Annotated in this window: 55 protein-coding genes and 1 pseudogene (1 of these 56 running past the window's edge); 38 read left to right on the top strand and 18 right to left on the bottom strand. The window is 56.2% G+C overall.

Features of this window, described 5'->3' with window-relative positions; genetic code table 11:
* Positions 1-33: 33 nt before the first annotated feature.
* The 11 genes from ABJM11_RS11240 to ABJM11_RS11290 all read left to right on the top strand — a co-directional run bounded on the left by ABJM11_RS11240 (position 34) and on the right by ABJM11_RS11290 (position 10,363).
* A complete protein-coding gene (locus ABJM11_RS11240; protein WP_348293330.1) occupies positions 34-507 on the top strand; it encodes a hypothetical protein in 474 nt (157 codons plus the stop codon).
* A gap of 6 nt (positions 508-513) precedes the next feature.
* Positions 514-765: a PhzF family phenazine biosynthesis protein gene (locus ABJM11_RS11245; RefSeq protein WP_348293332.1), complete on the top strand. Its 252-nt coding sequence runs from the start codon at positions 514-516 to the stop codon at positions 763-765.
* A 136-nt stretch (positions 766-901) separates the two neighbouring features.
* Positions 902-3,286, top strand: coding sequence for a TonB-dependent receptor (locus ABJM11_RS11250; protein WP_348293334.1), 2,385 nt, complete (start codon positions 902-904; stop codon positions 3,284-3,286).
* Between the two features lie 12 nt (positions 3,287-3,298).
* The gene (locus ABJM11_RS11255; protein ID WP_348293336.1) at positions 3,299-4,090 is read left to right on the top strand and encodes a DUF3450 domain-containing protein; all 792 of its coding nucleotides are present in this window, start codon (positions 3,299-3,301) and stop codon (positions 4,088-4,090) included.
* On the top strand, positions 4,087-5,469 hold the full coding sequence (locus tag ABJM11_RS11260) for a MotA/TolQ/ExbB proton channel family protein (RefSeq protein ID WP_348293337.1): 1,383 nt from the start codon (positions 4,087-4,089) through the stop codon (positions 5,467-5,469). The genes ABJM11_RS11255 and ABJM11_RS11260 overlap by 4 nt, the downstream gene beginning before the upstream one ends.
* Positions 5,453-5,977 (top strand): MotA/TolQ/ExbB proton channel family protein, encoded by a 525-nt coding sequence (locus ABJM11_RS11265; protein ID WP_348293338.1) that lies wholly within the window; start codon positions 5,453-5,455, stop codon positions 5,975-5,977. Before ABJM11_RS11260 ends, ABJM11_RS11265 begins: the two co-directional genes overlap by 17 nt.
* Before the next feature lie 22 nt (positions 5,978-5,999).
* Complete coding sequence (locus ABJM11_RS11270) at positions 6,000-6,407, top strand: biopolymer transporter ExbD (protein ID WP_348293340.1); 408 nt, start codon at positions 6,000-6,002, stop codon at positions 6,405-6,407.
* 7 nt (positions 6,408-6,414) lie between these two features.
* On the top strand, positions 6,415-7,035 hold the full coding sequence (locus tag ABJM11_RS11275; protein WP_348293341.1) for a TonB family protein: 621 nt from the start codon (positions 6,415-6,417) through the stop codon (positions 7,033-7,035).
* Positions 7,036-7,079: 44 nt separating this feature from the next.
* Complete coding sequence (locus tag ABJM11_RS11280) at positions 7,080-8,363, top strand: tetratricopeptide repeat protein (protein ID WP_348293342.1); 1,284 nt, start codon at positions 7,080-7,082, stop codon at positions 8,361-8,363.
* A gap of 90 nt (positions 8,364-8,453) precedes the next feature.
* A complete protein-coding gene (locus ABJM11_RS11285) occupies positions 8,454-9,131 on the top strand; it encodes a response regulator transcription factor (protein ID WP_348293551.1) in 678 nt (225 codons plus the stop codon).
* On the top strand, positions 9,131-10,363 hold the full coding sequence (locus tag ABJM11_RS11290; protein WP_348293343.1) for a HAMP domain-containing sensor histidine kinase: 1,233 nt from the start codon (positions 9,131-9,133) through the stop codon (positions 10,361-10,363). Before ABJM11_RS11285 ends, ABJM11_RS11290 begins: the two co-directional genes overlap by 1 nt.
* Positions 10,364-10,515: 152 nt before the next feature.
* Here the strand turns inward: ABJM11_RS11290 and ABJM11_RS11295 are convergent, their stop codons facing one another.
* Positions 10,516-11,133 carry a TetR/AcrR family transcriptional regulator gene (locus ABJM11_RS11295; protein ID WP_348293344.1) on the bottom strand — a complete coding sequence of 206 codons (618 nt, stop codon included), beginning with the start codon at positions 11,131-11,133 and terminating at the stop codon, positions 10,516-10,518.
* A gap of 104 nt (positions 11,134-11,237) precedes the next feature.
* Between ABJM11_RS11295 and ABJM11_RS11300 the strand changes: the two genes are divergently transcribed.
* From ABJM11_RS11300 to ABJM11_RS11315, 4 genes are all read left to right on the top strand, one after another.
* Entirely contained in the window at positions 11,238-11,978 is a 741-nt protein-coding gene (locus tag ABJM11_RS11300; protein ID WP_348293345.1) for an SDR family oxidoreductase, read from the top strand.
* Between the two features lie 80 nt (positions 11,979-12,058).
* On the top strand, positions 12,059-12,376 hold the full coding sequence (locus ABJM11_RS11305; protein WP_348293346.1) for a multidrug efflux SMR transporter: 318 nt from the start codon (positions 12,059-12,061) through the stop codon (positions 12,374-12,376).
* Between the two features lie 57 nt (positions 12,377-12,433).
* On the top strand, positions 12,434-12,835 hold the full coding sequence (locus ABJM11_RS11310; protein ID WP_348293347.1) for a VOC family protein: 402 nt from the start codon (positions 12,434-12,436) through the stop codon (positions 12,833-12,835).
* 213 nt (positions 12,836-13,048) lie between these two features.
* On the top strand, positions 13,049-13,183 hold the full coding sequence (locus ABJM11_RS11315; protein WP_348293349.1) for a hypothetical protein: 135 nt from the start codon (positions 13,049-13,051) through the stop codon (positions 13,181-13,183).
* A 1-nt stretch (position 13,184) separates the two neighbouring features.
* Here ABJM11_RS11315 and ABJM11_RS11320 read toward each other — a convergent pair whose 3' ends face one another.
* From ABJM11_RS11320 to ABJM11_RS11350, 7 genes are all read right to left on the bottom strand, one after another.
* Positions 13,185-13,595, bottom strand: coding sequence for an ACT domain-containing protein (locus ABJM11_RS11320; RefSeq protein ID WP_348293351.1), 411 nt, complete (start codon positions 13,593-13,595; stop codon positions 13,185-13,187).
* Between the two features lie 169 nt (positions 13,596-13,764).
* Entirely contained in the window at positions 13,765-15,822 is a 2,058-nt protein-coding gene (locus ABJM11_RS11325; RefSeq protein WP_348293353.1) for a hypothetical protein, read from the bottom strand.
* A 47-nt stretch (positions 15,823-15,869) separates the two neighbouring features.
* Positions 15,870-16,721, bottom strand: a complete 852-nt coding sequence (locus ABJM11_RS11330) for a CbbQ/NirQ/NorQ/GpvN family protein (RefSeq protein ID WP_348293354.1) — start codon at positions 16,719-16,721, stop codon at positions 15,870-15,872.
* Positions 16,690-18,075 (bottom strand): cbb3-type cytochrome c oxidase subunit I, encoded by a 1,386-nt coding sequence (locus ABJM11_RS11335; RefSeq protein WP_348293356.1) that lies wholly within the window; start codon positions 18,073-18,075, stop codon positions 16,690-16,692. Before ABJM11_RS11335 ends, ABJM11_RS11330 begins: the two co-directional genes overlap by 32 nt.
* Before the next feature lie 59 nt (positions 18,076-18,134).
* Positions 18,135-18,965, bottom strand: a complete 831-nt coding sequence (locus ABJM11_RS11340; protein WP_348293358.1) for a c-type cytochrome — start codon at positions 18,963-18,965, stop codon at positions 18,135-18,137.
* A gap of 12 nt (positions 18,966-18,977) precedes the next feature.
* The gene (locus ABJM11_RS11345; protein ID WP_348293360.1) at positions 18,978-19,103 is read right to left on the bottom strand and encodes a hypothetical protein; all 126 of its coding nucleotides are present in this window, start codon (positions 19,101-19,103) and stop codon (positions 18,978-18,980) included.
* Between the two features lie 101 nt (positions 19,104-19,204).
* Entirely contained in the window at positions 19,205-20,119 is a 915-nt protein-coding gene (locus ABJM11_RS11350) for a LysR family transcriptional regulator (protein ID WP_348293361.1), read from the bottom strand.
* A gap of 217 nt (positions 20,120-20,336) precedes the next feature.
* On the opposite strand from ABJM11_RS11350, the pseudogene ABJM11_RS11355 reads away from it, so the two are divergent.
* A pseudogene (locus tag ABJM11_RS11355) lies at positions 20,337-21,254 on the top strand (aldo/keto reductase); the annotation flags it as partial.
* A gap of 26 nt (positions 21,255-21,280) precedes the next feature.
* Here the strand turns inward: ABJM11_RS11355 and ABJM11_RS11360 are convergent.
* The 3 genes from ABJM11_RS11360 to ABJM11_RS11370 all read right to left on the bottom strand — a co-directional run bounded on the left by ABJM11_RS11360 (position 21,281) and on the right by ABJM11_RS11370 (position 26,401).
* A complete protein-coding gene (locus tag ABJM11_RS11360) occupies positions 21,281-22,744 on the bottom strand; it encodes a malate:quinone oxidoreductase (protein ID WP_348293362.1) in 1,464 nt (487 codons plus the stop codon).
* A 16-nt stretch (positions 22,745-22,760) separates the two neighbouring features.
* A complete protein-coding gene (locus ABJM11_RS11365) occupies positions 22,761-24,845 on the bottom strand; it encodes an EAL domain-containing protein (protein WP_348293364.1) in 2,085 nt (694 codons plus the stop codon).
* Positions 24,846-24,961: 116 nt separating this feature from the next.
* Positions 24,962-26,401 carry a sigma 54-interacting transcriptional regulator gene (locus ABJM11_RS11370; RefSeq protein WP_348293365.1) on the bottom strand — a complete coding sequence of 480 codons (1,440 nt, stop codon included), beginning with the start codon at positions 26,399-26,401 and terminating at the stop codon, positions 24,962-24,964.
* Between the two features lie 212 nt (positions 26,402-26,613).
* Here ABJM11_RS11370 and ABJM11_RS11375 point away from each other — a divergent pair, with 212 nt between their 5' ends.
* The 12 genes from ABJM11_RS11375 (at position 26,614) to ABJM11_RS11430 (ending at position 40,515) form a co-directional block, all read left to right on the top strand.
* A complete protein-coding gene (locus ABJM11_RS11375) occupies positions 26,614-28,161 on the top strand; it encodes an AMP-binding protein (protein ID WP_348293366.1) in 1,548 nt (515 codons plus the stop codon).
* A complete protein-coding gene (locus ABJM11_RS11380) occupies positions 28,154-29,308 on the top strand; it encodes a thiolase domain-containing protein (protein WP_348293367.1) in 1,155 nt (384 codons plus the stop codon). The genes ABJM11_RS11375 and ABJM11_RS11380 overlap by 8 nt, the downstream gene beginning before the upstream one ends.
* Before the next feature lie 12 nt (positions 29,309-29,320).
* A complete protein-coding gene (locus ABJM11_RS11385; RefSeq protein WP_348293368.1) occupies positions 29,321-30,100 on the top strand; it encodes a 3-hydroxybutyrate dehydrogenase in 780 nt (259 codons plus the stop codon).
* Between the two features lie 44 nt (positions 30,101-30,144).
* The gene (locus ABJM11_RS11390; RefSeq protein WP_348293369.1) at positions 30,145-30,903 is read left to right on the top strand and encodes an ABC transporter ATP-binding protein; all 759 of its coding nucleotides are present in this window, start codon (positions 30,145-30,147) and stop codon (positions 30,901-30,903) included.
* The gene (locus ABJM11_RS11395) at positions 30,896-31,624 is read left to right on the top strand and encodes an ABC transporter ATP-binding protein (RefSeq protein ID WP_348293372.1); all 729 of its coding nucleotides are present in this window, start codon (positions 30,896-30,898) and stop codon (positions 31,622-31,624) included. Before ABJM11_RS11390 ends, ABJM11_RS11395 begins: the two co-directional genes overlap by 8 nt.
* A gap of 31 nt (positions 31,625-31,655) precedes the next feature.
* Positions 31,656-32,858 (top strand): ABC transporter substrate-binding protein, encoded by a 1,203-nt coding sequence (locus ABJM11_RS11400; protein ID WP_348293374.1) that lies wholly within the window; start codon positions 31,656-31,658, stop codon positions 32,856-32,858.
* Positions 32,859-32,886: 28 nt separating this feature from the next.
* Entirely contained in the window at positions 32,887-33,792 is a 906-nt protein-coding gene (locus tag ABJM11_RS11405; RefSeq protein WP_348293376.1) for a branched-chain amino acid ABC transporter permease, read from the top strand.
* Between the two features lie 3 nt (positions 33,793-33,795).
* The gene (locus ABJM11_RS11410) at positions 33,796-34,770 is read left to right on the top strand and encodes a branched-chain amino acid ABC transporter permease (protein WP_348293377.1); all 975 of its coding nucleotides are present in this window, start codon (positions 33,796-33,798) and stop codon (positions 34,768-34,770) included.
* A gap of 331 nt (positions 34,771-35,101) precedes the next feature.
* The gene (locus ABJM11_RS11415; protein ID WP_348293378.1) at positions 35,102-36,067 is read left to right on the top strand and encodes an ABC transporter substrate binding protein; all 966 of its coding nucleotides are present in this window, start codon (positions 35,102-35,104) and stop codon (positions 36,065-36,067) included.
* Positions 36,068-36,144: 77 nt separating this feature from the next.
* Positions 36,145-38,148, top strand: a complete 2,004-nt coding sequence (locus tag ABJM11_RS11420) for a methyl-accepting chemotaxis protein (RefSeq protein WP_348293379.1) — start codon at positions 36,145-36,147, stop codon at positions 38,146-38,148.
* Between the two features lie 106 nt (positions 38,149-38,254).
* Positions 38,255-39,169, top strand: a complete 915-nt coding sequence (locus tag ABJM11_RS11425) for a peptidoglycan-binding protein (RefSeq protein WP_348293381.1) — start codon at positions 38,255-38,257, stop codon at positions 39,167-39,169.
* A gap of 125 nt (positions 39,170-39,294) precedes the next feature.
* Positions 39,295-40,515, top strand: coding sequence for an MFS transporter (locus ABJM11_RS11430; protein ID WP_348293382.1), 1,221 nt, complete (start codon positions 39,295-39,297; stop codon positions 40,513-40,515).
* Here the strand turns inward: ABJM11_RS11430 and ABJM11_RS11435 are convergent.
* On the bottom strand, positions 40,512-41,441 hold the full coding sequence (locus tag ABJM11_RS11435; protein WP_348293383.1) for a DMT family transporter: 930 nt from the start codon (positions 41,439-41,441) through the stop codon (positions 40,512-40,514). The genes ABJM11_RS11430 and ABJM11_RS11435 overlap by 4 nt on opposite strands.
* Before the next feature lie 163 nt (positions 41,442-41,604).
* Here ABJM11_RS11435 and ABJM11_RS11440 point away from each other — a divergent pair, with 163 nt between their 5' ends.
* The gene (locus ABJM11_RS11440) at positions 41,605-42,237 is read left to right on the top strand and encodes a nitroreductase family protein (protein WP_348293385.1); all 633 of its coding nucleotides are present in this window, start codon (positions 41,605-41,607) and stop codon (positions 42,235-42,237) included.
* 89 nt (positions 42,238-42,326) lie between these two features.
* Positions 42,327-43,226 (top strand): LysR family transcriptional regulator, encoded by a 900-nt coding sequence (locus ABJM11_RS11445; protein WP_348293386.1) that lies wholly within the window; start codon positions 42,327-42,329, stop codon positions 43,224-43,226.
* Here the strand turns inward: ABJM11_RS11445 and ABJM11_RS11450 are convergent.
* The gene (locus ABJM11_RS11450) at positions 43,149-44,540 is read right to left on the bottom strand and encodes a tetratricopeptide repeat protein (RefSeq protein ID WP_348293387.1); all 1,392 of its coding nucleotides are present in this window, start codon (positions 44,538-44,540) and stop codon (positions 43,149-43,151) included. The genes ABJM11_RS11445 and ABJM11_RS11450 overlap by 78 nt on opposite strands.
* 157 nt (positions 44,541-44,697) lie before the next feature.
* On the opposite strand from ABJM11_RS11450, the gene ABJM11_RS11455 reads away from it, so the two are divergent.
* The gene (locus ABJM11_RS11455; protein WP_348293388.1) at positions 44,698-45,660 is read left to right on the top strand and encodes an AraC family transcriptional regulator; all 963 of its coding nucleotides are present in this window, start codon (positions 44,698-44,700) and stop codon (positions 45,658-45,660) included.
* A 105-nt stretch (positions 45,661-45,765) separates the two neighbouring features.
* On the opposite strand, the gene ABJM11_RS11460 is transcribed toward ABJM11_RS11455, so the two are convergent.
* From ABJM11_RS11460 to ABJM11_RS11470, 3 genes are all read right to left on the bottom strand, one after another.
* The gene (locus ABJM11_RS11460) at positions 45,766-45,930 is read right to left on the bottom strand and encodes a hypothetical protein (RefSeq protein ID WP_348293389.1); all 165 of its coding nucleotides are present in this window, start codon (positions 45,928-45,930) and stop codon (positions 45,766-45,768) included.
* Between the two features lie 151 nt (positions 45,931-46,081).
* Positions 46,082-46,336: a DUF465 domain-containing protein gene (locus ABJM11_RS11465; protein WP_348293390.1), complete on the bottom strand. Its 255-nt coding sequence runs from the start codon at positions 46,334-46,336 to the stop codon at positions 46,082-46,084.
* Positions 46,337-46,395: 59 nt separating this feature from the next.
* Positions 46,396-47,178: a hypothetical protein gene (locus ABJM11_RS11470; RefSeq protein ID WP_348293391.1), complete on the bottom strand. Its 783-nt coding sequence runs from the start codon at positions 47,176-47,178 to the stop codon at positions 46,396-46,398.
* A 186-nt stretch (positions 47,179-47,364) separates the two neighbouring features.
* Here ABJM11_RS11470 and ABJM11_RS11475 point away from each other — a divergent pair, with 186 nt between their 5' ends.
* From ABJM11_RS11475 to ABJM11_RS11490, 4 genes are all read left to right on the top strand, one after another.
* Positions 47,365-48,333, top strand: coding sequence for a beta-ketoacyl-ACP synthase III (locus ABJM11_RS11475; RefSeq protein WP_348293392.1), 969 nt, complete (start codon positions 47,365-47,367; stop codon positions 48,331-48,333).
* Between the two features lie 106 nt (positions 48,334-48,439).
* Positions 48,440-49,921, top strand: a complete 1,482-nt coding sequence (locus tag ABJM11_RS11480) for an NAD(P)/FAD-dependent oxidoreductase (RefSeq protein ID WP_348293393.1) — start codon at positions 48,440-48,442, stop codon at positions 49,919-49,921.
* A gap of 77 nt (positions 49,922-49,998) precedes the next feature.
* On the top strand, positions 49,999-50,679 hold the full coding sequence (locus ABJM11_RS11485; protein ID WP_348293394.1) for an FCD domain-containing protein: 681 nt from the start codon (positions 49,999-50,001) through the stop codon (positions 50,677-50,679).
* Positions 50,676-51,680, top strand: a complete 1,005-nt coding sequence (locus ABJM11_RS11490; RefSeq protein ID WP_348293395.1) for a bile acid:sodium symporter family protein — start codon at positions 50,676-50,678, stop codon at positions 51,678-51,680. Before ABJM11_RS11485 ends, ABJM11_RS11490 begins: the two co-directional genes overlap by 4 nt.
* Here the strand turns inward: ABJM11_RS11490 and ABJM11_RS11495 are convergent.
* Positions 51,651-52,316: a J domain-containing protein gene (locus ABJM11_RS11495; RefSeq protein WP_348293397.1), complete on the bottom strand. Its 666-nt coding sequence runs from the start codon at positions 52,314-52,316 to the stop codon at positions 51,651-51,653. The two genes, ABJM11_RS11490 and ABJM11_RS11495, sit on opposite strands and share 30 nt — an antisense overlap.
* Positions 52,317-52,499: 183 nt before the next feature.
* On the opposite strand from ABJM11_RS11495, the gene ABJM11_RS11500 reads away from it, so the two are divergent.
* From ABJM11_RS11500 to ABJM11_RS11510, 3 genes are read left to right on the top strand one after another with little or no spacing between them, the layout of a single operon-like run.
* A complete protein-coding gene (locus tag ABJM11_RS11500) occupies positions 52,500-54,638 on the top strand; it encodes a TonB-dependent receptor domain-containing protein (protein WP_348293398.1) in 2,139 nt (712 codons plus the stop codon).
* Positions 54,639-54,670: 32 nt separating this feature from the next.
* Entirely contained in the window at positions 54,671-55,651 is a 981-nt protein-coding gene (locus tag ABJM11_RS11505; protein ID WP_348293399.1) for an ABC transporter substrate-binding protein, read from the top strand.
* The gene (locus ABJM11_RS11510) at positions 55,644-57,587 is read left to right on the top strand and encodes an ATP-binding protein (protein ID WP_348293400.1); all 1,944 of its coding nucleotides are present in this window, start codon (positions 55,644-55,646) and stop codon (positions 57,585-57,587) included. Before ABJM11_RS11505 ends, ABJM11_RS11510 begins: the two co-directional genes overlap by 8 nt.
* 19 nt (positions 57,588-57,606) lie before the next feature.
* Here the strand turns inward: ABJM11_RS11510 and gorA are convergent, their stop codons facing one another.
* On the bottom strand, positions 57,607-57,671 hold the final stretch of the coding sequence (gene gorA / locus ABJM11_RS11515) for a glutathione-disulfide reductase (RefSeq protein ID WP_348293401.1). It continues 1,297 nt past the right edge of the window; the window shows 65 of its 1,362 coding nt (coding positions 1,298-1,362); the start codon falls outside the window, past its right edge; its stop codon occupies positions 57,607-57,609.

A 57,671-nucleotide genomic window follows, 5' to 3' on the forward strand; every position in this document is an offset into this window, starting at 1 on the left:
TAAGAAAAGCCAAGGCACAAAACACGGAATCGGTTGACCCATCGTGACCGCTCAGAGTACAAAACTGACTCCAGCGTGATGGCCGTGTGCAAACCGGTCACGATCCCCGGAATGACCGGTCACGTTCGCCGGAATACGCATCAGAACGGCCTGCTTACAAGCGATGTGTTATCCAAAGAGACCATTGATGGATGCAGATCCATCAAAATGAAGAGCGAGTCAGCGTATATGGAGCAAAAAGCGCCCAGTTATGAACATCTCACTGATGACGACCATCAGTTGGTACTCCAATCGCTCGGGATAAGCAGCGCTGATCTCATTGCTGGTACCAGGCCGACACTGGTGAATACGGGCAATGGTTTTGTCGTCGTCGGTATTCGCGACGCTGGTGTGATCCAGGGTCTCGAGCCGGACTTTGAGTTGATTGAAAAGCTCAGTGACGCTCTTGATTTGGTCGGCTTTTACGTTTTTTCCTTTGATGGCGTCGAAAATGGACGAGATGCGTGAGCCCGTATGTTCGCGCCCCGGTATGGCATTCAGGAAGAATCCGCAACGGGCATGGCCGCCGGCCCGCTGGCCTGTTACCTGCGGGAGCATGTCGGCTTTGACAAACAGGAGTTTTTCGTTGAGCAGGGGCGATGGATGGCACCACCCTCACCTAGCGTTATCAATGTGCGTTTGCATATTGGCGTTAACGGCAACATAGAGAGCCTGTTTGCCGGAGGGCGGGGAGCCATTAAAGAAACCGTGAAAGTTGAATTCTGATGATTCTGAGAGACGTTCAACGCATCCGGGCTCTGATGCGGCCTCCACATTTCAGCGACTTTTTAGTCACATTGCGGTTGTTAACCTCCCAGCGTTTCGTCACATAAATTCGGCCGATTCCTGGGAGGAAAGCAATATGAGCCGGCACTTTAGAACGGTATCGTGGTGGACTCTGTGGGCGCTCCTGATTGGCTTTCCCCATTTTACACACGCACAAGAGGCGCCCGGTGCGCTGACGATCATCGTCAAAAACCAGAATACTGACCGGCCACTCTCAACCGTGCAGATCACGATAACGGAACGGGAAACGGGTACCACTCGATCTGTAGTAACCGGCTCAGAAGGTCGCATCGTCGTTGAACAGCTCGACCCGGGCCTCTATTCGCTGAACGTAGCCAAAAGCGGGTTCGCGTCATCCTATGAGCCAAGCGTACGCGTGGTTACGCGCAAAAATATCAGGATTGAGCTCGCACTTATAGAGCAGCCAATTGAGGAAGTGGTGGTTGTCGGACAGCAAGCCGAGGTATTGGCGTCACCTAGCAGCACCTATCTCGATAGAGAAGCGTTGCGAAGTGCTGTTGGTGGTGGCGCAGATCCCCTGCTCTCTTTGGATGGTTTACCGGGTCTGGCATCCGACAGCGAATTTGCGAGCTTCAGCGTACGCGGCCGTGGGCCAAGAGATAATTTATTATTCGTTGATGACTTTCCCTTCGATAAAGCCGTGCACTTTGATGCAACCCTGGGTGAAGAAGAGGACGTCGGTGGTGGGGGCCGTTTCTCGATTTTCGCACCGAATGTGATCAGTGGTGCGGAATTTTCACCGGGTGGCTGGGGGCCGGCTTATGGTGGCCGGGCGGCATCACTACTCAAGCTGAATGTCGCCGATGGCAACCCAAGCCCTTCCGCAAGTCTGCGCCTCGACCTGGCAGGTTATGAAGTAGGTTACGACGGCCCTACCGGAGTCACAGAAGACTCTACTCTGCTTGTTTCTGCACGGCGACTGGATTTCGGCCAACTGTTCGAAACGATCGAAGAACTCGACATTGGGGACCCCGTCATAAGAGACGTCATCGTAAAGTCGGTCACGCCCATCAACCAGAACAACACCTTCGAATTTCTGCTGATCGATACGCACGAAGACTATACCCGCGATGTAACTCACGTTTCCGAATCGCCGAATTTCGAAGACACGGCCCTTCAGGATTCTGAACAGGACAGTGATTTGTATGGTCTGACATTGCGATCGTTAATCGGCGAAGCAGCGATTTTAACCAACAAGGTTTACTACCGCTCAAGCGACAAGATCAGTTCAGAGGGCGAAGCTTTTCCCGAACAAGTACCTGAGGGGGCGCCCCCGTCCAGTTATCCAGTGCGGGAAGACATTATTACCGTGGGCGAAGAAGAGACGGAGATCGGCTGGCGGAGTGACTTCGAGACATTGAATCAATTGGGCGTGTTCAGCGGCGGTATTCAGATAACGCAAGTTGAACTGGACTACAACACGGTTCTGGATGGCGACTGGAACCGGTTTGTCTACGACTCTGATGATTTCAGACCAGACCCCGACCAGCGCTACATCGTGCTGACTCCTGAAAACATCAACTCCTCGCTAAATCGCAAAGAAACGAGCTATGCCGGTTACGTAGACCAGGTTTTTGAAGTCGGTGATTGGGATTTTGGCACTGGCCTACGCCTCGAACGGGACGGATTTGCCGACGAAAGCCTCGCGTCGCCCAGGTTCAGCATCAACTGGCGGCCTAAAAATGCGGTCCGATATTTTGCCACCGCTGGACTGTTTTATCAGTCCCCACGGTTTCTGGAGCTTGCCGCTAACGAGTCAAACGACCTCAAGAACGAACAAATCACGCACAGCAGTATCGGTGTCGAGTATTTCCTGAACAACAACTGGTCGGTATTAACGGAGGCCTATTATCAAGTCCTGGATGACCTGGTGGTCGACCTTGATCGGGCAAGCGGCACGTTCGACAACATCGGTGACGGCACATCGCAAGGCGTCGATATCGTGGTCAACGGCAGGATAACCGAAGGCCTATACGGCACCGCAACCTATTCCTACAACGATGCTGTCGTCGACCGGAAAGACGGTCGCGGTGACGTGGTCGCTGATTTCAATCGCAGGCATGTCGCCACCCTCGGCCTGACCTGGGAAATCAACGATCGCTGGAAGGTGGCCGCGCGTTACAAATACCTGTCCGGCAGGCCAGACGACAAGTTTGTTATTTATGAAGACGTGTTAGGACCAGGAGAACCTCTGCGCTACTCGAAAGAGATCACTGAGCGCAACGTCGGTCGAAGAGACGGTTACGGCTCGTTAAACGCCCGTGTTGACTACCGGCGCGCCTTTGGCCCCATCGATCTGACCGCCTTTCTCGATGTCATCAACGTAACGGCAACGTCTTCGAGCGACGACACCGAGTTTGACTATCGCCGGGGCGTTGAAGTGGACGACGAAAGCGAGGCCGAGCCATTGATCGGCCTGCGACTGGATTATGCCTGGTAAGGGAAAGAACCAATGAGAACCCATAAGAAGACCACAAGAGGCCGCCTGTCGCTGCTGTTCTGCTGTGGTTGGAGCACTCTACTGCTGCATTTTACCGTGTTGGCCGCCGACCTGGCCGAGGTCACCGACACCAACGATGCCGCTAACGAGGCAGCGAAGGCCTCGCAGCAGCGAATCGATAGCATGGCGGAACAGACTGGCAAGCTGCTCAGTGAGTACCGCGTGGTCATCAAAGAGATTGATGGCTTGCGGGTGTACAACCGGCAACTGGAAAAGCAGATAGCGAATCAGCTGAAAGAGATGGAATCGATTCGTGATTCCATCGACCGGGTAACAGTGATCGAGCGTCAGATCGTTCCCTTGATGCTGCGCATGGTGGATGGCCTGCGCAAGTTCGTGGAACTGGACGTCCCGTTTCTCGAACAGGAACGGCTGGATAGGCTGGATAATCTCGATTCTCTTATGGATCGCGCCGATGTATCGGTCGCCGAGAAGTTCCGGAAGGTACTGGAAGGCTATCAGATCGAAACCGAGTATGGCCGCACCATTGAAGCCTATTCGGGCACCCTCACCCTTGACGGCAACCCCCGCGAAGTCGATTTCCTGCGTATCGGTCGCGTAGCCCTCATGTATCAAACGGAAGACGCCCAGCGCAGTGGACTCTGGGATCAGGGTAAGCGCCAGTGGATGCCTCTGCCCGACCAATACCGCTCGCCAATCAAGGAGGGCTTGCGCATCGCCCGCAAGGAAGTGGCGCCCGATCTTCTGAAATTACCCGTACCCGGTCCGGAGGCAGCCCAATGAGCAACATGAAGACCTTGTGTCTGCCGATGATCTGTCTCTGCCTGTTGGCTTTCAATGCCGGCGCGGCCGCCGCGGTACAGGACCTGGATACACTTCTGGAACTGGTAAAACAGGGCAAGCTCGCGGAAGACAGGGAAAACCAGGCCCGTGAAGCCCGCTTCAAGGCCGCCGAAAATGACCAGGCCAGACTGCTGGCCGAAGCCAGGGCCACCCGCGAACAGGAAGAAAAGCGCAGTGTTGAGCTGGAGAAAACCTTCGAGGAAAACGAACAGACTACGGCAGAACTGGAGGCAGCGCTTACCGAGCGGCTCGGTTCCCTGAAAGAACTGTTCGGCGCATTGCAGCAAGTGGCCGGTGACACCACCAGCAACTTTGAGAACTCTGTTATCAGCGCGCAGTTCAAAGACCGGGGAGAATTCCTTTCAGGGCTGGCACAGAAAATGGGCACCAGTTCGCAGCTGGCGTCCATCGAGGAGATGGAGCGCCTGTGGTTCGAGCTGCAACGGGAAATGACGGAATCCGGCAAGGTGGTTCGCTTTGCCTCCACGGTGGTGGATCAGAGCGGCGTGGAACAACAGGGCGACGTCATCCGCGTGGGCGCCTTCAACCTGGTGTCTGACGGCAAGTATCTCCGCTACAACCACAATACCGATAAGGTCGCGGAACTGGTCCGGCAACCCTCGGGCCGTTTTACCGAAACCACCCGTGATCTGGCCTCGGCCAGCCCCGGAGAGCTGGTACAGTTCGGCATCGATCCTTCGCGCGGCACTTTGTTAGAAGCCCTGATCAAGGAACCGAACCTGCGGGAGCGGGTCGAGTCGGGTGGCGTCGTCGGCTATATCATCATTCTGGTGGGCATCCTGGCCCTGCTGTTGGCGCTGGAGCGCCTAATCACGCTCTCCGTAACACGCAGCAAGGTCAAATCCCAGATGAAGTCCTCTGAAGCCAAAAGCAACAATCCCCTGGGGCGGGTGTTGACGGTTCACAAGGATAACCGCGCCATGGACCCGGATACCCTGGAACTGAAACTGGCGGAAGCCATCATCCGGGAGCGACCGCGCCTGGAGCGATTTATTCCCCTGCTGAAAATCATCGCCGTGGCCGCGCCGCTGATGGGGCTGCTGGGTACCGTGATCGGCATGATTCTGACCTTCCAGGCCATAACCCTGTTTGGTACCGGCGACCCCAAGCTGATGGCGGGCGGTATTTCCCAGGCCCTGGTCACCACGGTGCTGGGTCTGCTGGTGGCCATTCCCACGGTGTTCATGCACAGCATTGCCAGCACCATGGCGAAGGGCGTGATTCATACCCTGGAAGAGCAAAGCGCCGGACTCATCGCACAACGGATGGAGCAGCAGGAACATGGTCGCACTGCTTGATGCCTATGAAGCCATTCTGATCTTCATCGAAACCGGTGGCGACGTACTGGTGATAATCGGCGTCACCATCCTCATTATGTGGGTGCTGATTTTCGAACGGATCTGGTTCTTTCAGGTTCAATACCGGGCGAATCGGCGTCACATTCTGATGCAGTGGCAAGGGCGAACCGAGCGAAAATCCTGGTACGCCCGAAAGATCAGGCAAGCGTTGATTTCCAGGAATAAGCAGTCATTGACCACAACCCTGCCCCTGATTCAAACGCTGATATCCATCTGCCCCCTGCTCGGCCTGTTGGGCACCGTGACCGGGATGATCGAAGTGTTCACGTCTATCTCTTTTGTAGGCACCGGCAATGCGCGGGTGATGGCGTCCGGCGTTTCAAAGGCCACCATCCCCACCATGGCCGGGATGGTGGGCGCCCTGTCCGGCTTATTTGCGATTACTTATTTAAAACGTTTCGCCCAACGGGAAAGCGAACTCATTGAAGATCGCCTGACCACCGATTAATGCATTGCGAGAGGAACCATCCATGCGTCGAGCCCTGGGCAAACTTCAGACCGAGGAAGAAGAATCCGATATTGACCTCACACCCATGCTGGATGTGGTGTTCATCATGCTGATTTTCTTTATCGTCACCGCCTCCTTCGTGAAAGAAGCGGGTATCGACGTGAATAAGCCCGAAGCCACCACGGCGGTCATGAAGGAACGGGCCAATATCGTGGTGGCCATTGATTCGCGTAACCAGATCTGGATCGACAAACGCCAGGTGGACCCCCGCTCCGTACGCGCCAACATCGAACGGCTGCACGCGGAAAATCCCCAGGGCACTGTGGTGATCCAGGCAGACAAGGACTCCAGAAATGAACGATTGGTGCAAGTGATGGACGCGGCCCGGGCAGCCGGGGTTTATAACGTGGCCATCGCCGCCAATAGGTGAAATAGCCATGTTTCCCAGACTGATCGTCGCTATTGTTCCCGCTGGCCTGATTACCCTGGGACTGTTCGTGGCCATGATGACCATCATCAGCACGGCCAACAACGAGTTGGAAGATGACAGTGAGCACTACATGTTGGACTTTGTACGGTTGGAGCAGGATGAAACCGTGAAGACCAGGGAACGTAAACCGGAAAAGCCCCCGCAACCGGAACAACGGCCACCGGACCCAGCAACGCCCAGGCTCGAGAATCCGCCGATGAATGACGCGCCACCTGACCTCACGAGTCCGCCCCCGCCCCTGGCCCTGGATTCCGGGCTGGATATCTCTACCGGCTTCGGCCTGAGCGCCTCCGACGGCGAATACCTGCCCATCGTGAAAGTACAGCCGATCTATCCGCGCCGGGCCTTATCGCGGGGGATCGAGGGCTACGTTGTTCTGGAGTTCACCGTGACCCGAACCGGCGCGGTCAGGGACCCGGTGGTTGTTGAGTCCGAGCCGCCGAATGTGTTTGACGATGCGGCCGTCCGCGCGGCGCTGAAATTCAAATACAAACCCAAAATCGTCAACGGCGAAGCCGTGGATGTGGCGGGCGTGCAGAACAGAATCACCTTTCGGCTGGAAAAATGAAATCAGGCAGAGCGATCTCGAACCTTAAGTTGTTGAGGAAGCGGTTGGCTTTCAGAGTCGGCTTGTGCGGCCTGTGCCTGCTGATTCAAATGCCGCTGACGGCGCTCGCACAAACCGAACAAAGCAGCGGCGAACGGAAAACCGTCACAACCCCCAGCCTGCGCGAAAATGTGTATCGGGCGCTGTCCGACGCCCAGGAAAAAGCCGAAGCGGGCCAGACCGCCGAGGCCATCGGCACCCTTGACCGTCTGCAAAGCCGCGGCGGCCTGAACAGCTACGAAGCTGCCATGATGTGGAGATTCTACGCCTCTATTCATTATTCCCAGGACAACTACGACGACGCCATTCAGGCTTACCAGAACCTGCTGAAGCAGAGCGACCTGCCCGAAGCCCTCGAAACCGAGGCCCTTTACAGCCTGGGTCAGTTGTATTTCGTGCGCGAAGACTATCAAGACGCCATCGAACTGCTGGAACGTTGGCTCGAGTTGGTGACCAACCCCGCTCCCAAGGCCTATGTTTTTCTTGCCCAGGCGTACTATCAAACCGGGGCGTTCAACAAAGCCCTGAAACCGATCCAGAGAGCCGTGGACATCGTGGAAAAGCAAGGCAAGGTGCCCCGGGAAGACTGGTACATGCTGCTGCGCGCCATTCACTTCGAACAGAATGATTACGCCGCCATGGCCAGGGTGCTGGAAACACTGGTGAAGCATTACCCGAAAAAAAGCTACTGGGTTCAACTTTCCGGCATTTACGGTGAGCTAGAACAGGAAGACAAACGCCTCAGCACTATGGAAATCGCCTACCGTCAGAACCTGCTGGATCAGGAAAACGAACTGATCACCCTGGCGCAGTTATTGTTGCGGGCGCAAGTCCCCTACAAAGCCGCCAAGGTGCTGGAAAAAGGCATGAAAGACGGCATCATCAAAGAGGACAAAGAAAACCTGCAGTTACTGTCCAACGCTTGGACCATGGCCCAGGAAGCGGAAAAAACCCTGCCCACGCTGATCCAGGCGGCGAAGCTCTCGGACACTGGCGAACTGGATGTGCGCCTGGGCCAAACCTACTTCCAATTGGACCAGTGGGAGGAGGCGGTGACCTCCTTTCGCAGAGGCCTGAACAAAGGTGCGCTGGATCAGGCGGACAACGCCTACCTCTTGCTGGGGCTGTCGTTCTATAACCTTGGCCGGCTGGATGATGCCATCGACACCTTCCTCCAGGCCGCGAAATACGATGACAGCGAGGACGAAGCCCGCCGCTGGATTCAGTATCTGGAGAAAGAGAAGGAACGGCGCGAACGGCTGGGGCTGAAGAAACCGACGCCGCCCTAGTAGCATTTGCTACTATCACGAGGTTGTAGTGAATGGGTTATGCCTGACAAGGGAGAGCAACTGATGGGAAACGTGCTTGGAGCGGCACCGATCAGAGTGTTAATTGTCGAAGACAACCGCGACATTTGCGAAAACATTGCTGCGTACCTTGAAAAGTATAGCTATGTGATGGATTTTGCCTACGACGGTATCAGCGCGATGTACCTGGCGTTGACGAACCCGTTCGATGTGATTGTTCTGGACCTGATGCTTCCCGGGATGGATGGCCTGAGTTTCTGCAAAAAGCTTCGAACTGACGCCAAGGTAGAAACGCCCGTGCTTATGCTAACGGCGAGAGACACACTTGACGATAAACTCAAGGGGTTCGAGGCGGGAGCCGATGACTATCTGGTCAAGCCATTCGCACTGCAAGAGCTACATGCACGGCTGCAGGCGATGTACAGACGCAGTCACGGCAAAACCGACAATCTGCTGACGGTTGGCGATCTGACTATGGACAGGTCCACGCTGCAAGTGCATCGTGCGGGGCGGCGTATCGATCTCACTCCTGCCGGCCTGCGATTACTTCAACGATTGATGGAAGAAGCGCCGTCTGTTGTGGCTCGCGATGACCTCGAAACGTTGTTGTGGGCTGACGAGCGCCCCGATGGAGATGCCCTTCGCTCGCACCTGTACAAGCTGCGGCAGGCGATCGATAGGCCGTTTGATAGCCCGTTAATTCATACCGTACATCGCATCGGGTACCGAATTGCAGAGGATACCCAGTAATGTACCGGCACAGTTTGCGCACGCGTGTCGCCATTGCATTTGCATTGTGTGTTGCTGTACTGAGCGTGGCCTGGGGGTTCGCCTTCTTCGGTGCGATCAGGTTGACCGAAGACCATGTGCTGCAGCATCAGCTGCAGCGTGCCGCAGGGAGCTACCCCTCTATACCGATGAACCTTCGCGGCTACGATGAAGTTGGTAGCTTGCCTGAATCATTGAAGGACTGGGCTCAAACAAATCCCGATGAGGGCCTGTACGAGTTCGAAAAAATAGAACTGCATGTCGCGGTAGTACCTACCGACGATGAACAGCGACATGGCTTTGTGGTTTTCGATGTTGCCGGGATTGAGGCTGCGTCGTCAGAGGATTGGTGGTGGTTGCTCTTTATCACCGGTGCTGTGGGCGCGCTGGCTACTCTTGGTTTCGGGCTGGGCGTTGTTGTGATGCGTAAAGCTGTCGCCCCCGTGGTGCAACTCGCCAAAGCGGTTGCGGACATCAACCCGGAACAACTATCGGCCGAAGATCACAAACGCATAGAGTCCAGCCGGTTTGGCGATGATGAGGTTGGCGTGCTCGCCAGGACCATCGAGAAGACCCTTGAGCGTATTAGCGCATTTGTTGAGAGGGAGCGATACTTCACCAGTTCAGCCAGTCATGAGTTGAGGACGCCGATCACGGTGATCACAGGCGCATTGGAGCTGCTGGAACAAAGCGACCTGTCGGCGACCGATGTGAAGGCGCTCAATCGAGTGAGGCGCGCGACGCTCGATATGAAAACCACGATTGAAATGTTCTTGTGCCTCGCTCGCGAAACCGACGACGGGTTTTACGACGAGCAGTTTTTAGTGATGCCGCTGGTGACCAAGGCTATCGATCAGCAGCGCTACCTGCTAAGCCGAAAATCCGTCGATGTTGATATCGACGAACTCGCAAAACCCACAGTTAGTGGACATCCACAGGCCTTCTTTATTGCGGTCAATAACCTGGTGCGCAATGCATTCGAGCACACCCTCAACGCGCAGGGGCCAATCACGATTCGTATTAAAGAGCACGAACTCTTGATCACCAATCAGGTAAGCAGTGACGATAATGAGCGGCACACGCCGACGGAGACGCCCTTGTCTCAAGGGTATGGTCTTGGTCTGGGTATCGTGCAGCGGCTGTGTGAGCGCAATGGCTGGTCGTTTTCGCTACTCGCTGATGAGAAGCGTGTTGTCGCCCGCCTTTCGTGGTGACGATGGCAGACCAAAATACACTGGTAGGCGCTAGTGCTGTTGATTCTTTGACCCTGCCCCGTCACAGGTCGAAAGAATTCTCCGAATCGGGAGGCACAGCACTATGTTCTTGCCGTACCGGGGAAATTCTTCTCAAGTGGTTGAAGCAATCTTTAAGCGGCCACAGATTCCGCGATCAATGACTCCCAGCCAGCCATTGCTGCTCGCATGATGGCCCGCAACTGCGCTTGGGTGGCCCCGTCCCGCGCTTGAATAGAGAGCCCCTGAAGTACTGTGGTGTAAAAATCGGCAATGACGTTGCAATCAGTACCCTCAGCCAGTTCGCCCTCCATCACAGCACGCTCCAGACGCTGGTGAAGCAAAGCGCGGGTTTCCGCCCGTTGTGCCGCAAGGTATTCGCGGGTGCCGGCACTTTCTGGAGGGCCGATCATCGCAGCCAGCACGACCATGCAGCCTCTCGGCTTATCAGGATTGGTGTAGGCCTCAAGGTTGAGCTCCAGGAACCGGGCGATGGCGTTACGTACTCCGGGCTCTACATATAACGCCTGCTCAACTCTCCTGCCCTCGGTCACGTCATAGAGTGATACGGCCTGGCGAAACAGTGACTCCTTGGACCCGAAAGCTGCGTAAAGACTGGGTTTGTTGATTCCCATAACGGCGGCGAGCTCCGTCAGCGTAGCCCCCTCATATCCGCGCTCCCAGAACAGATTCATGGCACTCCTGAGCGCGAAGTCGGGATCAAAGGCTCTTGGCCTGCCTCTTGTTGACATCGGGTTTCTCCATTTTTGTACCGGCTGGGAAATAATCTAATTGATGAAGTCGTGTTAGAAAAATACCATTTATGTACCTTTCGGTACATAGAAGGAGATATCCCATGCAAGCATTCCAAAACAAAACCGCTTTCATAACGGGTGGCAGCCGCGGTATCGGTGCCGCCATCGTCCAACGCCTGGTCAGAGACGGAGCCGCTGTCGCCTTTACCTATCGTGAACATTCGGCAAAAGCACAAACCCTGGTTGATGAGGTAGAGCGTGAAGGCGGCCGGGCTATAGCAATCCAATGCGACAGTGCCAATCCAGACGCTCTCGTAAGCGCCATCAATGAAACGGTCAGCACGTTTGGCCGGCTTGATATCGTGGTCAACAACGCCGGCATATTCCCTTATGGCGAACCGGAAAGCTTTACGATAGACGAGATCGATCAAACGCTCGCCGTACACACGCGGGCCGCATACGTAGCCATAAAGGCGGCTCTTAAGCACCTGGGTGCAGGTGGACGTATCATCAGCATCGGCAGCTGCTTTGTCGAACGTGTGCCGGTTTCTGGTATCAGCCTTTATGCGATGAGCAAATCGGCATTGACCGGCATGACCAAAGGGCTGGCCCGCGATCTGGGGCCGCGCGGAATTACCGTGAACCTGGTGCACCCCGGCCCTACGGATACTGACATGAATCCGGCTGACGCCCCTGGTGCCGAAGAGGAAATGGCCTGGACTGCACTCGGACACTATGGAAAGGGCGAAGACATTGCCGCTGCCGTGGCCTACCTTGCTGGCGAAGACGGGCGTTACGTTACAGGCACGGCGATCACAGTAGATGGTGGCTATGCAGCCTGATCGCCCACGGCATTGCCATGGATAACCCGGGCCCCGGCACAATCCATTGCCGGGGCCGGCATCACAGGAGATCGGAGCCCATGCCTTGGATACTATTGCTCGGGGCAAGCCTTCTGGAAATCGTGTGGGCCATGTCGCTCAACGCCAGCCAGGGTTTCTCTCGGATATGGCCAAGCCTGGTCGCCGTCATCGCCGCAAGTGCCAGCTTTTACATGCTATCCCTTGCCCTGAAGGATTTGCCTATCGGTACCGCCTATGCAATATGGGTGGGGGTTGGCACGGTCGGTGTCGCCCTTTTGGGCATGGCGACTCTCGGAGAAAGCCAGAGCCCGCTCCGGCTTCTATGTCTTTCTTTAATCGTTGTCGGTGTCGCAGGGCTGAAAATCGTCGACGGTTAATACCACACATACTCAATGACACGCTGACATCATGCTTGATGCGGGAGGGCTAAAGCTATGTATAGCCACGTAACGTTCGGTTGCTCGGATCTGGAAAAAGCGGGTGACTTTTACGATTCTGTTTTGGTTGAGTTGGGTTTCGAGCGGCGTCCGGTAACCCCGGACGGCGGGCCGGCCTCAGCCTGCTGGGTTCCTGCCGGCAAGTCATTGCCCCGTTTCTATGTTTATAGGCCATTTGACGGCAAACCCGCCACTCCGGGTAACGGCAATATGATTGCATTTGCGGCATCTTCACCGGACGTTGTCGATGCGGCTTATAAGGCTGCGGTTGCAGCCGGTGCCCAGGGCGAAGGCGCACCAGGTGAGCGCAAACACTACGGTGCGGGTTATTACGGAGCCTATTTTCGTGACTTGGACGGGAACAAGGTTCATGTCGTTTATCGCGGTGATGTTGAATGAAGGGTGCGGTGGTTGAGGTAGTTAACTAAGAAGGCTTAAGGAACTCGTCAAAGTACGGGTATTCGCATACCGGCAGTAATGGTTTCTGCATACTCCCTCAAGAGCCCTTTCCTCGTAAACTAATAATAAGCTTCGTAACAATGTGCAGCACCCTGGAACTTGTCTTCGCTATAGCACCACCCCACGATAAAACCATCGGAGGTTTTACAACCTATGAACGTTATTCCTGTAATTACTCTATTTGGCGGTCTGGCAGCATTTTTCGCTCTGGCTGTTACGCTTGGATTTACCGTCGGCAAAACCCAGATGATCAAGAAGCCTAACGAAGATCAACTCACCGGCTCGTAAGCTAACCGGCTGGATCACTTGCAAGCGCCTTCAGCGCCTCCATGGCCTCATCAATCCGGTCACTGGGTACGAACATGTGGTCGTGATAAAAACCTGCAATAACATTGGTGGTAATACCCCGCTCGGCAAGCAGGCTTGTTACCACTGATGTCAGCCCCAACGCTTCAAGGCTGGAATGGCCTTCAAGCGTGATGCGGCGGAAGACTCTGTAGTAGTCCAGGCCCTCCGCTTTGGCCTGCTCCAGAGGAATTACCAGCGTAAGGCCTTCCAATTCGGCAATGCTGACAATGGGCTTGAGCTTTTCCAGCTCGCCATACTTTGCGCGCGGTACCGTGCAATAGACATAGGTGGTCGAGTCCACTCTGGGTGAGAGTCTCGTGATCAAATCCTGGAGAAACTGTGATCGTTTCATATCTGACTATCCTTACGCCGAATAGCATGGGTATATCGAAAGTTCGCTCTTTCTGTGGTCGACCATATTCTATGCCAAGTTATCATGGACCTCGTCTGGAATCTGCTCCAACAGATCAGTAATCCACCTCATTTTTTCCCCTGTCGTCGACCTTGGTGCAAGCATGAGCCTACTGACCTGACATGGCTACCAGCCTCTTCATCCAGTCCAGCAATACGGTTGATAGCAGTTCAGGCCTTGTCAGCAGACGGTACTGGTGGGCACCAAAGATCCTGGGCAGGTAATTGGCGGCCTGGCGGTCTATGGTCAGGCAGAATGGATAAATCCCCTGTAAACTGGCCTCTGTGACGGCCTGGCGCATGTCCTCAACACCATAACGTCCCTCATAGTCATCCTTGTCGTTGGGTTTGCCATCGGAAAGCAGCAGTAACAAACGGTGCGCCGCAGCCTGTTTCATCAGGCCGGCGGTTGCATGGCGAACCGCCGTACCTGCGCGGGTATAGTGTTGAGGCTCGAGCGCGCTGATTCTTAGTGCGACGTCGTTACCGTAAGTTTCGCCAAATCGTTTTATCTGACGCACTGTGACCGCATTCGGGCCCTCGCCAGAAAAAGCCTGTACTTCGTATGGCTCACCCAGTTTTTCCAATGCCACGCATACCAGCAATAAGGCCTCCCTTTCCACATCGATAATGCGTTTGTTCGCCGACACCCAGCTGTCGGTGGAACCACTGATATCGATCAACAGCGTGATCGCCATGTGCCGGTCTCCAGAACGCCGCGTCTGGTAAAGCCCTTCAGACATATGGAATCCGGCCCTGAAATCCGCATAGCTTTCGGTGTACGCCTCAAGATCAACGTCATCACCGTCCGCCTGTTTGCGGTAGCGCACCCGCTGGGCACTCAGCATCTCGAATCGGCGACGGATGTCATTGAGGACGGACTCATGCTCTCTCAGCGTCTGGTCCACCCATTGCTGGGAACCCTGGCCACAGGAAAGAACGCGAACCGTAGCACCCGGATCTTTGTAGACCCGGCTCCGGTAGTCCCACTCCGGATAATTGAATCCCTCGCCGTCAGCAATGGCGGCTTTCAGTTCCTGCCTGGCTTTTGCATCCGGCGGGTCATCGGAAAGCAACACCTCTTTTGGCCTGCCCGGGGTTGACACCAGGCGCGCCTCGGACAGCTCTGACACCAGGTCCCCATACTCATCGGCGCTGATATCCTCCTCCCGGTCCACAGGGCGCTGTAAGCCCATGGGATCTTCTGCATGGGGGTGGGACTCGTCGCCCTGGATCATCCAGATGCTATCTTCGGCATCCGTGTCCTTTTCCTCCTCCGTCGCTTTGCGCTCATTCGGGCGACGACGCAACCGCCCTCCTCTGGGCGTTTCTTCAGCACCATCCTCTTCTGCCGAAGGATCAGGCCCAGAGCATGCACCCGCCTTCTCCGGCGGATGCCTGAGTTCGCCAATCCACCAGTCCTTCAGCAATGGCTGGGGCCCAAGCTTTTTTTCCGGGAGGCCCGACGGCGTCAGCTCCCATTCGTGGATCAACCGCCTGGCATTGGCCAGGGACTCCTGAGAAGAATCACAGGCCGGAATGAGTTCATGGCACTGGTTACGCCTCAAACCCAAAAGTGAGCGGTACACACGCTCCACCGGTTGCCTGGAATCGGGAAACTGCAAAAGTGGAGGCCTGGTCGCCAGAGTTCGATGCCTGAAGTACTCAACTGCAGGCCCCATGCCCGGAAGTAACGCAATCAGTTCCCTTTCGGCGGCGTAGGCTTCCAGCAACAGGTATACATCGGCAAGCAACGGCGGCATGTCTGTTTCAATCAGAAGCGCACTACCGCGACGGGCGCGGATGACCTGTTGCAGGGCCATTACCCGGTAAAACATCGTGGCTTCTTCAGGGTCGGAAAAGCCCAGTTCAGGGGGCAGCCAGAGTGAGACACCGTCGGTAGCCGGGACAGCCCCCTCACGCCTTGGCCTACGGTCATGCCTGAACAGAATAGAAAGCATGGTGGCATGGGCCGGTGGTTGGGCAACGCGCAGTGGATAACCTTCGCCAAAAACGGCGGTTATCAGCAGGTCCAGACGGCCAGCAACACTGCTCAGTGTGGTGGTTGGGGCGGTGTCTGGCGGCCTCCCGTAGCGCTGCCACAGTGTGCGGGCATACACCGTTGCGTGGCGGGCAACGTCGCTGATGACCTCTTCCGCTTCAGCCATGGCAAACTCCCGCCCTTAATTCGTCTTCCACCCGGCGTACTGTCAGATCAGACAAACGTAGCGTCGACCAGGTCACGCATGGCCCCTACCAGGGACTCGTCGTCTGACAAGGGTGATATAAGAGCCGCGTAACACGCCTCTTTAACAGGGATGCCGTTGCTTACCAGACTTGCCGTTGCGATTAGCAATCGGGTACTGGGCACTTCCGCCAGACCCCGGTCCCTGAGTGAGCGTATGCGATGTGCCAGGTCCACCAGGCCGCGGGCGGTTGGCTCGTCTGTTCCGCTTTCCCGCGTAACGATTCTGGCCTCCTGCTCTGCGGGCGGAAAATCCAGATCCATAGCCACAAAACGCTGGCGAGTACTGGGCTTCAGGTCCTTCAACATACGCTGATAACCGGGATTATAGGAGACCACCAACTGGAAGCCCGGTGCTGCCCGCACCGTTTCCCCGGTTTTGTCGATGGGAAGAATACGACGGTGATCCGTCAAGGCATGGAGGATAACGACCGTATCCTGTCGTGCCTCCACCACCTCATCCAGGTAACAGATCGCCCCTTCTCTCACCGCCCGAGTCAGCGGGCCGTCCTGCCATACCGTCCCGTCGTGACGAATAAGGTACCGTCCGATAAGGTCACTGGCTGTGAGGTCGTCATGACACGGAATGGTGACGAGGGGGCGGCCCATTCGCCACGCCATGTATTCCACGAATCGCGTTTTTCCGCAGCCGGTCGGGCCCTTGAGCATGACCGCCAGCTTCTGCAGGTGGCACTGCTCAAAGATACTGACTTCCGGACCCGACGGGAGATAATAGGGTTCCTCCTCCACCAGGTTGGCTGCCGGTTTGAGTAATTCGTCAACGGACACGTTATGCCGTGCCTTTTGCAGGGTCGGTGTCATTGCGATCCCCACTCGCAGTCGCCTCAACTCCTGAGCCGTCCAGCGCCGGTCGGAAGCGGAAGAAATCATAGATGTACAACCCGACGCCCGTGGCAAATATCGTAGCGGTGGCGATCAGCATGAGGAAATGGACCTGTATCTTGAGCTGGGCATCCAGGTAGCCCATACCCATCACCCGCTCAAGGTAGACCTGGCCGATCCCGGCTGTCGCGAAGGATAGCGTCATACCGAACATTCCCCCTACCTGCATCCAGAAGGCCCAATAACCCATGGTCGTACCGCGTTCGGGGCGCCCCGGGCACATCTGCGGCAAAGCGTAGGAAATCATAGCCAGTACAATCATGGCGTAGGCTCCGTAGAAAGCCGCATGGCCATGCATGGCAGTGATCAGCGTGCCGTGGGTCCATTTGTTGATGGCGGGGAAAGTGTGAGCCAGACCCAACAGCCCCGCACCAAAGAGCGCAAACACAGCGCTGCCGATGGTCCAGTGCAACGCCTGGGCATTGGGATGGGCCAGGCCGGACCGGCGCATCGCGCTGTAGGCGAACATCGCCATCCCGACCAGGGCCGCAGGCTCCAGAGCACTGAAGAAGCCGCCAATCGGCAGCCAGTACTGAGGCACACCTACCCAGTAATAGTGGTGGGCTGTTCCAAGAATACCGGCAATAAATACCAGACCGACGATCACATACAGCCATTTTTCCATCACTTCGCGGTCGGCGCCGGAAAGGCGTATCAACAGATACGCAAGGAAAGAGCCCATGATCATCATCCAGACCCCTTCTACCCAAAGGTGGATGGTCCACCATCGGTAAAAAATCGACACGGTGTAATTTTCGTAGTGAAGCAACGCAGGAAAGAACAACACCGCCGAGCTGACAAGACCAAGCAACAGGACCCCTTCAGTGGTGGTAAACCGCCCGGATTTTTTGATGGTCATGCCGATGTTGTACAGGAAGATCAGCATGCAGATTACAATCACGATCTTGTGCGGTAACGGCTGCTCCAGCAACTTGTTACCTGTGCCGTAACGGAAGAAGTAACCGATAATGGCGGCGACCCCCATCAGCGTCCACAGTATCAACTGGATATAGGCCAGCTTTACGCTGTGCAGCTCCGTGCGTGACTCGTCCGGTATAAGCCAGTAGGTGCCGCCCATGAACCCCGCCAGGACCCAGACGATCAGCAAATTGGTATGAATGACCTTGGTAACATCGAACGGCAGTATATACAGCAAGGGGTCGGGCCCCAGATATTTGGCAGCCGAAAGCAGTCCGAAGACCAGCTGCAAGCCAAAGAGCACCATGGCAACGGCGAAATACCAATAGGCAACGGATTGCGATCTGTATCGCATTGTTGTTCTCCCTGTTGCTCGTGGCCTTACCTTGTCCCGAACAAGGCACCGGCGCATTTTTATTTAAGTGTCATGAGATAGGCGACCAACTGATCGACCTCTTCTTCGGCGAGGCTGTCCCCATACCCACTCGGCATGAAAGAGGTTCCTTCTGCGGAATACATGGCTCCGGGTACCAGATGGGCACTGGGCGTAACGATGGATTCCCGGATATAACCCTCCGCATCCGCAGCATTGCCCTGATAATCACCAGAGTCCAGAATTTCCTGTGCCCGACCAACCACGCCCGCCATGGTGGGGCCGGCCATATCCGCACCGGGCGATGTGGAGTGACAGGAGTTACAGGCGGGAGACGCGGTGCGAAACAGGCGCTCACCTTTCGCCATAGGATCATCGCCTTCATCCACCGGTTTTGCGCCGGGGGGATCTGCTCCGCCCTCGGCGCTACCCGCCACCATCCCGCCAGTGACCAGAATTGGCCGGGGTGGCCAGCCCTGGTTGTCCACGTTGGCAACCCAATCAAGGAACTGGATCAGGTCGTGGATTTCCTTGTCACTCAGATCCTGGGTGGGCATCAGGCGACGGTGTTTCTGTTCGTCATAGAAGTTGGAAGGATTTTTCATATAGGCCGTGAGGTAGGCCTCCCCGCGATGTTGCGTAATCTTGGTCAGGTCCGGAGCGTAGTAGGCACCTTCGCCAAACAGAGTATGGCAATTGATACAGTTGTACTTGTGCCACACGTCCTTGCCATGAGTTACCTCGGGCGTGATGTTCTGGGAATGGGTGAGCTCGGGAAATTGTCGGTGACTGTCTACCGTCAGTATCAGAAAAACCAGGGCTGATATTGCGGTGGCTGCTACAGCGAATATTCGTGACTGTCGGTTAGTCATGCTCAGCCCTGCCTATACGCCAATGCCGTTCCAGTAAAAGACCGAAATAGAAGCCGCGTAAACAATCGCTGCAACCATCAGCGCTAGCACAACAAAACTGAATATCCGTAACGGTGTGAAGAACTTTTTCTGTTGCATGAAATCTCCCTGGCCGGCGACCCCCGAATTAACGCAACAAACTTACTTCTTATGAAGATAGCAGCCATCTACAACTCTGCAAATTATCGATACGGTGCCCGTCACCGGACAGGATTTATCTCAACGTTTTCGTACAGAAAATCAAGAAAAGCCCGGACTCGCCCAAGCATCAAGCGGCCCTGCCCCAGAAATACGGCGTGGATTTCTTCCCGGTCTCCGGGATTGTGATCTTCCATGACAGGCACAAGCCGTCCTTGCCGGATGTCGTCATCAACCAGAAATCGGGTCAGACGAGCCAGCCCAGCGCCGCCGACTGCCAGTTTGCGCATTGTCTCCCCGTCACTGACCAACAGGTTTCCCTGGGGCATAAGTTCCGTGTGCTCGCCATGAACCATCAGAGGCCAGGCGGTTGTATGTCGGGAAAAACTGAATCCCAGACGATTGTGCGCCCTCAGTTTTTCTATGGTGACCGGCATGCCATGCTGTTCGAGATAGTCCGGGGCCCCCACTATCACCATGCGGGTTTCACCCAGCTTGCGGGCGACCAGATTGGAGTTCTCGAGTGGACCATTACGGATGGCCACATCCGTATGCTCAGCCAGCAGGTTGACCACCTGATCCGTCAACGACAGCTCCAGTGTGATACCGGGGTACTGTGCCAGAAACCTGGACACAATCGGCATCAAGAAACCGTGGCCGACAGGAAGACTGGCGGTGACTCTCAAGTGCCCCGTGGGCTCCGCCGTTCTACTCGCTCCCCGTTCGGCCTCGTCCAGATCACTTAGGATGTGGCGGCAACGCTCGTAAAACCACCGGCCCTCCGCAGTCAACTGCATTTGCCGGGTGGAGCGATGAATCAGCTTGGTACCCAACCGTTGCTCCAGGCGCGTGATCGCCTTACTGGCAGCCGAAGGCGTCAGCCGGCAGGCCCGGGCGGCTGCCGAAAAACTGCCCTGCTCTACCACGGCGCTAAAGATTTCCATGGCCGCCAGGCGGTTAGTGGAGGATTGAGACATAGTGAATCCAGTTCACAAATAATGTGACAACAGCATGTCTACATCATAAATAGCAGTCTCTTTATCGTCGAGTTACTGATGCAACCAGAGGAGAATTGCTATGGAATATCGACAACTGGGCGTTTCCGGCCTGAAGGTCCCCGCATTGAGCTTTGGTGCTGGCACCTTTGGTGGGCGGGGCCCTCTGTTTGGCGCCTGAGGCAACACCGAGAGCGATGAGGCGCGTCGTATGGTGGACATCTGCCTGGATGCCGGTGTTACCTTGTTTGATACTGCGGATGTCTACTCCGATGGCGCCTCCGAGGAAGTGCTCGGAAAGGCCATCCAGGGCAAGCGTCAGCAACTGATGATCTCCACCAAAACCACCTTGCCCATGGGGGATGGTCCCCACGATGCAGGTTCTTCAAGAGAACGTTTGATCCGCGCATGTGAAGCGTCACTGAGGCGGCTGAACACTGACCATATCGATTTGTACTATCTGCACGCATTCGATGCGTATACGCCGGTGGAGGAAGTGCTGGGCACGCTGGACCTGCTGGTCCGGCAGGGAAAAATCCGCTATGTGGGCGTATCCAACTTCTCCGGCTGGCAGGTCATGAAATCCCTGGCGGTGGCTGACCGATATGGCTACGCCCGTTACATTGCCAACCAAACCTACTATTCCCTGGTAGGCCGGGATTACGAGTGGGAGCTCATGCCCCTGGGGCACGATCAGGGCCTGGGCGCTGCAGTCTGGAGTCCATTAGCCTGGGGCCGCCTGACTGGCAAAATCCGGCGGGGGCAGCCATTGCCGGCAAACAGTCGCTTGCATGAGACCGCACAGTTTGCGCCCCCGGTGGATGACGAGCACCTGTACCGGGTTGTCGACGTTCTAGAGGAAATCGCCGAGGAGACCGGTAAGACGGTTCCCCAGATCGCCATAAACTGGCTGCTGCAAAGACCCACCGTGGCCACGGTAGTCATGGGCGCGCGCAACGAATCGCAGTTGCGGCAGAACCTGGGCGCAGTGGGTTGGAACCTGAATCCTGAGCAGATCGCCCGGTTTGATGAGGTCAGTGGCGTGACACCTCCGTACCCTTACTACCCCTATCGGACTCAAGAGGGGTTTGCCCGTGTGAATCCACCTATGGTTTAAACCAGCGGCCGCCGGTTCACTGCAGGTTACGTCTCCTCGACGCGATTTATTCCCAGGCGTGCGTTAACCGCATCCCGAATTTCCCGGTAGCACTGGGGATTCTTGATCAACGTATCGAGATTATCCTCAGGGAAGATGTCCTTCTTCCTTTGCAGGGCTTCGTTGCTTGCAAAAACAGAGGGAATTAACTGTTCAAGGCAACGCAACATAACCTCAGGCGATACCGACGCGCCCGGCGAGGCGCCCAGCAGCGTGCCGTAGGTTTTGTCACTTGATACCAGAATTTCGGTACCCATCTGCAAATCCCCGTCCCGGATGATTTGCACCCGCTGGCCTGCCTCGACCGGTTTCCAGTCAAACTTCTTACTCATGCCCGGGGCAAAGCTGTCCAGTTCCTCGAACATGCTTTTTTCACCCTTGAAGGTCTCGGTGATCAGATACTTGACCAACGGGAAATGCTCGATGGCCACATTCAGCAGGCCAGGAATATCATGCAGGCGCATGGCGCGCAGGTAATCGAGGAAGCCGCGGCCCCGCTCGAGTACCGGTTTGAACGAGGCAAATGGGCCAAATAGCAGGTAGTACTGACCGTCCGAGACCCGCAAATCCAGATGCGGCACAGACATAGGAGGCGCCCCCACCTTCGCTTTCCCGTAGGTTTTCGCTCGGTACTTCGCGGCTTCCTCGGCCGTAATTGGCGCATGCAGAAAGCGGCCGCCAACCGGAAAGCCGGTAAAACGCCTTGCAAACGGCAAGTGGCTCTTCTTCAGAATAGGAAACGCCCCGCCGCCAGCGCCTACGAAAAGAACATCCGCCTTATACCGCGCAGCCCCTTCTCTGCTCCGGGTTTCGACCAGCCAGCTTCCTGACGGGCTGCGATGCACACGCTGGACGTGGGTACCGTACTTGATGTTCACGCCGAGGTCGTCCACGGCATACCTGGCCATCTGCTCCGTCAAGGTACCGAAATTGACGTCTGTGCCCGTTTCAATCATGGTCGCCGCCATTTTTTCGCTGCGGGGGCGCTCTTCCATGGTGAAGGGAATCCAGCTTTTTATCTCATCGAAGTCTTCCGAGTAGCGCATCTGTTCGAAGAAATGGTGGGCAGACATCTCCCGGTACCGCAACCGCAGCTCGTCAATTGACGGTTCGGAAACAATAGTGCAGTGCTTGGTCTGGTTGATGAAGGATGTCGGGTCCTTGATGGCACCCTTCTGCACCAGATACGCCCAGAACTGCTTGGCCACGTTGAACTGGGCGTGAATCTTCAGAGCTTTCTCTACCGAGATAACCTCCTCATCCACCGGGGTATAATTCAGTTCACAGTTTGCTTCGTGCCCCGTGCCGGCGTTGTTGAAGACCCATGAGTTCCCTGCCCCCGGCCCTTCAAGTCTTTCCAGAATGGTGATGTCCAGGTCAGGTGCCAGCTCTTTTGCCAGAGTGGCAAAGGTCGTACCCATTATCCCTGCGCCGATGATGATTACATTCATAAACTCTGTCCGCCAGTTAGTGAAGTATGTGGCCGATACGGAGCAGTTGCTCAAACTCCCGTGCGGGCATTGGTTCTGAAAAGAAAAATCCCTGGGCGAAATCGCAACCCGCTGCCTTGAGCCAGGCTCTTTGCTCATCCGTCTCTACACCCTCAGCCACTACCTCAAGGCCCAGTTTATGAGCCATCATAATGATCGTCTCGGCAATCGCATGACTGTTCGATCCCGCTCCGTCGTCACGCACAAAGCTCTGATCGATCTTCAGGTAGTTAACATCAAACCGTTTCAGGTAAGCCAGTGATGAATAACCCGTGCCGAAATCGTCCAGCGCCAACTGTACACCGGCCTCCTTGAGCTCCAGAAAATTCCTCGCCAACTGCTCTGAATCGCCGAGGAAGACATTTTCAGTGAGTTCAATCGCAATGCCGGTTCGGGACTGCTGGAAGGTCTCCAGATGGGCCTCCCAGGGTTTGCTGTGAATGTTCTGGGCAAATTGCAGCGGCGACGAATTTATAGTGAGCTGGAACGAGTCATCCCCAAAATCTGACCAGTTCAGTGACTGAGCGGCAGCCTCGGAAAACACCCAGTGCTCAAGTGCGGACATCAGCCCGGACTCCTCTGCCAGGCCAAGAAACTCTACCGGCAGCTTTAGCCCCTGCTCGGGGTGTTGCCAGCGTAACAATGCCTCTGCTTTGACGATACGGCCGTTGGAAAGGTCAACGATAGGTTGATAGAACAGCCTCAGTTGGTCGCTGAGCGGCGCCTCGCGCAAGTCATTTATCATCCTCTGGCGTTTGGTGCCGTCACTTCTCATAACGTCAGTGAAGTAGCACAGTCGATTGCGACCGGTATGCTTGGCCTCGTACATGGCCTGGTCCGCATCGCTTAACAACTGTTGCGCTGTGCCTGCGTCCTCGGGAAAGATCGTTATACCGATACTGCAGGAAATGCTGGCATCGTTCTCCCCCAACTGGAAAGGACGGTCAAGCTCGGCGAGAATATTGCTGGCAATACCATCGATGAGCTCACGGTCACCGGTATCCAGCAGCAGAACGGTGAACTCGTCGCCGCCGATACGGGCAACAGTATCCGACTGTCGTACGCAGCTATTGATCCTCTGGGCTATCGTTTTCAACAGAGTGTCTCCGGCATCGTGGCCGAGCCTGTCGTTGACGCCTTTGAAATAATCGAGGTCAATGAAGAGCAAAGCAAAGGGGTCGCCGGTGCGATCGGAGTGGGCCGCGTGCTGGCCGAGGCGGTCCATGAACAGCCTCCGGTTTGGCATTCCGGTAAGAAGATCGTAGTTGGCGTGGCGCCAGATCCTTGCTTCTGCCTCTTTGCGGTGGGTAACTTCGTGAGCAATCCCGGAAATAGCTTCCACCTCTCCCTGGTCGTCAATAACCGGCGCATAGAGGCACTCAAAATAGCGAATTTTACCGCCGGGGCTCTCGATTTTTACTTCGCTCTCACGCTGCTCCTTGTAGCGGATCACCTCCCGCAGTCGCTCTTTACCATTATACTGCGAGGGTAGTGGCATTTGGGTGAATGAACAGCCGACAATGTCTTCCGCCCTTACCTGGCACAATTCTGCCATCGCTTTATTGGCGTATAGAAAGACACCATCGAGATCCAGGATAAAGCATGGGTCCGGCAGTGAAGACAGCATGGTTTCAAACAGCCGCCCCTGTTGCTGCTTTTTTAACGCGTAATTTTCAATGGATTGCGCCAGGGCAATATCGATCTCGTGGTCAAACCTTTTCAGTTCACTCAGGCCCTTTTTGTCGAGGGGGCCATCCTGGTGTTGCACCCACAACTCGATAACCGTATGACGCAGAGCGCGAAACTCGGATGCCACATCCACAATATCAGCACCCAGATCGTGTCTTTCCGACCCATGGATGCGAGCAGAAGCCTGGCTGATGCCGTCGTGCCCCAGGGGCTGGCGCTCAAGCTCAACGGCAATGCAAAGCAATATTTCCTCCATGTGGTCGCGCAATACATCTCTGGACAGGCGGGGGCCAGGGAGAATGGTTTTCGCATCGTCCTCCCATGTCCACAGGATTTCTTCCATATGAGCGCGAATGAACTCAGGCAGTCTCATCCTCGATCACCTCGGGTCTCTGGGTAAGCGCCCAATGTGGCGGATTTAACATGAATTTGCAAAGTCTGCCCAGCGATCACTATTAGTGGTGGGATAGCGTTTTCATGCTGCTTGCTTCAGACCCCTAGGCGCCGCATTTTTTCATAAAGCGACGCCCGGGATATGCCGAGCAACTCCGCTGCCTGCGTCCTGTTGCCATTGGTTCGGGCAAGGGCCTGTCGCAGAACCGCTCGTTCTGCCGCCGCCATGTGATCATGGAGCGGAACCAGTGCCTCAAACGCCGGAGTCCATTCGTTGTCACCGACCGAGTCAAGCTGTGTTTCACCGGCCCCGATAGAGAGATCAACGCCGATCAGCTCCCGAATCAGTCCGGCGCCTATTTCAGGATTGTTCTCTGAGAGAATAATGGCACGCTCAAGAACGTTTCTCAGCTCACGCACGTTACCCGGCCAGGTATGCTGCCGGAGGACTCCGAGAGCATCCGGCGTCAGGAAATACAGCTGCAGATTCAGTTTGGTCGTGATTTCGTCCAGGATTCGCTCGGCAATCAGGTCGATATCCTCGAGGCGTTCACGCAACGCCGGAAGATGGATCGGCATGCCATTCAAGCGGTAAAAAAGGTCAGCACGGAACTGCCCGTCTCTGATCATGCTCTGGAGATCACGGCTGGTCGCTGCCACAATCCGGACATTGGCTTTCTGAACCTTGTTTGAGCCGACAGCCTCAAACTCCTGATCCTGAAGGACCCGCAGCAGTTTGCTTTGCACATTCTGTGGCATATCGCCTATTTCATCCAGAAAGAGTGTGCCACCCCGTGCCAGGGCAAGCTTTCCTTCCCTTCCTTCCCTGGTCGCGCCCGTATAGGCGCCCGGAGCAACGCCAAAGAACTCGGCTTCAATCAGGTTTTCCGGAACGGCCGACACATTCAGCGAAACAAACGGCTTGTGGGACCGATTGGAAAGCTGATGAATAGCGTGCGCAAAGAGCTCTTTTCCCGTTCCGGTTTCGCCAGTCAGCAGTACCGAGATATCGAAGCGGGCTACCTGCCTGAGCTTCTGCTTGAGTCTCTGCAATTCCCGACTGCGGCCAACGATATGCGACAGTCGGTATTTGCTTCTGCGCTCCAGATCGAGTTGGCTGGTGACACTATCAAGTTCTTTCTGCAGCTTGTTGTACTTGTTCGCGAGCTGGCCAAGGCTTGTGTTATCTGCCATGGCAACGAAACCAAAGCCGCCCACAATAGCCCCGCTTTCGTCCTGAAGCGGCAGCGCGCTGACAATAACCCATTGCTCACGAACGAATAGCAGATCCAGAAAAACCGGTTTGCCGGTGTCTACCACTCGTGGCATGTGACTGTTGGGCACGTGCCGAATGATCGGCTCGCCAAGAGGCTCATGGTCGAGGCCGAGAAAAGTGCGGTAGCCTTCACTGATCCACGTGATGCGGTGGTCGGTATCCACTGCGATCGCATGCTCGTAAAACGTACCAAAGGACTCGGCGAGCATCTGCACGGCACTTTCTTTTACCCCTTCAGGCGGCTTACTCAGTCTGGCCACAATCACCTCTGGTTCGATATCTTACCACTGCCTCCAGTGTACATATTGATAGACACTTATTGTCTATTATTTTGCACGTTATCGTTTAATTTTTTGCACACAGAAAACACAAGGAAAATGGCAATCTCTTTAAAACAGTAGGTTACAACAATGGCACGGTTGTTGATCGGTGAAGAGATACAACGATAAATAAACCACCGGTTATCAGCACTATGAATATTGCCAACATCCTTCTGGCATCGGCAGCGCGTTACGGCGACCGTCCGGCGCTCTCAAATGCCCAAGCTACCAGCGTCCCCTTCCGGGATCTTCATGACCGCGTGCGGCGTCTTGCGGGCTGGTTCCAGTCAGAAATGGGGCTCCGACCCGGCGACAGAGTTGCCATTTTCATGGAAAACCGGCTGGCATACCCGGAGATCATGCTTGCAACCTGGTACGCCGGCCTGGTGGTGGTTCCCGTCAATGCCAAGCTCCATATTCAGGAATTTATGCACATTGCCCGCAGCAGTGGCACCGCGGTTGCTTTTTTGAGCAACAAGACAATGTCGGCAATTGACAACGTGAAAGACCAGCCAACATGCAGATTCGTCAATGTAGACGCAGGTGAATACCAGCGATGCTTCGAGGGGGATCCCGCCGATCTGGTGGAGAGGGACGCAGATGATCTGGCCTGGCTGTTCTATACCAGCGGTACCACCGGCAAACCCAAAGGTGCCATGCAGTCACACAAAAACCTGTATGCCATGGTGGATGGCTTTCTGAATCAGGTAAAACCTGTGGAACCCGGCCAAGCAGTGTATCACGGCGCGCCCATGTCCCACGGCAGCGGCTACTACATTCTGCCCTTTGTGGCGCGTGGCGGGTGCCAGATCATCCCGGCCTCCGGCGGCTTCGATGTCGAGGAGCTCTGTCACATCCTGGCCAGCCACCCATCGGTTTCCTTTTTTGCCGCGCCAACCATGGTCAAGCGGTTGCTGGACCGTCAGGACCTGCTGAACGAGCCTGCCCTTGCCGGGCTCGATTGCATCATCTACGGCGGCGGGCCGATGTACCTCCGCGATCTGGAGCGCGCCCATGAAATTCTGGGCTACAAACTGGTCCAGATCTATGGTCAGGGCGAATGCCCCATGACCATCACAGTGCTGAACTCAGCCCACCATCGGGCTACCGACCACCCGCATTATCGCGACAGACTGTCATCAGCGGGCCAGGCCTTTTCCGGCATTGAGCTTCGCATGGCAGATGCCTTCGGACAGGAATTGGCTGCGGGCGAAACCGGAGAAATCCTGGTTCGGGGGAACGCTGTGATGCTTGGCTATTGGAACAACCCCGAAGCCACCGCCAAAACCATGACCGACGACGGTTGGCTGCACACAGGAGATGTGGGCCACCTCGACGAGGATGGTTTCCTGTACCTCACCGATCGCTCCAAGGACGTGATCATCAGTGGCGGCACGAATATCTACCCGAGAGAGGTTGAGGAAGTGCTGCTGCAACACCCGAACGTGCGGGAGGTATCAATCATCGGCGCTCCGGATCCCGACTGGGGCGAGCGGGTGGTTGCCTGTGTCGTCACCAAAGACGGAGAGCCCTGCTCTGCCAATACACTCAGCGAGTTCTGCTCCAGCCAACTGGCCCGCTTCAAACTTCCAAAAGAATACCGGTTCTTCGAGGAACTGCCCAAGAACGCCACCGGAAAAATTCTGAAAACCGCCCTCCGGGACCGGGTTGGCGAGATCAAGGAGAATGGCCATGTTTGAAGCCATCCTTTCCGGGGTCGGGCACACGCCGTTCCGGGCCCACGAGGATTCTCTCGAAACCCTGCTGACTGCAGCCGTTCGAGAGGCTCTGGACGATGCCCAAACGCCAGCTTCGGAAATTGACGAAGTGTTTCTCGGTCACTTCGGTGCCGGAATGGACCCTCAGGGATTCATTTCTTCACTGGTTTTGAACGCCGACCCGGGGCTGCACCTGAAGCCGGTTCACCGGCTGGAAAATGCCTGCGCCAGTGGCTCTGCTGCCGTACACGCAGCTGTGCGCTCCGTGATGTCCGGACAAAGCCGCTGCGTCCTGGTTGCAGGCGTCGAGAAAATGAGCGCCTGTGACCATGTAGGTCAAGCCCTGGCAACCGCAAGTTACCGGGCAGAGGAAGCCAGGTACGATTCCTTCGCGGCGCTTTTCGGTGAAATTACCGAGCAGTATTTCGGCCGCTTTGGCAACCAAGAGAATGCCATGGCGCAGATTGCCGCCAAGAATCATCGAAACGGCCTGGACAATCCTCTGGCCCAACTGCGCAAGGATCTCTCTGGCGACTTCTGCGCCACGGTGTCCGAAAAGAACCCGCGGGTGGCCGGCGCACTGAAACGGACTGACTGTTCACCTGTATCCGACGGGGCCGCCGCCCTGGTGATCAGCCGGCCAGAAAACGTCCAGTCGCCTTCCAAGTCAGTTCGCTTCCGGGCCATCGCCCAGGTGAGTGACTACCTGCCCATTTCGCGCCGCGACCTCTCCGAGCTTCGCGGATGCCGGGAAGCCTGGAACCTTGCATTCCGGCGTGCCGAGCTCGCTGGTGTGTCTGATCTCCACTTCGTGGAAACCCACGACTGCTTCACCATCGCCGAGCTTATGCAGTACGAAGCCATGGGCCTTGCCAAGCCGGGACAAGGGTACAAAGCCTTGCAGGAAGGTTGGGTGATGGCGGATGGCAAGCTGCCGGTCAACCGCTCAGGCGGGCTCAAGGCAAAGGGCCACCCTATTGGCGCTACCGGCGTGTCCATGCACGCGATGGCCGCGTTACAACTTCAGGGACGTGCCAATGCCATGCAGCTTAACAACGTTTCAGTGGGCGGGGTCTTCAACATGGGCGGCTCCGGCGTCGCCAATTACGTCAGCATCCTGAGCCTGTAAGGAGCAACAACAGTGAACAAAGAAAATGTTCTGATCACCGGTTCCACCAGTGGCATTGGCCTGGCAACCGCCCGGGTTCTGGCAGCACAGGGTTTCAACCTGATGCTTAACGGCCTTGAATCCGATGCAGAAGGTTCGGCGCTGGCCGAAGGATTGCGGAGGGAATTCGGTGTAAAGGCCTCCTATTGCCAGGCGGACCTCGCCAACACCGGGCAGCTTCAGCAACTGATTGCGGAAGCGCAAGCCGACCTGGGTCCCATTGGCGTGCTGGTGAATAACGCCGGCATCCAGTTCACCTCGAGCCTGGAAGAATTCCCGCCGGAAAAGTGGGATGTCATCATCGCCGTCAACCTGTCCGCAGCGTTTCATACCATGCAACGCCTGATGCCAGCCATGCAACAGGAAGGCTGGGGCCGGGTGATCAACATTGCCTCCGTGCACGGCCTGGTGGCCTCACCGAATAAAGCCGCCTACTGCGCAGCAAAACACGGCCTGGTGGGCCTGTCCAAGGTGGCCGCGCTGGAGTACGCGGAACACGGGGTTACCGTGAACTGCATCTGCCCAGGCTGGACGGATACGCCCATTCTGAATCACCAGTTCAATGAATACGCAAAGACTCATGGCGTGAGCTTTGAAGAAGCCAAATTGGGCCTGATACAAACCAAGGCTCCCTACCCTGAGCTGATTTCCCCGGAAGCCATCGGCCGGATGATTCAGTTCCTTATTTCCGACAGTGCGGACGCCATAACCGGAACTTCAATCCCGATCGATGGTGGATGGACTGCGCAGTAGTGCACCAACCGGAATGTTCCAGATAACAAAAAAGGGCCGATTTCATGGCTGATGAATACATTTTGCAGACTCGCGAACTGGTCAAGGAGTTCAAAGGTTTCGTTGCCGTTGACCAGGTGGACCTGAACGTCCGGCGTGGCACCATCCACGCCCTGATCGGCCCCAATGGTGCCGGCAAGACGACGTTTTTCAACCTCCTTACCAAGTTCCTCAAGCCCACCCGGGGTGAAATCGTGTACGACGGCCGTGAAATCACGCGCACCGATTCTGCGGGTATAGCCAAACTCGGCATGATTCGCTCCTTCCAGATTTCCTCGGTGTTCCCACACCTCACTGTGTTGCAAAACGTGCGTCTCGGCTTGCAGGCCAAAACGCAGAACTCCTTCGCATTCTGGCGCGCTGGAAAATGCCTGGAAAGCCTCAACGACGAAGCAATGAAGCTGCTGGAGTCCGTCGGACTGACTGAATTCGCAGGGGTTACCGCCGTAGAACTGCCCTACGGACGCAAGCGGGCACTGGAGATCGCCACCACCCTGGCACTGGATCCAAAGCTGATGTTGCTTGATGAGCCCACTCAGGGGATGGGAACGGAAGATGTCAGTACCATTTCCGCGCTGCTCAAAAAGGTTGCGGCCGGCCGCACGGTGCTCATGGTCGAACATAACCTCGGCGTAGTAGCCGACCTGGCCGACCGCATCACAGTGCTCCAGCGTGGCGCGGTTCTGGCTGAGGGCGACTACGAGGAGGTGTCGAACAATCCGGAAGTTATCAGCGCTTACATGGGGACCGCCACACATGACTAGTGCCACTGTAAAAACACACTCCGACGAGATCCTGCGCATCTCCAACCTGCACGCCTGGTATGGCGAGTCTCACGTGCTCCACGGTATCGACCTCGGCGTCAACCGGGGCGAAGTGGTGACACTGCTCGGACGCAATGGCGCTGGGCGTAGCACAACGCTGAAGGCCATTCTTGGCCTGGTGGGTGCGCGTTCAGGCCAGATAAGCGTCAATGGGCGCCCTGTCCTCGACATGCCCACCCACAAAATCGCCCACCTGGGCGTGGGCTACTGCCCCGAAGAACGCGGTATCTTTGCCAGCCTGTCTGTGGAAGAGAACCTGGTTCTGCCACCGGTGGTGCGCAGTGACGGAATGTCGGTAGAGGAAATCTACGAGATGTTCCCCAATCTCCGGGAGCGGCGAAAGAGTCAGGGCAGCAAGCTATCTGGGGGCGAACAGCAGATGCTGGCCATTGCCAGGATTCTGCGCACCGGAGCGCATCTCCTGCTGTTGGATGAAATCACCGAGGGCCTTGCCCCTGTCATCGTCCAGGCCTTGGGCGATGTCATCAGCAAACTCAAGGAGCGCGGCTACACCATCGTGCTCGTCGAGCAGAACTTCCACTTCGCGGCTCCACTGGCCGACCGACACTACGTGATCGAGCATGGGCACGTAGCCGCGATGATCAACAAGGACGAACTGGAGGAAAACAAGGAAAGACTCAATCGATCTCTCAGTGTCTAGATACAACGACAACAATCAAAGGATGGGAAAGATGAAAAAACATATGATGACTCTCGCGCTAGCTACGGCCATGACAACCAGCGGCGCTGCACAAGCGGATATTTCCGGCGACGCAGTCAACATCGGCGTGCTGACCGACATGACGGGCCTTTACTCGGCTGTAGGCGGCGCCGGTGCCGTCACCGCCACGGAGATGGCAGTAGAGGACTTCGGCGGTGAGGTGGGCGGCAAACCGATCAACATCGTAAGCTCTGACCACCAGAACAGAGCTGACATCGCCTCGTCCAAGGCGCGTGAGTGGATCGACAATGAGGGCGTCGACGTTATCGTGGAGATGCTCAACTCCTCGGTCGCTATCGCGGTGCAAAAGCTGGCATCATCGAAGGGCGTGGTGACAATCAATACCGGTGCCGGTACGACGGCGCTGACCAATGAAGAGTGCGCCCCCCTGGGCATCCACTATGTTTACGACACCCACGCCCTGCCAGTGGGTACTGCTACCGCCATCGTTGAGAACGGCGGTGAGAACTGGTACTTCATCACTGCTGACTATGCCTTCGGCCAGTCCCTGGAAAAAAACACCTCTGAAGTCGTCAAAGCAAATGGCGGCACCGTGGTCGGCTCCGTCCGGCACCCACTCAGCACGACGGACTTTTCGTCCTACCTGATCCAGGCACAGTCTTCCGGTGCAGACGTCGTCGCCCTGGGTAACGCTGGCACCGACTTCACCAACGCTGTCCGGCAAGCCGGAGAGTTCGGTATCACTGACACCCAGACTCTCGCCGGGATGCTGGTCTTCATCAGTGACGTCCATGCCCTTGGCCTGGAAACGGCGCAAGGTCTGCAGTACACCTCTGCCTGGTACTGGGACCAGAACGATGAGGCCCGTGCCTTCGCCGAGCGTTTCCTTGAGCGTACAGGTTCAATGCCCAGCATGGTCCAGGCCGGCTTGTACTCCGCCGTCACTAACTATCTGAAGGCTATTGAAGAAACTGGTACCGACGAAGGCAAGGCCGTGCGTGCTTACTTCGGCGAAACCACCATGAACGACATGTTCCACAAGAACGCCACCGTCGCGCCGAACGGCCGCGTCATTCATGACATGTACCTCCTCAAGGTCAAGAGTCCGAGCGAATCCGAGCGGCCGTGGGATTACGCCACCGTCGAGGGCACCATCCCTGGCGATAAGGCATTCATCCCGCTCTCCGAGAGCACCTGCTCGCTGCTGAAGTAACGCTAAGGATCTAACAGGGGCTATTTCCATGAGTCTTTCACTTAACGCCATTCTCGCTCAGGCCATGCTTGGGCTAACCAATGGCGCTTTTTACGCAATACTGAGCCTCGGGCTGGCGGTTATCTTCGGCTTGCTGAACATAATCAACTTTGCCCATGGGGCAATGTACATGTTGGGCGCCATGGTTGCCCTGATCGGATACTCCTATCTGGGCACCTGGATCGGCTTTCCGGAACTGCAGGCCGGGTTCTGGTGGGCTCTGGCTTTAGCCCCCCTTGTTGTCGGCATCTTCGGGATGGTCATCGAGCGAACAATGCTCAAGCGGCTGTATCAGCTCGATCATCTCTATGGACTGCTGCTTACCTTCGGTATTGCCCTGGTACTCCAGGGCTTCTTCCTCAACTATTTCAGCACTGGCGGGACGCCCTACCCGGCCACCCCGGATGTGCTTAAAGGCGCGGTAAACCTGGGCTTCATGCATTTCCCCACCTATCGCCTGTTCGCCATTATTGCTTCGCTGGCAGTCTGTTTCGCCACCTGGTACGTGATCGAACGCACCAAGATAGGCGCTTTGCTGCGTGCGGGAACAGAGAACCCAAATCTGGTGCAGGCTTTTGGGGTCAATGTGCCTCTGATGGTGACACTGACCTACGGCTTCGGTGTGGCCCTGGCCGCTTTCGCCGGCGTGGTGGCCGCTCCGATTTACTCTATCAGTCCGCTGATGGGAGCGGACCTGATCATTATCGTGTTCGCAGTGGTGGTCATCGGCGGAATGGGCTCGATCATGGGCGCCATCGTCACTGGCCTGTCGCTGGGCATGATCGAGGGCCTTACAAAAGTCATCTATGCCCCTGCAGCCAACACGGTCATTTTCCTGCTCATGGTGTTGGTTTTGCTAATACGCCCGGCCGGCTTATTCGGAAAGGAGCGCTAAACGATGAATCGCACACTATGGGTAATATTGGTCGCCGCGTGCCTGATCGCGCCTTTCTTCGTGTATCCGGTCTTCCTCGCGAAGCTGTTGTGTTTTGGGCTGTTCGCGTGCGCCTTCAACCTTTTGATTGGCTACACCGGGCTGCTCTCCTTTGGTCACGCGGCCTTTTTCGGCAGCGCGGCCTATGTCTGCGGATACCTGGCCCGTGACGTGGGCCTTACGCCTGAGCTGGCCGTGCTCAGCGGTGGTCTGGCCGCCGGTGCTCTGGGCTATGTTTTCGGCGCCCTGGCCATTCGGCGGCAGGGAATCTATTTCGCCATGATTACTCTGGCCCTGGCGCAGATTGTGTTCTTTATCGCGCTCAAAGCCCCCATCACCGGTGGTGAGGACGGCCTTCAGGGCGTGCCGCGGGGTAACGCGCTGGGCTTCATCGACCTGAGCGACACAAAGACAATGTACTACTTCGTGATGACAGTGTTCCTGGCCGGATTCTGGCTGATAGCACGGATCGTCGACTCGCCCTTCGGGCAAGTGCTCACGGCCATCCGCGAGAACGAGCCCCGGGCGTTATCGCTGGGTTACAACGTGGCCCGCTACAAGCACATGGCTTTCGTGCTGTCCGCAGCACTGGCTGGAGTGGCAGGAGCGACCAAAACCATCGTGTTCCAGTTCGCCTCGCTCCCGGATGCGTCCTGGCACCTTTCAGGCGAGGTAGTACTGATGACATTGCTGGGCGGCCTGGGAACCATTCTTGGCCCGATGGTAGGCGCCTTTACCGTGGTGTCGCTGCAATCCGAGCTCAGCGGATTCGGCTCCTGGGTAACGGTCGCTATCGGCCTGACGTTTATCGTCTGCGTGCTGCTCTTCCGTCGGGGGATCGTTGGTGAGCTCGAACACTTTTTCAGCAAGCGCTCCAGCTCGGTGGAAGTCGACCAGAAGCCAATGGTTCGCCCGGAATCCAGTACGGAAACTCAGTAGCGAGTTGTGCCCTACGGCGTCGGCCGGGGGGGCGCTCCCTCGCTCAGATTACGGCTGGCAGCAGGCAGTTTTGTCCGTGTTGCCAGACAAGAATGTGCGGAATACTGGACATTTTTCGGTATTCGGAGTCTGAAATCGTCCGCCTTCCCGGACAAAGGCGATAATCAGTGTGGAAATGGCGGTTCAAGATCATAATAAAGTCAAATAAAACAATATTTTAAAACGTTGGCATCATTTGTGTTAGTGAACATCCAAAACAATAAGAACTGTGCGTCACCAACAAGAAAGAACGGGTGCATATCCGTCGTTCAGATAACAATAAGGTACTTCCATGCGCTTCTTCCTCCTGGCTCTTTTGTTTGTCAGCCCCCTGTGCTTTTCCAAAACCGTCGTCGTCGTTCAAAGCTACCACCTGGGATACAAGTGGGACGCGGACTACATTGAGGCAGTCCAGTCGGTCCTGGGCAAGGACCACGATATCCATATATTCGAGCTGGACACCAAACGTCTGCCGAAATCCGAATGGCCACAGAAAGTAGCGAGTATTCAGCAATCCATATCCACCCTCCAGCCTGATGTCGCCATTCTCGGTGATGATAATGCATTTTCGTTGATGGCCGGCCACCTGGTGGAAAAGAAGATTCCCGTCGTATTCCTGGGAGTGAATGGCGGCCCCGTTCAACACCCTGTGCTGGAGCATGAACTGGTGGCCGGCATTCTGGAACGCCCCTTCTTCGCAGAAAGCATTCGGCACTTGCAGAAGGTTCTCCGGGTGGATGACCGTTTCCTGGTGCTGATGGACGACTCGCCAACCATGCGCAATGCGGTGAACGAGTACTTTGGCGAAAAGAGAACCGCAGAGGTCTACGGTTCGCAACTGGATATTGTTCTCACCAACGACAAGGATACCTGGTTGCAGTCCGTTTTCGCCGCTCATGAACAGTACGACGCAATCGTTGTTGGCACCCACCATACAATCCGCGATGCCGAGGGAACCTACATCGAACCGAAGGACCTGATCGGTCAGGCGTTTTCACGCAGCCAGGTTCCCATTTTCTCGTTCTGGGATATCTTCATCGGGGAACAGCAGGCTATCGGGGGTTTCACCATCTCTGCCCATCAGGAGGGTCTTACCGCCTCACGGCTGGCGTCATTGATTCTCAATGGTGTCAAGCCGGACCGGATTCCGAAAGTGAATTCCCTGAGCGGTCATTATGTCTACAGCGATAGCGGCATGAAGCACTGGAACCTGAAGCTCTCACCGATGATTGCCAGCCAGGCCAACTTTGTTGAATAAAAATCAGACGGCTGGCTCCAGATTATCTCTGGCCAGTCGTTAAGCGTGATATCAAGTACAAGAAAAGAGGCAGACCAGTGGCTGTAACTACTTTCGAAGCGATTGAACGCCGGCTTGGCGTGAGCGGAAAACTACTGATAGCTCCGGTTTTCATTCTTCTCCTGTTTGCCCTGGTCACCTTCTACAGTGTCAGGGAATTTCAGAGCCTGGACCAACGCATGGCGACGGTTGCCAGGGATCTGGCCCCGGAAACGTCGATTGCCACGAGTGCCCTGATCAATCTTTACAACATGAGATTGAGGGTTTTTGACTATTACGACACCGGGGATGACGAGGTTCTCTCCAGTTTCGAGCAGGTCGAATCGGAGTTTTTCAGCGAACTGTCGGTAGCCCGTGAGGAAATCCACAGTGCTGACCGCACACGGCTTGTCGGCGAAATTGAGCAGGCGACGCTGGAATTCGCGGACATTTTCAAGACCGAACTGGTGCCCGCAAAACAGCAGGTTCTCAATATCATTGCCAATGAACTGGACCAGTACGGGCCCAGCGCGTCGGAAGCATTGCGCCGAGCCATCGACGGGGTAACCAACAGGGAGCCTGACAGCCGGTTGCGAGTCGTTCTTGAGCAGTTGATCCACGACACACTCCTGATGCGCATGTCGGCACAACGGTTCTTCGCGGACGGCAACCCGTCATCGGAAAAGGCTCTGGGTTATGCCATGCAAGACGTGGCAGACGCCCTTGAATTTCTGGATATGGACTCTGTACCCGATTACGTCAGGCAGTATTTTGATACCGCCATTGAGGCACTGCAGGCCTACCAGGTATCGGTCAACGAATTACTGGCCCACCAGAAAACAATGATCCGTACCAAAGAAGAGAAACTCGACGTTCTGGGCCCGCGCATTACAGCATTGGCGCGGGATCTTGAACAGAAAGTGTTCACCTCACTGGAAACGGTGGCCGACGAGGCAGAGGCCGAAACAGACACCGCGCTGAATTTGACACTGGGGGCGTTCATTACCTCTATGGTACTCGGGCTGGTGGTTGCCGTGCTGATGAGCCGGATGATGGGCGCCAGCGTTAAACGGGCGCGAACAGAAATCCTTACCTATCTGGAGAGCATTGGCAATAACGAAGGTGACGTTTCCACCCGCCTGACCAAAGGGCGTCCTGACGAAATCGGTGACTTCATTTCCGCGGTTAATTCATTTCTGGAAACCCTGGAAGACATTATTTCAAAGATTGTTGTTTCATCACGGAAGCTCAGTACCGAATCCGAATCGCTCTCCGGTATTACCGACAGTACAACGGCCAATGCTGAACAGCAGAGGGATCAGGTAACACAGGTGTCGGCCGCCATGCAGGAAATGGTTTCAACCTCTGACGAGATTGCCTCCAATACCAGCGACACCGATGAGTCCGCACGGCAGGCAGCCCAACTCGCAGGCTCAGGGCAAGAGACCGTGACAACGGCCGTCAAATCCGTCACCAGGCTTGCCGAACAGGTGGAGGAAGGCTCAAAGCGCATTCAGCGTCTTGAGCAGGAGTCGGGAGAAATCGGTAACGTGCTGGAAGTCATTCAGGCCATCGCAGCACAAACCAATCTCCTGGCCCTGAACGCGGCAATTGAGGCCGCTCGTGCGGGTGAGGCAGGGCGTGGCTTTTCGGTGGTGGCTGATGAGGTTCGTGGGCTTGCGAAGCGGGTTCAGGACTCAACGGTAGACATAGAACGGATTGTATCCAATCTCCAGAGCGGCGCCGCTGGTGCCGTGGTTGATATGAGCAAGGCCAAACAAATGGCCGGAGAGGCCAGCGAAGAAGCCACAAAGTCCGGCGAAGCCCTGTCGGAGATTATTGCAGCTGTGAACCGGATTGTGGATATGACCACCCAGGTAGCAAGCGCTACCGAGCAACAGCGGGCAACGGCTGCTGAAATGACCCAGAACGTGGAAGCCAGCAGCAGTGCGATTGATAAACTGACGGATGACATCTCCCATGTGAACCGGTCCAGCAGGTCATTGGCGGATATGGCGGAAGATCTGGGTAGCGTCGTGCGTCGCTTCAGGACATCGAAGTAACACGCATGTTCCAGGGTGTTAACTGCGTCATGGGCGACATATCGAATTACTGATACTTTCAATACTCAACAAAAAGTTACGAAGAGTATCAGGGAGAGATCCACCCATGAGCCAGTCACGCTTTAACCGGGCGCCCGGTATTACCGCAGTCGCAGTGTTGGCTTCTTTCTGTGCAGTTGATGCTCAGGCCGGCCCTGTTGAGACGATTTATTCCGCAGAGAACGCCCTCTATGGGGCGGGGCATGATATTGGTAAAGCCGATGGCTGGATCGATAACACTCTGCGCGCGGCCATCCGGCGCTATCAGTCCGGCAACGATGGACTGGAGGCAACCGGTAACCTGGACCCTCAAACCCTGTCAGCCTTGGGAATCATCGCCGAAGGCAACGGCACCATCAGCGATAACTCCGTTTCCGACCGCGAATCAGCCATGACTGCGTTGGGGTTGAGTGTCGAGCGCTTAGACAGGACCAGTGTCACTCGGCCGGTTGTTGCTGCTGCGGAACCCGCAGCTCAGCCAGAGCCAGAGCCAGAGCCAGAGCCAGAAGCAGTCTCCCGGAATGAAGTGGAAACACAACCAGAACCCCCAGTCGCTGTCTCCAGTGCCAGTGAGCAGAGCACTCTCCAGAGTGAGCCAGCGCCAGCAAACCCGGAAGTAGCCCCCTTCGCTCCGGAGAAAGCCGAAGAAGCAGTGATTGAACAACCGGTTACCGTCTCGGAGGTGGTTACCACGGAGCCCGATCCCGCGCCGGAACCCATACCAGAGCCTGAGCAGGCAATGGAAGCTGAGGAGCCAGGCGAGCCAGAAGAGAAAGCTACGGTCGAAGTGGCAGCTGCTGAAGAGCCACCGGAATCCGATTTCCAACTGCCTGAGGAGCCAACTTCAGCCGGCCCAGCCAAGGTTTCAGAACTTTCACAGGCGGCCGAGTCACCCACCCCGCCCAGATCCGAACCCACAGCGCAGAGCAGCGGCGGTTTTTTCAGCTCCCTGTTTGATTTCCTGTTCGGCTGGTTGATCTGAATACCAGCCATGTAAACCCCCGACTCAAGAATCGGGGCATTCTCGTATTCAGATATAACTCGAAATAGCTCAGAATAACTGGCCTTGTTTCAAACCCGCTCACATCAGCCAAGGCCAACCATTCCATGCCTTCTTCTTTGCAGGAAGCACCCTACTCTTCCGCCAGAATCATACTGATCGTATTTTCCCTCGCCATGGGCGGGTTTGGTATTGGTACCGGAGAGTTCGCCATCATGGGCCTGATGCCCAGTGTCGCCCAGGATCTCGGCGTTACCGAACCACAGGTAGGCCACCTGATCAGCGCTTATGCGTTGGGTGTTGTAGTTGGAGCTCCCCTGCTGGCCATAGGCGGCGCCAGGCTGTATCGCCGTCACCTGCTGATTATCCTGATGGGGTTCTATGCGCTGGGCAATCTGGCCAGCGCTCTCGCGCCCGGCTACGGGTCACTGCTGGTATTCCGGTTTATCGCCGGCCTGCCCCATGGTGCCTATTTTGGTGTTGCAGCGTTGGTCGCAGCGTCCCTGGTCCCTCTTAACCGGCGCGCGAAAGTTGTCAGCCTGGTGATGATGGGGCTTACCCTTGCATTGTTGATTGGCAACCCGCTCGCAACAATACTCGGCCAGAGCCTGGACTGGCGTTATGCCTTTGGCTTTGTCGGTTCCATTGCCGCACTTACTGGCGTGATGATCATTGTATTTCTACCGCTGAATCGTAACGAGGTGCGGCAGAGTCCTTTTTCGGAAATACGCGCTTTCAACCGGCCAGACATATGGTACCCATTGGCGATCGGGTCCATCGGCTTTGCCGGTATGTTTTGTGTATTCAGCTACATGGCGCCGACACTGCTGGAGGTCACTGGCGTTAGTCAATTCTGGATACCGATTGCCCTTGCCGTATTCGGGCTCGGAGGGTTTGTCGGTAATATCCTGGGCGGATGGGCCTTCGACCGGTTGGGGTTCCGCAGCATTGGCTGGATGTTGCTTTGGAGCATCGCCATGCTGTTGTTGTACCCTTACGCCACCGAGAACATCTGGACAATGTTGCTGATGTGTTTCCTTGTCGCCTTGATGGTCGGCCTTGGCCCAGCCCTGCAAACTCATCTGATGGATGTAGCGCACGGCGCACAAACCCTGGCTGCGGCTTCCCACCACGCGGCATTCAATGTTGCCAACGCTCTGGGACCATGGCTGGGCGGCATGGCTATCAGCGCCGGCCTGGGGTGGCAGTCCACCGGCTATGTAGGCGCAGCGACGGCTGTGGCGGGCCTGGCAATATTCCTGCTGGCCTGGCGACAGCAAACAAGCGCAGCCGGAGAAGCTGAGATCGTATTCAGTCGCGAAAGCTAATCCGTACTGCAACGGCTGCGTTCCTGTTTGGGCAGGTTGGCGAGCACAACGCCGGCCAGAAGCAATACCACCCCGCCCCAGACGGCCCAGCCATAGGATTCACCATAGAACACGATGCCGAACAACATGCCCGCAGGTGTAATGACAAAGCCCAGCTGGCTGAGAAATGTCGGCGATGTTTGCCGCTGCAAATGGAAAAAACCACGATACCCGATGGCTGTCAGGATCGACTGAACGGCCAGGATTCCCCACAGACGGATATCGTCAACCAGCAGCGTCGTTACGTCGCCTGACACAAGCACTGTCATGAATATAATGACAGCACCGCCCAGGAGCATACCGATAGCCAGCTGCTCGGGTGTGGCGCCAGCGGGCCAGTGGGAGGTGCGATAGATGTTGCCAATGGCGAGAGAAAGCGGAACGAGCAATCCGAGCAGCAGCCAGGGAAGTGAGTCAGCGCTGACACCGGCGGGATTCGGTGACAGTATCCAGACACAACCAGCGACACCGAAACTGAGGCCAATCGCCTTCTTCCCGCTCAGGGACTCCATACCCAGCGTAACTGCGATGGCATACGTGGCGAGCGATGGCAGCGCGTAAAGTGTCGCGGTGAGCCCTGCCCCGACATTGGAAACAACGGCAAACGCCACGGCGTTGGGCACAGCGATCGCGGTAAGCCCGCTGATTCCGAAGTAGCGGGCAAGTGTGCCGTCGAAACTTACAGGCGAGCGCTGGCGAAGCCAGGCAGCCAGGATCAAACCGCCACCAAGTGCCTGCCAGAACGCGTAGGCCAGTGGCGTCATGCCGGCGTCCGTGGCAGCTCTGGACAGTGGCAGCATCAAGGCAATCGTTACACCTACGCCCAGTAACAGTAGTGCGGACCTGATGCCGGGCTGATTGGCGCGAGTCGGGGGTTGATTAAGCATAACCTGTCCTCCATCGAATGTTCCGCCATCTTCCGGGAACCGTTGCTAAGGATCACCACACGTTCCGTGAAAACTCAATTGCCTGATCGGGGGTCGATACCAGAAGCCGAATCATACAGTCTTGCAAACAAATCACTCACGCAAACACAAAAGGTAGGTCGTTATGGATTTTCTGACAGCACTGGAATGGCGTTACGCCGCAAAACGAATGACAGGTGAATCGATTCCTGAACCGGTTCTATCACGAATTCTTGCAGCTACCCGGCTGGCACCCTCCTCCTACGGGCTGCAGCCCTACACCATCAAGGTCATAAGCGACCGTTCACAGCTTGCCCGTATTCATAAAGAGGCCGCTCCTCAGCCCCAGGTAAAGGAATGTTCGCAACTGCTGGTTTTCGCAACCATGACCGATCTGGATGCATCAACAGTGGACCAATACATGCAACTGACGGCGAACCAGCGGGGCCTGGACATTGGCGATCTCAACGGCTTTTCCGAAGCCATAAAGGGAACCATCAGTGGCTTCGCTACCGTTGAAGAGAGGCAGGCCTGGGCGGCCAAGCAAGCCTATATTGCACTGGGGTTCACCCTGGCGGCCGCTGCCGTTGAGCGGATTGATGCGTCCCCAATGGAAGGTTTTGACCCTGCCGCGCTGGACCGCACGCTGGGGCTGGAAAAAGAGAATCTGAGCAGCGTGGTTATTTTGGCATTGGGTTACCGCAACCCGGAACAAGACCCGATGTCGCAGATGGTAAAAGTTCGAAAGCCCTATTCCCAACTGATTCAGGCGGTGTAACACACTGTGGCAGGCATAATCCTGCCACGCTCCGTTTCTGCCCCTGTATAATGCAGCCATCAATCCATGATATGGCGTGGGGTACAGGCATGGACCGCCTCAAAGGTGTGGAGTATTTCAAGCGAATCTATGAGCTTGGATCGTTTACGGCAGCGGCCAGCGAGTTCCAGTGTTCGAATGCGGTCATTTCCAAGTATGTCCGGTTCCTCGAGTCCTGGACGGGCTCAAAGCTGATCAATCGCAACACCCGTACGATCAGTTTTACCGAGGAAGGTGAACGTTTCTACAATTACTGTGTGTCGATCACAGGGCAGACAAACGAGTTACTTGACGCCGTCGCAGCCACCGACAGCCTCTCCGGTGAACTCGTTATCGCCAGCCCTGTATCCCTGTCCATCGCAGTGCTTGGCCCGCTATTTATCCGCTTCCAGAAAGAAAATCCATTGTTGTCCATTCGCCTGCAGATGAGTGATCAGCTTACAGATCTTGTGGGCAGCGGAGTTGATGTGGCCATAAGGGGTATAGAAGCCCCGGCCGACTCATCCCTCATCGCAACCCGTCTGGGCGCGCTGGATCGCATTCTGGTGGCATCGCCCGGTTATCTGAGGAGCGCCGGCGTGCCCACTGCTATTGAAGAACTGCGATCACACCAATGCCTGGTCTACAGCCTGAGTTCCGACGCCAATCGATGGGGGTTCACGCCACCGTGCGGTTCAGATGAGCCGGTATCCGTTGAGGTTACCGGCCCCCTGATAGCAGACAATTCCATGATACTGGTTGAGGCGGCAAAGGAAGATCTGGGCATCGCCATGCTGCCCCGAGCCTATATAGACGCTGAGCTCAGGAACGGCTCACTTCAACAGCTGAGGCTGGATGCCGACCCTGTACCGCGCTCAATCTATGGGATGTACTCAGGCCGGCGCTACCTGCCAAGACGGGCGAGAAGATTCATCGACTTCGTCAAAAGCTCCCTGGAGGTCACTTCGTGACAGAGAGCCGGCCCGTTTCAGGAACAGATTATTGATCACGCCCCTGGAACGGTTAGCCACACGGCCACTGGCCAGCGCTTCTGCGACAGAGCCCAGGCTGCCACGGAGAGCGGCTTCCGTGAGGGTTACGCTGATAATATCGCGCTGGGCGTGACTCCCCCCAAAGCCGTTCGATATGAACATGCATGGGTAAAGAAATTCGGCAGCTTCGCGATAACGCCCCTGCTCGAATGAAGTAAAGCCCTTGACCAGTGGTATACCGTACTCCCGTGCCCATAATGCAACTTCACTTCCGTCTATGGCCAGTTTCTGAAGCGAGGCGATGACCCGCGCCAGGTCTTTGTACCGACCCGCACCAGCGTACGCCATGGCCGCATGCCAGTCATTGAACGGGTAATTGCTTCCTTCCATGTGAATATCCCAGCACGTAGCCAGTTCTTCCCAGCGGCCCCCCACATCCGCTCCCGCGAGCTGCAGGCGCCAAAGCAGTGCTGAGGCATCAACCAGGTCAAGGGCCACAGTGCTCCGGGTGCCCCGGATATTACGGTCATACAACGCCAGGGCTTTGTTGGCCTGACCAATATCCATATAGAACAGGCACTGGTGCCATACATTGTGTACTTTGAAGAAGTTGTTGTCGCCGGACCAGTGGGGGTATCTGGTGATCATCCAGCCAACACCATCCTCCGCCCTTCCCTGCATTTCCATAACATGGGCCACCGCGTGATGCGCCCAACAATCGAGTGGCTCAAGATCCACTGCACGTCGCCCGGTTTCCTCAGCACGGGCGTAGTAGCCAGTCTCTTCCAGGCCAAAGGCATGCATACCCAGAAGTACTGAATACCCCGGTGTGCCCTCTGTCCATCTGGAAAGCACCCTTCCCGGACGATCCCTGAGGTTTTGCGCATTAGCCCTGTAGAAATCCATCAAATGCCCGGCCTGGATGGCCAGCAGGTCGTGAGGGTATTCCATGTTGTGCCAGTCGAGCACAATTGCAGCTTTCGTCCAGTGGCCCTCCAGAAGCAAGCGAAGGGCCGACAGAAGGGAGGCTTCCCGCTCCGTCACCCGTCGCGCCGTGAGGGCATTAACGATGGCTCGGGCTTCTTCATTTGCTTGCGGCTCGGTGGCCAGGCCAAGCACATAAGCCTTGAAAATCCGGGCCATGGCGAAGTCCGGCGAATGAGCAATGGCCTGGTCAATCAGTGCAACCGGATCATCACGGTATACATTGAACGCTTCAAGTGCCTGGCCGTACAGCTCGGCGGACTGAGCATTTGCGCCCTGGAGTGCATTTCCCTGTCTGTCTGTAAACATTGAGTGGTGCCCTCATATACGTTGTTATAGGTGCGCCTCATCCAGAGGCGGTGCTATTATTAAATTCCCTCAGTCCAACCGACTATGTGCAAGGCGCCGGAACATTTGTCCGATCCGCTTTATTTGCTGCCGGGCGCTCGGCAATCGGAGGCGCCACATGAACGGCCATCTCGACCTGTTTCGGGATATGCACCTGACCGGCGGTATCTTTCTCGACGCACACTTTACAGCGCCCTGGTGCATTACCGCTCAGGTGAGCCCGGAGGACTGTGCGCCTTTTACACCGCAACCCTGCCATATCATCGGCTATCACTTTGTCACGCTGGGGGCCATGCGTTTGGTCGTCTGCGGCCAGCAGCCCATAAATGTTCAAGCCGGGGAACTGGTGGTGCTACCCAGAAATGACATTCACCTGCTTGGTAGTGATATGAACATTGCCCCCACAGACATTTCCGGTCTCATCCAGCCAGGCTATGAAGGTGGCATCGCACAAATCGTTTATGGGAATAAAGGAGCCCCGACTCACGTCCTGTGCGGTTTTCTGGGTAGTAATCAGCCAAGGAATGCCGTGTTTGCCATGCTTCCCCCTGTGCTGAAGCTGGACGTGGGCGATGCCATTTCAGGTAGCTGGATTGAAAGCACCTTCCGTTTCGGAGCGCAGGAACAGGCACAAAAAGGCGTCCAATCCCGGGCGGTATTGGCGCGGCTGGCAGAACTGCTTCTCATGGACGCAGTCAGCCGGTATGTGGCAGCGGGCGATTCAGGCAATCAGAGTGCCTGGGCGGCTTGTTTCGGGGATGTGTTGATCGGTAGAGCGCTGAATCTGATCCATGGCCGAATGGCGGAACACTGGACTACCGAGCGTTTGGCGAGGGAAGTCGGGCTATCACGCTCCGCTTTTGCGGAGCGATTTACTAAAGCGGTTACCGAGCCACCGATGACTTACTTGTGTCGTCAGCGGCTTGAGAAAGCATCGTTTCAGTTACGGGATACTGCAACCCCGATCCCAAAAATCGCGGCCGCCATCGGTTACGAATCCGAGGCGGCGTTCAGCCGCGCATTCAAGCGCGTATACGGTCTGCCACCGGCCACCTGGCGCAGGAGGAATCTGCCTCACTGAACTGTCCGTTTTGTCGACGGCGCTGTCCAGTTCGGTTCGAGGCGAGGGAGGTAAACAACCATGGCTCCTGTTTTTATGACAGGGCACCGCGTTGAAATGAAATCCTCAGGCCGCTGCCGAGAACTTCCAGAACGGCGTTCTCAAACGCTGTTCAACAACTTCAGGCGGATAGCCAACGTCTTTAAGAAGGCGTGGTTCCATGGTCAGGACCAGGTGGAGGAAGTTACGCTTCATTCTCCACCCTTGGTACAGTGATACTGCTCTGCTCATTTTGATCATCCGTTCATAGGTAACAACAAAAGGGGTAAACCGTAACCGGTCTTTGTTAGTAACCTATTTTATGGATGACGCCTCCCCGGCCCCATACTTGGAAACCACTACGCAGCCTCTTTTCAGGGCCCGGAGGGCTAGTGACTTATACCTATCCTGCGCCGTTGGACTTTTTCACGAGCGTTTTATAAAGGTCATCTTTCAGTTGCAGGCGCCATTGCTTCAGCCGGTGCAACTTGTCATCTCCAATCGGGGAATCTCTGCGCTCGAGGCCTTCGATTTCCTGGTCCAGCTCTGCGTACTGCTGAAACTCTTCCTTGAACTTCAGGTCGTTCGCCTTCAGCTCATCGATCAGTTCTTTGAATTGGGGAAATTCGTTGTGAAGCTCGTGGTTGGAAATGCCCATTACCTCGTCTCCTAGTTGTCGCAGAGTGGATAGTCAGGATGCCATTCCTGCCGGGAAACCTACAAATCGGAATCCAGCGGCTCAAGTCCCAGGGATTCTTTGAGGTTCCGGTATTCATCGCGGTAAACAATGGCACCTAATGCCATGGCGGCCTTGGTAGCCATACGATCAAAGCTATCACGAATAAGGCCCGGTATGTGTGTTTTCAGTCGAACGCTGGCTGTCTCTATCAGTACGGCACCCATCACAAGCAACGCGTCAATTCGCCGGTTCTCCCGGTCACCATCCATGATGTGGCGGGCCAATGCCTTCGCGTCGCCCACGATCACTCTCTCCTCTTCATTCAGGCTTGTTCCGTCAAAGGCCATGAAACTCTGGTAGCGTCGGGCCCGCTTCAACATGAAGGCTTCCTTCACGGCCGGGTCCGGCTCGTCGGCCTCTGGCCGGGTGTTGAGAATGCCGTGCAAACGGAAGTCGACCTCCCCTGCCGCGCGCTTTTCGTCAAAGACCTGCTGGACGTCCGCACGGGCAATGCTGGCGGTCGTCTCCATGGCTTCAGTAATGACAGCGTCAAATGTGGTTTTTTCAACCACATCGAGCACCCTTCGAATGGTGTGGATGGACTTCATCAGCTCTGGCCAGAGCTGGGGGTCAGCCTCGTCGGGTCCCTCTGGAAGCCTCGTCTCGATAGCCCGCGCGCTGAAGAACGCGTTTTCTACATCGCGGCCAGCGACGCCGGGCTCGTTGGCAATCCATTTGACGCCGTAGTCATTGAGGTCTTCAATCAGGCTAGAGGTGAGAATAAGCAGGTAATACTTCATGCCGAGGGGAAGATCTGTCACCAGCAACGCTCCTTCACAACAAAGGTGCCTGCCTATAGGTATAGCTGATTATGGCCTGACTACCAACGTTGCGGACAGGCCGCGACCGCCACCTTTGACAAACCGCTAATAGCTGGGAGCGATCAATAAGGTATAGGATGATTGAAAGAATCTGAGCACTGACCAGTTTACTAAGGAACATTTCACATGACGTACGCGCGAATTGTCGGCACGGGCTCCTACCTGCCCGAGAATGTCATGACAAACGAAGACATGGAAAAGATTGTCGACACCAGCGACCAATGGATTCGTGAGCGTACCGGAATCGAGCAGCGGCATATTGCGGTGGAAGGTGAAACCACTGTTGATCTGGCGGAAAAAGCGTCGCGCCTGGCGATTGAAGCGGCCGGCCTGAAGCCCGATGATATTGACCTGATCGTTTTCGCCACGTCCACACCCGACAAAATTTTCCCAAGCTCGGCGTGCATCCTCCAGGCCCGTCTCGACATCCATGGCTGCCCGGCCTTTGACATCCAGGCGGTGTGCAGTGGCTTCGTGTATGCCCTGTCGGTGGCCGACAAGTTCATCAAAACCGGTAGCAGCAAGCGGGTTCTCGTGGTGGGTGCCGAGCTGTTTTCCCGCATTCTGGACTGGGAAGACCGCGGTACCTGCGTGCTCTTTGGCGACGGTGCCGGTGCAGTGGTTCTGGAGGCCAGCGAGGAAACCGGCATCCTGTCCACCCACATTCACGCGGATGGCAAGTACGAAGACCTGCTCCACGTTCCCTATGGCATCGGCGACGGCTTCGACCAGGTGCGCGCTGGCAAGGGGCACGTGCACATGAAAGGCAATGAGGTCTTCAAGATCGCGGTGAACACCCTGGGCCGGATTGTGGACGAGACTCTGGAAGCCAACCAGATGAAAAAATCCGACATCGACTGGCTGGTACCCCACCAGGCCAACCTCAGGATTATTGCCGCCACGGCCCGCAAGCTTAATATGTCCATGGATCAGGTGGTGGTAACGGTCAACAAGCACGGCAACACCTCCGCCGCCTCCATCCCGCTGGCACTGGATGTGGCCGTTCGTGACGGCCGTATCAGGAGGAATGAGGTCATTCTGCTGGAAGCGTTCGGTGGCGGCTTCACCTGGGGTTCAGCACTGATCCGTTACTGACCTGATCATTCTGACTACTCCCATTGGCGAGTAAAGCCATCTACCCGAGGGATGACCGCCCGTATACTCTGTCAGGAACCCTGAAATCTGCTAAAGGGAAGCGTTCATGGCTGACAGTGCCAGTGGCAAAACACCCTCCGTGATCATTATCGGCACCGGTTTTGGTGGCCTTTGCATGGCCATTCAGCTGAAAAAGGCCGGAATCAATCAGTTCACCATGCTTGAAAAGGCCTCCGGGGTCGGTGGCACCTGGAGGGATAACACCTATCCCGGTGCCGCCTGCGATGTTCAGTCCCATCTCTACTCTTTTTCGTTTGAGCCCAAGCACGACTGGTCAAGGAAATTTGGATTGCAGCCGGAAATTCTCGGCTATATGCAGCACTGCGTTGAACAATACGGGCTGGCTGAGCACATCCGTTTCAACAAGGAGGTCGCCAGCGCTGGCTTTGACGAAACCACCAATACCTGGACGCTCACGACGACTGACGGCGACGCCTTTAAAGCCGACATCGTGATAACCGCCACCGGGCAGCTGAACCAGCCTGCCTGGCCCCGGATTCCGGGCATGGAAGGCTTTTCTGGCAGGATGTTCCACTCTGCCCGCTGGGATCACGATTACGACCTGGCGGGGAAAAGAGTTGCGGTGATCGGTACCGGCGCCAGTGCCATCCAGTTCGTGCCTGAAATCGTGCCAAAGGTTAAATCCCTCAGCCTCTTCCAGCGCTCCGCCGCCTGGGTGTTACCAAAACCGGATCGGCCGTTTTACCGCTGGGAACAGACACTGTTCCGCAGATTTCCTCTATGGGATCGCTGCTATCGCTACCTGATTTATTGGAAGAATGAGAGCCGCGCACTGGCGTTCACACGTTTCTCCAGCCTGCTGGAGATCTTTGCCCGGCAGGCAAAGCGCTTTGCCAAAAGCCAGGTAAAAAACCCGCACAAACTCAGGCATCTGATCCCGGACTACCGGATTGGCTGCAAACGGATTCTGATCTCGAACGACTGGTATCCGGCCGTGGACCAACCACATGTGGATCTGGTCACCAAAGGCATTGAACGGATTGTGGAACACGGCATTGTTACCCGGGACGGTGGTGTGCATAAAGTGGATGCGATTATTGTTGGCACCGGGTTCGCAGCCTCCGAGTTCCTCTCACCCATGAAGATCACCGGTCGCAAAGGTGTGTCTCTGAATGAGGCCTGGGCCAGCGGATCGGAGGCCTATAAAGGGATCACTGTGTCGGGCTTCCCCAACCTGTTCATGCTTTATGGCCCCAATACCAATCTCGCCCATAACAGCATTGTCTATATGCTGGAGTCCCAGGTTCGGTACGTACTCAGTTGTATCGCGATACTGCGGGCGCAGCCAGGCCGTGCGATGGATGTCAAACCGGACCGGCTAGAGGAATTTGCAGCCACCCTTCAGCAAAAACTTCAACACAGTGTCTGGGAGTCTGGCTGTCACTCCTGGTACCTGGACAAAAACGGCAAGAACACCGTGAACTGGCCAGGCTTCACCTTCACTTATCGGAAGGCCACGCGGCGGGCAGACCCGCAAGACTACGAGTTTCTTCAACCCATACGATAAAACCCGCCCAGCGCAGAATTTGACAGCTGCAGATTATTCATAGGATGATTGGGTCATCTGCTGTCAGGATCTTCAACATGAAACTTCAGAGAATCACCAAAGGCTCCCTGGTAGAAACCGCTATCGAGAGTCTTCGCCTCGCTATTGAACAGGGCCACTGGGCCATTGGCGACCGTCTGCCGGTAGAAGCAGACCTGTCCGAATCACTGGGAGTAAGCAGAAACACAGTCAGGGAAGCCGTCCGCGTGCTGGTCCACGTGGGGATGCTGGAAACCCGCCAGGGGGATGGCACCTACGTACGGGCCACAAAAGACGCGGGGGAAACCCTGCGACGAATCGGGCGTTCAGAACTGCGAGACAAACTGGAAGTGCGCATCATGCTGGAGACGGAAGCCGCAAAGCTGGCGGCCAAGCGACGTGATGCGACGGATATGGAAAAGATGACCCGGGCCCTGGATAACCGCGCGAAAGCCGGTGACAACATTGCAGACCGGATCCATCATGACCAGTCTTTTCATGCGGCGTTGATTGCCGCCTCCCACAACCCTGCTCTCATCGAGCTGTACGATTATTTTGCCCATGCCGTCGCGATGACCATTGAGCAGACAGAGCTTGATGCGGATCTTCCCGAACCTTCACAGGAAGAACATGAGTTGCTCCTGGCGGCCATTCGGCGCCAGGACGACGCCAAAGCTGAAGCACTAGCAAAAGCCCTGCTCCAGCCAAGCGTCAATGCACTAGGGAGCAGGCCTGTATGAAACTCCGTCTCGATACCTTCACGGTTCTGCTGCTCGGTGCGATTGTACTTGCCAGCTTCCTGCCGGTAAGGGGGGATGCCGCCGATGCGCTGGCCACCACCGGCACGGTAGCCGTTGCCCTGCTGTTCTTCCTGCATGGGGCGGCGCTGTCCCGTGAACAGATTGTTGCTGGCGCCACCCATTGGCGGCTACATATCATTATTACCGCATTTACCTTCGTATTTTTTCCGTTGGTCGTGCTGCCGATTAACGAGATAAGCCGGTTTGCACCGACCTGGCTGCCGCCGGATCTGGGGCTCGGCTTTCTCTATCTGGGGGTGTTGCCTTCTGCGGTGTCTTCGTCCATCGCCTATACCGCCATGGCAAGGGGCAACGTTCCGGCGGCAATTTGCAGTGCTGCAGCCTCGAACGTTTTTGGAATGATGCTCACACCATTTCTGCTGCTGTTGCTCATAAGCACGTCCGGCGACAGCAACTTCCCTGTGGCTGACGCACTCAAGGACATTGTGCTTCAGCTTCTGCTGCCGTTTGCGGTAGGACATGGAATGCGACCCTGGCTTGGTGGCTTCCTGGCCCGCCACGAATCCCTCACTTCCCGTTACGATCAGTGCGTGATCTGGCTGATCGTTTATTCTGCTTTCTCACACTCGGTCGCCAGCGGTCTTTGGCAGAACCTGCCATTGAACGCCATTGGGCTGGCGATAGCGCTGTGCTTCGCCCTGCTCGGATTCTTTATGGTGATGGCGATGTTTGTGGTTCGCAGGCTCGGCTTCAGCCTGGAAGACGAAGCCGCGGTGGTATTCTGCGGCTCCAAGAAAAGCCTGGCGTCGGGTCTGCCCATGGCCAAGGTACTGTTTTCCGGGCATCCCGGGTTCGGCATGATCGTGCTGCCCATCATGTGCTACAACCAGATTCAGGTCATTGTTGGCGCCATGCTGGCACAGAAGTACCGCAGCAAGATCGAGGCAGCGTCAGCCCCCGCCGCCCATTCCGCTGAATAGGGTGGCAAGGATAGCCAACCCCACAATCCAGCCGATAACAGCCGGCCAGAAGTTAACCATCTGGGGAGGCGGCTCTTCCTGGGGCTGCTGGTCACCGCTCGCTTTCTCTGAAAAGGTTTCATCCTCTTGCTGGAGCTCAGGGGCATCGCGAAGGCTGTACCAGTCAAACCAGCCCGCCAGGAACTGCGTAACCGGAGCCGGGAAGGTGCCATTCTCCGCCATCGGGCGCACCTGGTGCTCGAGAGATCGGCCAACTTCATTCCGGAGCCGCGGCTGGTCCGCTGGCGGTTCACCAAGAATGGCCTTCCAGATTTGAGGATCGCTGCTACGGCGGGAGTCATTGAGCAGGGCATGAATCTGAATGACCACCTCTCGCACGACCTGTTGCTCGGATGCGGTCAACTCAGCCCCCTCGTCCTGCCCTTCTGCCTCTGTCACGGCATTATTTGCCGACGCAGCATCCACCAGGTCACTTTCTCCCGGTTCGGCACTGTCGCTGCCTGTGGCTTCACGATAGGCCTGGCGCAGGCGCACCAGCTCATCCTCAGAAGCAAACTTTTCCTGTCGCTCGTAGGCGGCATCGATCAGGGCCCGGTCACGGGTGGGCTCAATTCCTAGTATTTCCCAACAATTCATAGTGTTACAACTCATTCAGCGTATAAACATTACATTTTTGAGAGACAAATGTAATCTTGTCACTTAGGATAACGATAACGCAGTTAATAAAAAAAACTCCCACACTCGGCAAAGTATAAAACGACACCCATGTCCGTTACGAACTATCCTGTTAAAAATCCGGAGCTTCCCGGAAGTCTCCGGATGCGCGCCCGTCTGGTTGCCAGCCTTCTGTGCGGTTTATTTGCTGTGGTTGTAACAGCGAAAGCAGCAGAAGATTCCCCTTATAGCTACGATCTGGCCGCCTTGGGCAATGCTCCGGACGCGTTTGGCTCTGATTCCGCTATTCCGGAAGTGCTGTCCACTACCCGGCTCAGGCAACCGAAATCACGGGTTCCGGGTTCAACCACAATCATCACTGGAGACATGATCCGGGATCTGGGCATCATGAACCTGGTCGAGGTTTTCCGCCTGGTACCGGGCATGACGGTCAATTCCGTTGGCAGTAATCAGCCGGTGACCAGTTACCATGGAACCGTGCACTACGAACAGCGCCGACTGCAGGTTCAGGTGGATGGTCGCACCTCCTATCAGGCAAGCCTGTCGGACATGGACTGGAACACCATGCCGGTGCCGCTGGACCTGATCGAACGGATCGAAGTCAGCCGCGGCCCCAACAGCGCAGCCTATGGCATTAATGCCTTTCTGGGCACCATAAACATCATCACCCGCGCCCCCGAAGACACGGCGGGTATTGACTTGCGCGCCATATCAGGTGCCCGGGGTTACCGGCGTGCGTTCGGCTCTGTGGGCGACACCGGCGAAGACTACAAGTGGCGCCTGGCTTACGAAAAACGCAGATCAGACGGTTTCGACAAACAGGAAGACGATGACAGGTTCTACCCGTTTAATGATGGGTACAATATGAATACATTCAACTACGACAGTAATCTCGTCCTCAGCAGAGACTACAACCTAGACCTGCGAGCCGGGGTCGTAGACGGAGTCGATGAGGAGGATGCGCGCAAAAACGGAAAACTGGGCGCAAACGAGGACCCCAATATTCTGGTTGACGACTACTATCTCCAGACCCGGCTGAACGTTACCACCTCCGAACGCCACTTCTACCATGTTCAGGCATCGTTCCAGAATTACGACCGCAGGCAACGATGGGCCATCTGTATTCCTCAGGACCAGTTCGCGGACATTCTGGACCCGAATACATCGACCCCTGATCTCAGGGCGTGTGCCCCGGGCGACACCAATCCGTTCCGGGCCAACCTCAACGAAGACACCGAAGAGTCCCGCCTGGAGCTCGAGCTTCAGGATACCATTCTGTTCAACCCCGACCTGAAACTGGTCTCTGGCCTGGGGTATCGCAAAGATACCTACCGGTCCGAGACTTTTTTTAACGGTCGTGGCAACAACTACCAATCCCGGGTGTTCGGTAATCTGGAGTATTCGCCCTTCGGCTGGCTGACACTGAACTCCGGCGGAAACTGGGAAAGAACAACCACAACGGACGAAGGGTATTTCTCGCCACGGGTCGCCGCCAACTTTATTCTCGCCAACAATCATACTCTGCGGTTCGTGTACTCCGAGGCAGTCCGAACTCCCGATGCTTTTGAGCAGAACCCGGACTGGTCCTACCGCCCCAGGAATGTAGCACCGCCATTCGAGTCTGCGGAAGGACAGAGATTCCTTGTGGAAGATCTGGTCGACCCAACCACCTCCACCTTTGGTAAAACACTTGAAGAAGAGCGTATAACTTCTCGTGAAATAAGCTATTTCGGCCAGTACTATCTCGACTCATCCATCCTGGCGCTGGAAGTCAGATACTTTAACGATCACCTCCGGGATATGATCAGCGGCATTATCAATGAGGAGGAATGGACCATTGATAATAACGTGGCCCTTGATCAGGAAGGCTTTGAAGTAGAAGCAACTCTCGATTTTCCCGGCACCAAGCTCCGGATCAGCTATGCTTATCTGGACCAGGACGGCCGTTACACCGGGGAGAACGATCGGGATGCCGGGGATAAGCAATACGCTATCGACCTGCTGGGACGCCTCTCCGTCAGACATTCGGGCAGCTTTGCGTGGATTCAGGAGTTGCCGTTCGACCTGACCTCCTCGGCGGCTTTCTATTTTGCCGACGAGTTCCGCCGTTCCCAGTTTGAGCGGGCCGATTTTCGGCTGGCCAGACAGGTATTCAGCACAGGCTACAGTTACGAACTGGCGCTAACCATGCAACACTATCTGAACAGGGACCCGACGCTCAGCCCTGACAATATTATTAGTGATCACAACCAGTTCTTCGTTGAAGCTGGCGTAAGATTCTGAAGCAACAAGGACGACATCAGACCCGGGACGGTATGAAAGCCACAAAGCATCCGAACATTCCGGCAAGAACAGGTACGTCTGCAAGCAGCTGGTCTCTGGTTGTACTTGCCCTGTTTCTGGTTGTTTCCCAATCACTTCATCCCGCTGCAGCTCAGTCTGCCGATGGATCACTGGTTTACCTTGCCGGCTCCGAGAATTCAGCGCTGAACCGTCGCATGCTGTCCCTGCTGGAAGAGGCTCTGGGAAGCGCAACGATTGTCCGGTCTTTCAGCGCGGGGCAAACCTCCCAGGACACGAAAACGCCTGTTATTGCCCTGGGCCCGGAAGCCTTTACCCGGGTTCGTCAGGAGGACAAGAGCGTGCCGATTCTGGCGTTACTCGTTGATGAATCGTTCATCGACGGTTACGCCGAACGCTCTGATGGTTCGGTCTCCGGCATACTCTATAACCCACCCCTTCTTCGGCAAGCCATCGCCGGCCAGGTCATTCTGCCGCACGCCACGCGGGTCGCGATGCTGGCACGCCCTGACACGGTCGAACTGTATGAGCCGGTAACGGACCAACTCCCCGACTACGGGCTTGAGGGTAAGATATTCGTTGTCACATCCGACGACAAGCTGATACCCACGCTGATCCGTGCCCTTAACTACGGGGACTTCATCCTCGCAGCACCGGACAGCAGCATCTACAACCCAAGAACCATCAAGCACATCCTGCTGACGGCGTACCGGCGTAACCGGATTGTCATTGGGCCGAGTCAGGCTTACGTAAAGGCCGGATCACTGGCATCCACCTACACACCCCTCACCCAGATTGCGAAACTGGCCGCGGACTTTATCAGCGAATATCAGGCCAGCGGCCGGTTCCCCCCACCTGCTTACCCTGAGAGCTTCAGCATTGATCTGAATCATCAGGTGGCCAGGTCACTGAATATTCCGTTACCAGACAACCAGAACATTATCACCTCGGTGATGGAGCAGCTTGTGGTGCCTGAGGAGACTGCCAATGACTGACCTGACAGCCGCGCAGGCTCCGCTTTCCAGGAAGCTCCTGCTGTTGGGAGCGGCCCCGGCGATCATTATGTTTATCGTGCTGATGGTGTTTTTTACATCAGCCCGGCTTGATGATGCCCGCAAGGATCTGGCAGATAGCAGCCAGATGCTGGCAGACAGCCTTGCCCCTGCCGTTGAATACGCGGTGGTATCTGGCAACACCGCCGCCCTGCAGCAAATTCTTTCCCAGTCCCTGCGGCGCAGCCGGGCGCAATGGATCAGGGTATCCAACCTGATGGGCGACGAGGTCGGCTTTGTGTCCACCGAACAGTCACCGGAAACCATGCCGAACGAAACGTTCGACGTGTTTGAATCGGAGATTTTGCAACAACCCCTGGATCTGGGCGGAGACCGCCAGACCGAGTGGTTTGAACCGGATTACGGGTTTGGCGCCGGTGCACTCCGGGTGGGGACCGTACAGGTTGGTGTCAACAAGGAACAACTGGCTGCCCGTCGCCAGGACATACTCTGGACCTCACTTGCGGTAGGCTTTTCACTGCTGCTGTTTACCCTGCTGATCGTCAACCATTCCCTGAACAGCATTATTTCTCCCATTCGCGCTCTATCCCGTCGGGTGACGAAGCTGACCAACAGGGAATACGACGAAGTTCCGGTCAGCCGAACGGGTACAACCCGTGAAATCAGGGAGCTGGAAGAAAGCCTGAACTCGCTGGCAACTCACCTCAGAACACTGAAAAAGTCCCGGGATGACACCCTCGCCTCGTCAGAAAAAGCCAGGGAGCGGGCAGAACAGGCCAACCGGGCAAAGTCGGAATTTCTGGCAACCATGAGCCATGAACTGCGCACACCACTCAACGGCGTACTGGGCATGATCGAACTGGTCACCGAGGAGCCGTTGACCCCGCGGCAGATCGATTATCTGCAAACGGCCCGTCACTCGACAGAGGATCTGCTGACCGTCATCAACGATATTCTGGACTACTCTCACATCGACCGTGGCACCCTGGAGCTGGACAACCGCGAGTTTGACCTGCAACAGCTGATAACCAATTGCACTGCAAGCTATCGCCACATTGCCGAACAGCACGGCCTGACGCTATCCACGAAATTCGTTGGCGAGTGGCCTGACCACCCTCTGGTGCTTGGCGACGCCTCCAGGCTGCGCCAGATCCTCGCCGGCTTGGTTGACAATGCCATCAAGTTCACCGGTGACGGCTTCATCAATGTTCAGGCGGACTGGTTCTCACTGGAGGAAAACTGCGTTGTGCTGAAGTGCACCGTCAGCGATTCCGGTTGCGGCATCCCCGTTGAGCGGATTCATGATATTTTCAATTCCTTTGAGCAGGTTGAAAGTGGGGATTCCAGGCCTTATAGCGGAACCGGTATGGGGCTTTCCCTTGTTCAACGGCTGGTCGAGCTCATGGGAGGCCATGTGAAGGTGGAGACCGATCTTGGCAAAGGTTCCTCGTTCCGTTTCGAGTTGCCTTTTGAGCTGGCAACGCCGGTGGCGCCCCACCTCACCAGAGATCCGGCACCGCTGGAGAACGGGCAAGCCAGGGCGCGGGCGCTGGTCGTCGAAGACAATATTGTCAATCAGAGGGTGGCCACTGCCCTGCTCAAGCGCCTGGGATTTGAAACCGACGCGGCGATGAACGGCGAGGAGGCGCTGGACCTGGTGCGGACCAACCACTCCGGTTATGACGTGATTTTGATGGATTGCCAGATGCCACTGATGGACGGTTACGAAACCACGCGTTGCATCCGGGAGTGGGAAAAGAGTAACGGCCAGGGGGGCACGCCCATCATCGCGCTGACCGCTGATGCATTGCCGGGCACGGAATCGACCTGTCGCGAAGCGGGCATGAACGACTACCTGTCAAAACCGGTACGAAAAGAAAACCTGAGACAGGTACTCAGCCGCTGGCTACGGATGTAAGCAGCGGCTGGATTTCAGGTCAGGCTACCGGGTCACGCATGGTGACAAATTCTTCAGCAGATGTCGGATGGATACCAATGGTGC

It is taken from the genome of Marinobacter sp. (assembly GCF_039977835.1).
GTDB lineage: Bacteria > Pseudomonadota > Gammaproteobacteria > Pseudomonadales > Oleiphilaceae > Marinobacter.

Bases quoted from the DNA above. Each gene is read 5' to 3' on its own strand.
- ABJM11_RS11245 (WP_348293332.1), top strand. From the start codon at position 514: ATGTTCGCGCCCCGGTATGGCATTCAGGAAGAATCCGCAACGGGCATG.
- ABJM11_RS11250 (WP_348293334.1), top strand. From the start codon at position 902: ATGAGCCGGCACTTTAGAACGGTATCGTGGTGGACTCTGTGGGCGCTC.
- ABJM11_RS11255 (WP_348293336.1), top strand. From the start codon at position 3,299: ATGAGAACCCATAAGAAGACCACAAGAGGCCGCCTGTCGCTGCTGTTC.
- ABJM11_RS11260 (WP_348293337.1), top strand. From the start codon at position 4,087: ATGAGCAACATGAAGACCTTGTGTCTGCCGATGATCTGTCTCTGCCTG.
- ABJM11_RS11265 (WP_348293338.1), top strand. From the start codon at position 5,453: ATGGTCGCACTGCTTGATGCCTATGAAGCCATTCTGATCTTCATCGAA.
- ABJM11_RS11270 (WP_348293340.1), top strand. From the start codon at position 6,000: ATGCGTCGAGCCCTGGGCAAACTTCAGACCGAGGAAGAAGAATCCGAT.
- ABJM11_RS11275 (WP_348293341.1), top strand. From the start codon at position 6,415: ATGTTTCCCAGACTGATCGTCGCTATTGTTCCCGCTGGCCTGATTACC.
- ABJM11_RS11290 (WP_348293343.1), top strand. From the start codon at position 9,131: ATGTACCGGCACAGTTTGCGCACGCGTGTCGCCATTGCATTTGCATTG.
- ABJM11_RS11295 (WP_348293344.1), bottom strand. From the start codon at position 11,133: ATGTCAACAAGAGGCAGGCCAAGAGCCTTTGATCCCGACTTCGCGCTC.
- ABJM11_RS11300 (WP_348293345.1), top strand. From the start codon at position 11,238: ATGCAAGCATTCCAAAACAAAACCGCTTTCATAACGGGTGGCAGCCGC.
- ABJM11_RS11305 (WP_348293346.1), top strand. From the start codon at position 12,059: ATGCCTTGGATACTATTGCTCGGGGCAAGCCTTCTGGAAATCGTGTGG.
- ABJM11_RS11310 (WP_348293347.1), top strand. From the start codon at position 12,434: ATGTATAGCCACGTAACGTTCGGTTGCTCGGATCTGGAAAAAGCGGGT.
- ABJM11_RS11315 (WP_348293349.1), top strand. From the start codon at position 13,049: ATGAACGTTATTCCTGTAATTACTCTATTTGGCGGTCTGGCAGCATTT.
- ABJM11_RS11320 (WP_348293351.1), bottom strand. From the start codon at position 13,595: ATGAAACGATCACAGTTTCTCCAGGATTTGATCACGAGACTCTCACCC.
- ABJM11_RS11325 (WP_348293353.1), bottom strand. From the start codon at position 15,822: ATGGCTGAAGCGGAAGAGGTCATCAGCGACGTTGCCCGCCACGCAACG.
- ABJM11_RS11330 (WP_348293354.1), bottom strand. From the start codon at position 16,721: ATGACACCGACCCTGCAAAAGGCACGGCATAACGTGTCCGTTGACGAA.
- ABJM11_RS11335 (WP_348293356.1), bottom strand. From the start codon at position 18,075: ATGCGATACAGATCGCAATCCGTTGCCTATTGGTATTTCGCCGTTGCC.
- ABJM11_RS11340 (WP_348293358.1), bottom strand. From the start codon at position 18,965: ATGACTAACCGACAGTCACGAATATTCGCTGTAGCAGCCACCGCAATA.
- ABJM11_RS11345 (WP_348293360.1), bottom strand. From the start codon at position 19,103: ATGCAACAGAAAAAGTTCTTCACACCGTTACGGATATTCAGTTTTGTT.
- ABJM11_RS11350 (WP_348293361.1), bottom strand. From the start codon at position 20,119: ATGTCTCAATCCTCCACTAACCGCCTGGCGGCCATGGAAATCTTTAGC.
- ABJM11_RS11360 (WP_348293362.1), bottom strand. From the start codon at position 22,744: ATGAATGTAATCATCATCGGCGCAGGGATAATGGGTACGACCTTTGCC.
- ABJM11_RS11365 (WP_348293364.1), bottom strand. From the start codon at position 24,845: ATGAGACTGCCTGAGTTCATTCGCGCTCATATGGAAGAAATCCTGTGG.
- ABJM11_RS11375 (WP_348293366.1), top strand. From the start codon at position 26,614: ATGAATATTGCCAACATCCTTCTGGCATCGGCAGCGCGTTACGGCGAC.
- ABJM11_RS11380 (WP_348293367.1), top strand. From the start codon at position 28,154: ATGTTTGAAGCCATCCTTTCCGGGGTCGGGCACACGCCGTTCCGGGCC.
- ABJM11_RS11390 (WP_348293369.1), top strand. From the start codon at position 30,145: ATGGCTGATGAATACATTTTGCAGACTCGCGAACTGGTCAAGGAGTTC.
- ABJM11_RS11395 (WP_348293372.1), top strand. From the start codon at position 30,896: ATGACTAGTGCCACTGTAAAAACACACTCCGACGAGATCCTGCGCATC.
- ABJM11_RS11400 (WP_348293374.1), top strand. From the start codon at position 31,656: ATGAAAAAACATATGATGACTCTCGCGCTAGCTACGGCCATGACAACC.
- ABJM11_RS11405 (WP_348293376.1), top strand. From the start codon at position 32,887: ATGAGTCTTTCACTTAACGCCATTCTCGCTCAGGCCATGCTTGGGCTA.
- ABJM11_RS11410 (WP_348293377.1), top strand. From the start codon at position 33,796: ATGAATCGCACACTATGGGTAATATTGGTCGCCGCGTGCCTGATCGCG.
- ABJM11_RS11415 (WP_348293378.1), top strand. From the start codon at position 35,102: ATGCGCTTCTTCCTCCTGGCTCTTTTGTTTGTCAGCCCCCTGTGCTTT.
- ABJM11_RS11425 (WP_348293381.1), top strand. From the start codon at position 38,255: ATGAGCCAGTCACGCTTTAACCGGGCGCCCGGTATTACCGCAGTCGCA.
- ABJM11_RS11430 (WP_348293382.1), top strand. From the start codon at position 39,295: ATGCCTTCTTCTTTGCAGGAAGCACCCTACTCTTCCGCCAGAATCATA.
- ABJM11_RS11435 (WP_348293383.1), bottom strand. From the start codon at position 41,441: ATGCTTAATCAACCCCCGACTCGCGCCAATCAGCCCGGCATCAGGTCC.
- ABJM11_RS11440 (WP_348293385.1), top strand. From the start codon at position 41,605: ATGGATTTTCTGACAGCACTGGAATGGCGTTACGCCGCAAAACGAATG.
- ABJM11_RS11445 (WP_348293386.1), top strand. From the start codon at position 42,327: ATGGACCGCCTCAAAGGTGTGGAGTATTTCAAGCGAATCTATGAGCTT.
- ABJM11_RS11450 (WP_348293387.1), bottom strand. From the start codon at position 44,540: ATGTTTACAGACAGACAGGGAAATGCACTCCAGGGCGCAAATGCTCAG.
- ABJM11_RS11455 (WP_348293388.1), top strand. From the start codon at position 44,698: ATGAACGGCCATCTCGACCTGTTTCGGGATATGCACCTGACCGGCGGT.
- ABJM11_RS11460 (WP_348293389.1), bottom strand. From the start codon at position 45,930: ATGAGCAGAGCAGTATCACTGTACCAAGGGTGGAGAATGAAGCGTAAC.
- ABJM11_RS11465 (WP_348293390.1), bottom strand. From the start codon at position 46,336: ATGGGCATTTCCAACCACGAGCTTCACAACGAATTTCCCCAATTCAAA.
- ABJM11_RS11475 (WP_348293392.1), top strand. From the start codon at position 47,365: ATGACGTACGCGCGAATTGTCGGCACGGGCTCCTACCTGCCCGAGAAT.
- ABJM11_RS11480 (WP_348293393.1), top strand. From the start codon at position 48,440: ATGGCTGACAGTGCCAGTGGCAAAACACCCTCCGTGATCATTATCGGC.
- ABJM11_RS11485 (WP_348293394.1), top strand. From the start codon at position 49,999: ATGAAACTTCAGAGAATCACCAAAGGCTCCCTGGTAGAAACCGCTATC.
- ABJM11_RS11490 (WP_348293395.1), top strand. From the start codon at position 50,676: ATGAAACTCCGTCTCGATACCTTCACGGTTCTGCTGCTCGGTGCGATT.
- ABJM11_RS11495 (WP_348293397.1), bottom strand. From the start codon at position 52,316: ATGAATTGTTGGGAAATACTAGGAATTGAGCCCACCCGTGACCGGGCC.
- ABJM11_RS11500 (WP_348293398.1), top strand. From the start codon at position 52,500: ATGCGCGCCCGTCTGGTTGCCAGCCTTCTGTGCGGTTTATTTGCTGTG.
- ABJM11_RS11505 (WP_348293399.1), top strand. From the start codon at position 54,671: ATGAAAGCCACAAAGCATCCGAACATTCCGGCAAGAACAGGTACGTCT.
- ABJM11_RS11510 (WP_348293400.1), top strand. From the start codon at position 55,644: ATGACTGACCTGACAGCCGCGCAGGCTCCGCTTTCCAGGAAGCTCCTG.